At 61.4% G+C, this 41,238-nt stretch carries 32 protein-coding genes and 1 pseudogene; 9 read left to right on the top strand and 24 right to left on the bottom strand.

Features of this window, described 5'->3' with window-relative positions; all coding sequences use genetic code 11:
* Positions 1-289: 289 nt before the first annotated feature.
* Positions 290-838, bottom strand: a complete 549-nt coding sequence (locus tag ACFMBG_RS21935) for an EF-hand domain-containing protein (protein WP_421056800.1) — start codon at positions 836-838, stop codon at positions 290-292.
* 267 nt (positions 839-1,105) lie between these two features.
* Between ACFMBG_RS21935 and ACFMBG_RS21930 the strand changes: the two genes are divergently transcribed.
* Positions 1,106-2,227, top strand: a complete 1,122-nt coding sequence (locus ACFMBG_RS21930; RefSeq protein WP_421056799.1) for an aromatic ring-hydroxylating oxygenase subunit alpha — start codon at positions 1,106-1,108, stop codon at positions 2,225-2,227.
* Between the two features lie 353 nt (positions 2,228-2,580).
* Here ACFMBG_RS21930 and ACFMBG_RS21925 read toward each other — a convergent pair whose 3' ends face one another.
* From ACFMBG_RS21925 to ACFMBG_RS21915, 3 genes are all read right to left on the bottom strand, one after another.
* Entirely contained in the window at positions 2,581-2,904 is a 324-nt protein-coding gene (locus tag ACFMBG_RS21925; RefSeq protein ID WP_421056798.1) for an H-NS histone family protein, read from the bottom strand.
* A 109-nt stretch (positions 2,905-3,013) separates the two neighbouring features.
* Positions 3,014-4,021: a nucleotidyl transferase AbiEii/AbiGii toxin family protein gene (locus tag ACFMBG_RS21920; RefSeq protein ID WP_421056797.1), complete on the bottom strand. Its 1,008-nt coding sequence runs from the start codon at positions 4,019-4,021 to the stop codon at positions 3,014-3,016.
* 4 nt (positions 4,022-4,025) lie between these two features.
* Positions 4,026-4,622: a DUF6088 family protein gene (locus tag ACFMBG_RS21915; RefSeq protein WP_174149562.1), complete on the bottom strand. Its 597-nt coding sequence runs from the start codon at positions 4,620-4,622 to the stop codon at positions 4,026-4,028.
* 408 nt (positions 4,623-5,030) lie between these two features.
* Between ACFMBG_RS21915 and ACFMBG_RS21910 the strand changes: the two genes are divergently transcribed.
* Together ACFMBG_RS21910 and ACFMBG_RS21905 are read left to right on the top strand one after the other, a co-directional pair.
* Positions 5,031-5,393 carry a DUF2958 domain-containing protein gene (locus ACFMBG_RS21910; RefSeq protein ID WP_421056796.1) on the top strand — a complete coding sequence of 121 codons (363 nt, stop codon included), beginning with the start codon at positions 5,031-5,033 and terminating at the stop codon, positions 5,391-5,393.
* A gap of 188 nt (positions 5,394-5,581) precedes the next feature.
* Entirely contained in the window at positions 5,582-6,097 is a 516-nt protein-coding gene (locus ACFMBG_RS21905; RefSeq protein ID WP_027255863.1) for a hypothetical protein, read from the top strand.
* A gap of 589 nt (positions 6,098-6,686) precedes the next feature.
* Here ACFMBG_RS21905 and ACFMBG_RS21900 read toward each other — a convergent pair.
* From ACFMBG_RS21900 to ACFMBG_RS21880, 5 genes are all read right to left on the bottom strand, one after another.
* Positions 6,687-7,643, bottom strand: coding sequence for a lysozyme family protein (locus tag ACFMBG_RS21900; RefSeq protein WP_421056795.1), 957 nt, complete (start codon positions 7,641-7,643; stop codon positions 6,687-6,689).
* Between the two features lie 196 nt (positions 7,644-7,839).
* On the bottom strand, positions 7,840-8,331 hold the full coding sequence (locus tag ACFMBG_RS21895; RefSeq protein WP_421056794.1) for a hypothetical protein: 492 nt from the start codon (positions 8,329-8,331) through the stop codon (positions 7,840-7,842).
* Entirely contained in the window at positions 8,328-11,312 is a 2,985-nt protein-coding gene (gene mobF, locus ACFMBG_RS21890; protein WP_421056793.1) for a MobF family relaxase, read from the bottom strand. The genes ACFMBG_RS21895 and mobF overlap by 4 nt, the downstream gene beginning before the upstream one ends.
* 1 nt (position 11,313) lies before the next feature.
* Positions 11,314-13,581, bottom strand: a complete 2,268-nt coding sequence (locus ACFMBG_RS21885; RefSeq protein ID WP_421056792.1) for a type IV secretion system DNA-binding domain-containing protein — start codon at positions 13,579-13,581, stop codon at positions 11,314-11,316.
* A 261-nt stretch (positions 13,582-13,842) separates the two neighbouring features.
* Positions 13,843-14,277, bottom strand: coding sequence for a hypothetical protein (locus tag ACFMBG_RS21880; RefSeq protein WP_421056791.1), 435 nt, complete (start codon positions 14,275-14,277; stop codon positions 13,843-13,845).
* Between the two features lie 1,015 nt (positions 14,278-15,292).
* Between ACFMBG_RS21880 and gcvA the strand changes: the two genes are divergently transcribed.
* From gcvA to ACFMBG_RS21855, 5 genes are all read left to right on the top strand, one after another.
* Positions 15,293-16,213, top strand: coding sequence for a transcriptional regulator GcvA (gene gcvA, locus ACFMBG_RS21875; protein WP_421056790.1), 921 nt, complete (start codon positions 15,293-15,295; stop codon positions 16,211-16,213).
* Positions 16,214-16,304: 91 nt separating this feature from the next.
* Positions 16,305-17,858, top strand: a complete 1,554-nt coding sequence (locus ACFMBG_RS21870) for a trimethylamine methyltransferase family protein (protein ID WP_421056789.1) — start codon at positions 16,305-16,307, stop codon at positions 17,856-17,858.
* A 23-nt stretch (positions 17,859-17,881) separates the two neighbouring features.
* A complete protein-coding gene (locus ACFMBG_RS21865) occupies positions 17,882-20,290 on the top strand; it encodes an FAD-dependent oxidoreductase (RefSeq protein WP_421056788.1) in 2,409 nt (802 codons plus the stop codon).
* A gap of 981 nt (positions 20,291-21,271) precedes the next feature.
* Positions 21,272-21,610 (top strand): carboxymuconolactone decarboxylase family protein, encoded by a 339-nt coding sequence (locus ACFMBG_RS21860; RefSeq protein WP_421056787.1) that lies wholly within the window; start codon positions 21,272-21,274, stop codon positions 21,608-21,610.
* A gap of 104 nt (positions 21,611-21,714) precedes the next feature.
* The gene (locus tag ACFMBG_RS21855; protein ID WP_421056786.1) at positions 21,715-23,445 is read left to right on the top strand and encodes a sigma-54-dependent Fis family transcriptional regulator; all 1,731 of its coding nucleotides are present in this window, start codon (positions 21,715-21,717) and stop codon (positions 23,443-23,445) included.
* A gap of 110 nt (positions 23,446-23,555) precedes the next feature.
* Here the strand turns inward: ACFMBG_RS21855 and ACFMBG_RS21850 are convergent, their stop codons facing one another.
* From ACFMBG_RS21850 to ACFMBG_RS21780, 15 genes and pseudogenes are all read right to left on the bottom strand, one after another.
* On the bottom strand, positions 23,556-24,848 hold the full coding sequence (locus ACFMBG_RS21850) for a HupE/UreJ family protein (protein WP_421056785.1): 1,293 nt from the start codon (positions 24,846-24,848) through the stop codon (positions 23,556-23,558).
* A 56-nt stretch (positions 24,849-24,904) separates the two neighbouring features.
* Complete coding sequence (locus ACFMBG_RS21845; protein ID WP_421056784.1) at positions 24,905-25,495, bottom strand: VOC family protein; 591 nt, start codon at positions 25,493-25,495, stop codon at positions 24,905-24,907.
* A gap of 114 nt (positions 25,496-25,609) precedes the next feature.
* Entirely contained in the window at positions 25,610-27,187 is a 1,578-nt protein-coding gene (locus ACFMBG_RS21840; protein WP_421056783.1) for a GMC family oxidoreductase, read from the bottom strand.
* Positions 27,188-27,198: 11 nt separating this feature from the next.
* On the bottom strand, positions 27,199-27,792 hold the full coding sequence (locus ACFMBG_RS21835; RefSeq protein ID WP_421056782.1) for a hypothetical protein: 594 nt from the start codon (positions 27,790-27,792) through the stop codon (positions 27,199-27,201).
* 35 nt (positions 27,793-27,827) lie between these two features.
* Positions 27,828-28,526, bottom strand: coding sequence for a lipoate--protein ligase family protein (locus ACFMBG_RS21830; RefSeq protein WP_421056781.1), 699 nt, complete (start codon positions 28,524-28,526; stop codon positions 27,828-27,830).
* Entirely contained in the window at positions 28,523-29,209 is a 687-nt protein-coding gene (locus ACFMBG_RS21825; RefSeq protein ID WP_421056780.1) for a 2-oxo acid dehydrogenase subunit E2, read from the bottom strand. The genes ACFMBG_RS21830 and ACFMBG_RS21825 overlap by 4 nt, the downstream gene beginning before the upstream one ends.
* Positions 29,206-29,439 carry a biotin/lipoyl-containing protein gene (locus ACFMBG_RS21820; protein ID WP_421056779.1) on the bottom strand — a complete coding sequence of 78 codons (234 nt, stop codon included), beginning with the start codon at positions 29,437-29,439 and terminating at the stop codon, positions 29,206-29,208. The genes ACFMBG_RS21825 and ACFMBG_RS21820 overlap by 4 nt, the downstream gene beginning before the upstream one ends.
* Before the next feature lie 71 nt (positions 29,440-29,510).
* Entirely contained in the window at positions 29,511-30,536 is a 1,026-nt protein-coding gene (locus ACFMBG_RS21815) for an alpha-ketoacid dehydrogenase subunit beta (RefSeq protein WP_259943498.1), read from the bottom strand.
* A 21-nt stretch (positions 30,537-30,557) separates the two neighbouring features.
* Positions 30,558-31,544 carry a thiamine pyrophosphate-dependent dehydrogenase E1 component subunit alpha gene (locus ACFMBG_RS21810; protein WP_421056778.1) on the bottom strand — a complete coding sequence of 329 codons (987 nt, stop codon included), beginning with the start codon at positions 31,542-31,544 and terminating at the stop codon, positions 30,558-30,560.
* Positions 31,545-32,737: 1,193 nt separating this feature from the next.
* Positions 32,738-33,523: pseudogene (locus tag ACFMBG_RS21805) on the bottom strand (SDR family NAD(P)-dependent oxidoreductase).
* Positions 33,520-33,723 (bottom strand): hypothetical protein, encoded by a 204-nt coding sequence (locus ACFMBG_RS21800; protein WP_421056777.1) that lies wholly within the window; start codon positions 33,721-33,723, stop codon positions 33,520-33,522. The pseudogene ACFMBG_RS21805 and the gene ACFMBG_RS21800 overlap by 4 nt, the downstream one beginning before the upstream one ends.
* Before the next feature lie 214 nt (positions 33,724-33,937).
* The gene (locus tag ACFMBG_RS21795) at positions 33,938-35,455 is read right to left on the bottom strand and encodes an ABC transporter permease (protein WP_421056776.1); all 1,518 of its coding nucleotides are present in this window, start codon (positions 35,453-35,455) and stop codon (positions 33,938-33,940) included.
* Between the two features lie 10 nt (positions 35,456-35,465).
* Entirely contained in the window at positions 35,466-36,515 is a 1,050-nt protein-coding gene (locus ACFMBG_RS21790; protein ID WP_421056775.1) for a quaternary amine ABC transporter ATP-binding protein, read from the bottom strand.
* A 71-nt stretch (positions 36,516-36,586) separates the two neighbouring features.
* Positions 36,587-37,552 (bottom strand): ABC transporter substrate-binding protein, encoded by a 966-nt coding sequence (locus ACFMBG_RS21785; protein ID WP_421056774.1) that lies wholly within the window; start codon positions 37,550-37,552, stop codon positions 36,587-36,589.
* Between the two features lie 37 nt (positions 37,553-37,589).
* On the bottom strand, positions 37,590-39,917 hold the full coding sequence (locus ACFMBG_RS21780) for a DUF1989 domain-containing protein (RefSeq protein WP_421056773.1): 2,328 nt from the start codon (positions 39,915-39,917) through the stop codon (positions 37,590-37,592).
* Between the two features lie 123 nt (positions 39,918-40,040).
* Between ACFMBG_RS21780 and ACFMBG_RS21775 the strand changes: the two genes are divergently transcribed.
* Positions 40,041-41,081 carry a substrate-binding domain-containing protein gene (locus ACFMBG_RS21775; protein WP_421056772.1) on the top strand — a complete coding sequence of 347 codons (1,041 nt, stop codon included), beginning with the start codon at positions 40,041-40,043 and terminating at the stop codon, positions 41,079-41,081.
* Positions 41,082-41,238: the final 157 nt, after the last annotated feature.

Genomic DNA, 41,238 nt, shown 5'->3' with positions numbered 1-41,238 from the left:
TGACGGGCCGCACCGCAGCGCCCGGTTACTGTGGCGAGTGACCGCTCTGGGCCGTTCTTGTTGCCAACATGGCGCCGATCCTGTGATGCATCCGAGGTCGGCTCCGGGCCCTGTTGACGTTATTTGCAGAGTCGCAAAGGTCGGCTTGGGTGTTAAGGTTCCTGATCGAAATTCAGTAGAGCCCCGTTGGGCCAGGCAGGCGCGGCCTGCCTGGCCCCCGCGGAGGCGCGCATCGCGCGGCGTAAGGGCTCCTCCAAACCCAGCCGCGGGCGCCGCCCGGTATTGCAGGTCAGCCGCTCTTCTGGCTGCGCAGGGCACGGAAGTCGCTGCGGGTCAGCTCGCCATTGCCGTCCGCGTCTACGCGGGCGAAGAACTGCTCGGCGACAAACCGGAATTCCGCCTTGGAGATGCTGCCGTTGCCGTCGGCGTCAGTCATGGTGAAGGGATCGGCATTGCCTGTGCGCTTGGCACCGCCGCCGCGTTTGCGCTGGCTATTCAGTGCCTCCAGCATCGCTGTGTGCTCACCCTTGTCCATGCTGCCGTTGCCGTCGGCGTCAGTCATGGTGAAGGGATCGGCATTGCCTGTGCGCTTGGCACCGCCGCCGCGTTTGCGCTGGCTATTCAGTGCCTCCAGCATCGCTGTGTGCTCACCCTTGTCCAGGCTGCCGTTGCCGTTGGTGTCGGCACCGTCGAACTTGGCCACCCGGGCCTCCACTGCCTCGGAGACGGTCACCTTGCCGTCGCCGTTCAGGTCCATCGCCTTGAGGCGGCTTCCGCCGGCGTAAGCAGGCAGGGCAACGGCGGCGATCATGGCTGTGATGAGGATTTGCGTCTTCATGGTCAGGTCCTTTGTTCAAATCTCAGCGACGGTATGTCCCTTCTGAAACGGGATAGCCCCGTGTTTCCGGCGCAAAAATCTGTCACGGCTCGCAAATGCGTCATCACCTTTCACAAGCTGTTGATATCAAGGTCTGAAACCGCCGTGCCTGCCGTAATCAGGCCGCCTGTTTCCGACCCCTTGGGCGGGAATGGAGGCGCAGCGCTGCCTGCAGGGCGGCACTCTGCGGGATAGCCAGTTTTGCCCGGAGGAGGAGAGATGGGGGAAATGAGCTTTGCCGGAGGTGTTTACACCACCCTGCCGGCCCGCAGCTATACGGAGGAAGCGCTCTTTGCGGAGGAGAAGGTGAAGATCTTCCGCCGTTGCTGGCAGCTGATCGGCCATGCCAATGACATTCCCAATGCTGGCGATTACGTGGTGGAGAATGTTTCCGGCACCTCGGTTATCGTGATGCGCGGCCAGGACGGGGAGATCCGAGCCTTCTATAATGTCTGCATCCACCGCGGTCATGAGCTGCTGGAGGGCAAGGGCTGTGCGAAGAAGATGACCTGCCCGTACCACGCCTGGACCTATGACACCGCGGGGCAGCTGCGCGCGGCTCCCAATGCCGCGAACTTCCCCGGTTTCGACAAGTCGCGGCACCACCTGCGCCAAGTGCGGGTCGAGGTTTTTTTCGGCCTGGTGCTGGTCAACTTGGATGCAGACGCCATGCCCTTTGCTGAACTGGCGGCTGAGGCCATTCCCGAGATCCAGGACTATGCGCCGAACCTGGAGAGCTACCATCGCGCGGCACGGACTGAACGGCTGGCCGCGGCCAACTGGAAGGTGGTCGCCGAGAATTTCAACGAGTGCTACCACTGCGCTGTGGTGCATAAGACGCTGACCACCGGGGTGGTGGATCCGGACCAATACCGCACCCGCGGCTATGATTACGGCATCCAGCATGTTTCGCCCGCGAGGCCCGACGGGAAGAAGAGCTATTCCTATGTGGCCGATCCGGAGGCGAAGACTGATAAATTCCTGACTTGGTGGTTTTTCCCGCTGCTGGCGCTGCAGGTCTACCCGGGCGGCATCGTGAATACCTACCGCTGGAAGCCTCTGGCTGTGAACCGGACCAAGATCGAGGTTGACTGGTGGCTGCCGCAGCCTGAGCCGAACGCGGTTGAAGAGGAGATCATCCTGCAGCACCGCACCACCACCTTTGCCGAGGACGGGCCGATCGTGGACTCGGTGCAGCGGGGACTGGAGTCCGGCGGGTTCGATACCGGCCCGCTGGTAGTGGATGCCATCTGCTCCTCTCAGTCGGAACATCCGATCATGGCGTTTCTAGAGCACTACCAGCAGGCTATGGGCCGGTCTTGCCGACGCATGTCTTCACCAGGATCCTGATGCCATGTTCATACTGGATGGCCGTTTAGGGCTTCTCGTGCACGGCTGTAGTCTCGTCGGCAAGCCGGCCAGGGCAGAGAATCTAGAGTTCTTTGAAGCTTGAGGGTGCGCCTCGCAAGCACCGAGTTCCCGCAGTCGCCCTGTGTGAGCGATACCTTAACCGCGCTCCTATTGGCGTTCAGGGTAGGCCAATGGGCCGGAAGTCCTGAAAAAGGGGCTAGGCCTAGTGTCTGACTTTTTGTCAGCGCAGGGAGTAGCCAAGACGTTGCACGGCGGCTGAACGCCACCGGTGCGCTATCTTTCTTGAGGCAGTTTATTGTCGCGTCGGATTGCGCAGCCAAGGCTCTGAGCCTTCAGATCTCAAGATCCTCAATGGACTTGCCAGCTTTCAATGCTTCGTGAACCCACGCCGGTTTGCGCCCGCGGCCGCTCCATGTCTGGGATGCGTCTTCTGGATTGGCGTATTTGGCCGGTGCCTTTGCGCCGGACTTTCGGCCCTTAGCGCCATGAAGCGCAATCACCTCTTCGAAGGGCACACCGTGTTTGTCGGCGATGGCCAGCATTTCAGAATAGGCGTTTTGCTTCGCTTCTTTTTCCACTTCAACTTTGCGGGCTTCGATTTCTTTGGCCAGGGCATTGAGCTCAGCCGCATTCAGTCCGTTCAGATCTATCGTCATGTCTCACCTGTGTATTCGGTTTGACGTTGTCAAAGCAGATAATGTTATTTGTGACAAGTGGCAGGCTTTTAACCTGGATACTAATTCAATCAGAATTTAGTCGTTGTACTCAGCTATTGATTTCAGCCTCGAAGCCTTCAAGTGCGTGCAGGATTTCATCGAAGTCAGGGGCTTGTCCGATGATCATTTCCTGCATTCCAGCGTAGTCCTTGCGCAATGCGGTTGTGAGTTCTTTATTTGGCATCAATCGCAGCGTGCCCGGTTTTGCATCTTGATAATTGGCCCAGGCTGCCTTGAAGAAGACCGACTTGTGATGCGCAACTTGATCCAGGAGATCGAGGCTGCTGAGCGCCCGGGACCTGGCCTCATGGCCGATAAGCTGAGCCATATCATAGTAATGGCGAGACATGCGGTCAGCGAGTGGCTTGGCGGTATCCTGATGGTAGAGCATGTGCAGGATTGTTGCCTTTTCCCAGAAGGTGCGCTCGACACCTAAAACCTTCACTTCGATCTCGCCAGTGTCCAGCAGATCCGGAAAGGCCTGGTGCAGGTATGGGGAAATCTTCCGGTCTTCGGCAGGCAGGTGGACACCCCGTGCACCAAATTCAAAGCGAACCGCAGGTTTAACGTAACTATCTGACGATGCTGCGATTGATGGGTAACTGAAGAGCAGTGTTTGCGCATCACTGCGGTCAACCTGCAGTGAAAACTCCTGCTCCAAACCAGCATCAAATGCAGTTTTGATTTCATCAAGAAGATGCCCGGTGACTATTTTTCCGGCCGCATCCTGCAGTTCCTGGAGAAGCTGTTTTTGTTTTTTGCCGGATAGGTCAGTGTTTTCAGGATCCCGATCGCCGTCAAAGCCAAACTTTGTCCGGTCGAGGGACAGATCCACATCTTCGGAAAAGCGGTGGATTACGTCATAAGCTTTGGAAAGGGATGTTCCGCCTTTGAAGATCATATGATCTCCAAAGGTGGGCAGGGCGAACAACTGTTTGAGAGACCAGCAGACCCAGAAATCCTTCTCGACAATCGCCTTGGACAATCCAAGCTGCGCGGCGGTTTCCTGAAAGGCTTCGTCCCGGTTTTCAGGTGTTTCGTTGGCAAACTTCTCCATATTCTCAGGCCTGCGTGACGATCTGCTGAACGATAGGGTGCATCCAGGCGGGTACGTGCTTGCTTTGTTTGGAGAGCAGGGCCCGGTCACGGTTATTCAGCGTCTGAGCCAGTTTATCGATTACGTGGTTATCGATCCGGTCTTTCCCGACATAGCGCAGTGCCTGGAATACCGCGCCGGTCTTCTGGCCCGCTCCAACAAGGGTTTTGGAGCAAGCGTTCCGAAACTGGATCACTTGCCGCCCGATTGTCTTGGTGCGTGTTGGGCCATCGGTCAGATAAGTCGGCTTGGACGGCACCTGCGTGGAAAGGCCCAGCTGGTTGGCGGCCATGGCAGGGGAGGGCTGAAGGATCTGATTGTCCTTGCGTGCGATTGCCTTTGCAATGTCATCAGCAGATGGCGACAGCAAACCGAAGCGCTGGCTTTTCTTGGGGTAGTCGTAGAGTCCCCGGGTCAGGCGGCGGATTACACCTTGGCCGGCCAGCCGCGACAAAGCCTGGTCCACGCTCGCGCGGGATCCGATATCCAGAAAATCCGTCGGCGTGAAAATTGACCCGCGGCCTTTCCCGATGATGCGCTGTTTTATCTTGGACATGATCATGGCGTATCTCCTTGTCAGAAAATAGTATAGAAATTGCTGACTATCAAGCTTTGCGGTGATCACGCTGGCAAGGCGCCAAGTTGCTGCAAGAAAACGGAAGGACCAGTTTGCCCGACTTTTGAGAAACCTGCTTTCCTTGTTTGTCTTGGGGTTCGGGCAAGCCGAACGCCGCTGCGACGGATTGCTAGGGGGCTTTGCCCCCACGCGCCCGCAACCGGAAACCGCCGGGACCGTGTCCTCGGCTGCGCCTGCGGGCCGCACCACTCCCATCGGTTTCCGGTTGCAGTTGCTACCCCCCACGCTTCGCCAGCGGGTCAGGTTTTAGAGACGGCGCCCTTGCAGGGCTCTGCTCAAAACCAGAGCCAAAGGGGGCCTCCCGATGGCCATGACACAAAGGAGACGTTTGGTATGAACCTGTTTACGAAAGGCCAATTTGAGAAACTGCTGCAGAACGGGGCAATTGCGGCACGGGAGAGGGCAGGGGAGGTTGTGGAAGACATGTCGCGTCAGCCGGTGGTGAAGCTATTCACGCCCTGGGGCTCCGCAACCTGGTTAATCAGCGAAATTGATCCTGAAGACAAAAATATCGCCTTTGGTCTATGTGACCTGGGTATGGGTTGCCCTGAGCTGGGCAGCGTGTACATCCCGGAACTGATGGCAGTCCGCGGTCCCTTTGGCTTGAGGATCGAACGCGACCTTTACTGGGTACCGTCGAAGCCGCTTGTGGATTACGCACGGGAGGCGCGTCATCACGGTGCCATCCAGGCGTAAGCCGAACCTTGTCTTGCATGGAGTAAGGGCCTGTCCTAACCGTGCTGCTAATACCCTATGAACTTTTGGGCTGCCGACTGGCCGAGGCCAGTCCCCACGCCTGCAGCAATGAATTTGAGCAAAATTAGTTGCGCTAGGAGGACCCGACTTGGTCCGGTGCGCGCACATTCTGTTGAGGATTAAGCCCAATGTCTGAACTTGTGAATTCCTTGCGCCAGACCTGGCGCTCTGCCCAGCTGTATATCGGTTTCCACCGGGACCAGAAAGGCGCGCGGCGCGCAGCCCCGAAGGTGTGGCCGCCGAAGAATGCCAGTGCGAGTATTCACAATGATCCAAGCGAACAGGAAGCCTTTGTTGTGGTCAGAAGCGCAGCAGGGGACACGGACCAGGACGTGCAAATCAAGCTGCGCCAGGACAAGATTGTCCTGCGCCGCGATTTCCCGGATGCCTGGAACGGGGTTCTTGTGACGGAAGATTCAGTATCGGTTGCGGTGGCGGGCATTTCGATCCGGATCAGCCATGATGGTTCCATCACCCGCGAAAGCAGCAGCGAGACCACCTGGGTGGAGGCAGACGGATCTGTACTGAAGAAGACAGAGTTCGCGGAAGCCAGCATCTCCGCCGACGGGGTGGACCTGACACGCCGCACTTCCGATAGCATCGCAGCTGTTGGCAAAGATGGCATCATCGCCAAAGCGCGGTAGGGCGGGGAGTATCTCCGCTGCTTTGATATCTGCGCCGAAATGCGGGCAACTGGAAACAGAAGTTCCCGGTTCCAGAGCCTCAACCGGGAGGAACGCAGGCGGCTGCAGCCCCGGCCGGATTTGTTAACCTCTAGCCTGTTATAGTCAGAGCCGCCCCGGCATGTGTCCAGGGCATCCCGAGGTTTGGAGGGGCATTTGACTGTACATGGCGCACTCTTTTTTCTGACCCTATCCTGGGCCTCGATCTTCGGAGTCTGGTCAGGGCTTTTCGCGGCCGTGTATTTCCTTTTTTTGTGCGGCGTAAGATCGGGCGGGTTTTTCCGAAGCCTTGACCAGTTCTCAGTCTGGAGACGTGGCTAACAAGTTCAGATACTGCCACTCAAATTGTTCATCAACAGGGCGGCCAAGGCACTTAACCGGCCGCCTGCATGTCGCATTTAGCGCCATCTTTCAGAAGCTCGGAATGCTGCCTTTTGCGTTTTGAAGGCTTCCCATTTGCGTGTCTCAACCCCGCACAAAACTGGAAGAGTTGAACCCCGCTCCTGTAATGCCAGTGCGGTAATCAGGGGTGTTTTGGTGATGATCCGGATCATTGCCCCAGCCGTGTCCAGACTGCATTCATTGGTTTTGCTTGGGCCACCGGAGAAGCTGCAGTGATCCGCGCTGTTCCGGAGCCAAAGATCCTTTCCATCTGCTTGCCGTAGAAAGCCCGCGTGATGGTCGCGCGGTTCCCGGCATATCCATGATAAGCAGACTTTCCGGACGCCAGCGGCAGGCCAGCCCAGATGCGCGCCAGGTTGTCCATGAAGGCGGAACGTGAAATCCTGCCAGACGCAAACTTCTGATACCCTGCGTCAGAGATCAGGAGAGCTGCCATCCGGTTCTGTGTCGCACGGCTGAAGCGGGCTCCGTCAGGCAAGCCGAGACGCTTCTGCAGATTAAGCAAGGTTGAAGGTATGATCTGGAAGTTTCCGATGGCATGGGGCTCGCCCGGCGTGCGGTCGATCCAGGTGTAGATTTCCGCAAGGGTCATTTGCGAGGGTTTCTTGCCTGGCCTCACCTTGGCGCCGTGGTGGATTGCGTCATAGCGGCCGCTGGGAGCTTCAGCAAAGGCGATGAGGGCAAACAGCTTTTTGACACTGGAGCCGGAAGGCAACCGGAAGGAGGCCGGGGCAGGGGGCTGCTTTCCCGGCCGCGAGAGCTCAAAGGCATTGAGGGCAACCCACTCGCTTTCCCGTGCGGCGAAGTCCCAGCTGCTGCGGGAAGAGGCGGGAGCGGAAGCGAGGTTTTCCCGGATCTCGGCGGTCTCTTTCAGGCTAAAGCTGATTGAGCTGGACCACCCGTCAGCAGAGGCCGTCACAGGAGCCAGGATCGCGATCAGAAAGGCCGGAGGGGCAGTTCTCACCCTCCCGCCCCAGCGGGAAATTGAGGCGCTAAGCACCGCTCCACAGTCGGGCTCTTGGCTCAGCCCTCTCGAAGGGATCGGGCCAGCAACGCCCAATTCGGCCCTTTGGGCCTCATGGAAGGTCCACACATAACGCAGCAAAGCTGCAATCAGCGTAAGGCGCTGATTTAATGGCCAAAATTGGCATTCCGGCAATCTGGCATTGCTAGACCCTTGTGGAGCCTTATTTTTAAGGGCCGGAAGGGCCATGCCATAGGTGATGGCACGGCCGTGCCACGCGAATGGCACGGGATGGCACAGAATGGCAGGCCGCATTCCGGCTGTTTTAGGGAGGTGCTCACCGCTCGATCTCCGCTTCTGTTTCCAACTCGTGCTCCTGGCCGCCGCGCTCCATTTCCCGCAGGATCGCCGTCTGAACAGAGGCCTCGATTTCCCGCAACCTTTCCAGCTCGGCATCCCCGAGCATCCGGGATTTTGCATGGGCTTCTTCCACGGCCGAATTCGCCAGTGCAAGGATCGTTTGATGCTCCTCGTTGCTCTCGCTCATCAGTGAGGCGATCAGCACGCGGATCATTTTCATCTCCAGGGTGGCGGCATGGGTGAGGCTCTGAAGAGCCTCCGTCTGGCGCGCAACGGCCGTCTCCAAAGAGGCGAGCCGCGCCGCCAAAGGGGCGTTGCCACCGGCATTGGCCTGCGTGTTCTCCAGCTGCTCCAGCAGGCCGGTAATGGCGTCGTCCAGCGCCTTGGGACGGTTCCCGTCCTGGCCATCAATCAGCTGCCGGGCCACCGGTCCGAGGACAATCCTGACTTTCTGCGATGCCTCTCTCATCGTTCAATCTCCTTCTGGCGTTGCAGGATCAATTCGGCCTGCTTTTCAAATTCTTTCATCTTCTCATCGAAGAGGCCGGGCAGGGTGGGGGTCTGCGCGTCTTTCTCCCTGGCCTGTTTCTCCTTCGCCGCCGCTGGTTTTTCCTGAGACTGTTCCCTGATCTTCTCCTCCTCGGGCTGCCGCTCACGGGCACCCGCGAGACGCCCATCCATCCAGGTATCAAGCGCGGTCTGGCGGAGGCCGGTTTCCCGCTCGATGGTCCTGGACAGGCGCTCGGGATCCTCGGTCAGCAGTATTGCCTCATCGCGCGCCCGGCTGATCTCCACGTAAAAACTCTTCCGCGTCGCCAGCCGTTCGGTGGAGCGCATGGCCACGATCACCCGGTCCACGGACTCGCCCTGCACCGCGTGCGCGGTGGCGGCGTAGTCATGCTCCAGCCCGCGGGCGGCGAGACTGTTGCCCGGTACGGTGACGCGGGTGCCGTCCGGTGTTTCTGCTTCAATGACGCCGCCGAAGGTTGATTTGATTTCAGCCCGGAGACCGTTCTTGATGCCGCTTTCCGGGTCTGTGATCCGGAACCGCACCTGGTCCCCCGCGGCCATTCTGCGCTCTTCCCGCTCGTAGGCCACAAGCGCCTTTCCAAGCTCCCGCTGATTGAACCTGGCATCAAGGGGAAGGGTTGACCGGGTGCCGGTTTCCTCATGCTCGACGGTCAACCTATTGCGCTGGTGATCGGCCTCGCGGACCACGTAGAGGTTGTTCTTCCGGAGGCCGTATTCCTTGCTGGTGGCCACGGACATGATCAAATCGCCGCGGGCATAGCTGCGGGCGTCGGCCAGTTCTGTTTCGGTCAGCTGGCGGTTCAGAAGGCCGCTCACCTTTGTCTCTTCCCCTGCCAGCTTGCCCTCCTGCCGCAGGCCAGTGCGCACCGCCTCGTTGACCTCTGAGCGGGCCGCGTTGGTGAGGGTGAGAATCCGGGTGCCCTCGCGTTCGGCCGGGGCCAGGGCAAGGTACCGGACGGCTGCGTCCTGGCGCGGATTATCGACCTTCAGCACGTTGTCCTCCAGCCGGTTGAAGGCGGAGTTCACCTCGCCGCGGATCGCGTGATAGACGGAGGCTTTCAGATCCTCGTCGCGCTGACGGCGGATCTCATCCATAACCGCGGTCCGCATCCCGGCTTTCTGCAACTGCGCGAACGGCTGACCTGCCGCAACCGCGTCGAGCTGCCGGGTGTCGCCTACGAAGACGACGCGGCGCGCGCCGGTGCGCTCCGCGTACTCCATGAAGCTGCGCATGTCCTGGGCCGACACCATTGAGGCTTCATCGACCACAAGGATGGTCCTGCTGTTGTCCGCCTCCTGCGGATGGTGGCGTTCTGCGGTAGTGACCTTGGCGAGCGTTTCCGCGCTGCCGAGAACGCTGGCCAGCTCCTGCACCGCCTGGTGGCTCGGGGCCATGCCCTTCACCTCATAGCCGCTCTGGGCGGCGTAATGGGCCATTCGTTCCAGCATGAAGGTTTTGCCGGTGCCCGCGAAGCCCTGCACCCCGACATAGCGGCCTTCGCCGGTCAGGGACGTTTGTATTGCCGCACGCTGCCCGCCGGTGAGACTGGCCGCAGCGGCAAGCTTTGTCAGCAGGGTGCTTTCACCGCTGTGCCCGCTGTACCCGTTCAGCTCCAGACCGCCGGTTTTCTCTGCCTGCCGCCATGTGGCCAGGATGGAGCGTTCCAGGTCCACCGAAGCCTTGTCGGTCAGGATCTGCCCGTCCCCGCCGCTTTCGAAGAGCCGTCCAGCCTTGATCTGCCGGTTGATTTCCGCGTCCACCGCCTTGAAGTCCGAGCCGGAGGCAAAGCGCATGGCGGCCACGGTGAGGTCGGCCCGGCTGTAAGCGGATTCCCGTTCGCTGATATGCGCGATGGCTCGGTTTACAGCCTGCCCGGGGTCCGTCTGCACGCGCGTCACAGCAGCGGCGCTGGTCAGCATGGCCTTGGCCCTTTCAAACATGCCGGCCGGCTGGCCAGGTTCCGCAATGGGGGCGATCGGGCGCTGCTGAACAATCGGCACCACAGGCTGAGGGGCAGCGTGCCCCATCCGGCCGAGGTCCAGCTGGTCCCGGCTGAGCCCGGCAGCCAGCGCATCCGCGCGCCAGGTTTCCCGCAGCGCGTCTCGGTCGACTTCCTTGTGTTTGGCTGCGCGTGTGGCAAGGGCCGCCTTGCTGGCGTTATCGGCCGTATATTCAACACCTTTCTGTTCAAGGGCCTGCAATATTTCCTGGCGCCGTTTGGAGAAAGCTTCGGTCACTTCCTGCGGAATTCCGGAAATATTCACTTCGCCGTATTTCCCGCGCTCCGTAGAAATACCAAGATCAGCCATCCGGTTCTCGAAATCGGAGCGGTAGATCTCTGTAATGATCTTTCGGTTCTTGTAGACGGCGTCATTCCGGAGTGCCGAAAATCCGCCGTTCTCGTTTTTTACCATGTTTGCAATGACGGCATGGCTGTGCAAATTCGGATCCAGCGCACGGGACGTATCGTGCCGGTAAATTCCGGCAATGATGCCTTCCCCGTTCTTTGTGACGATTTCTCCATCCTGCTGGAAGCGCGTTTTAATGAATCGCTCTTCCACCACAGTCATTGCCGCGCGCACCGCGGCATCATGGGCGTCTAAGATGCGCGTGTCGCCGATCACCAGGGCTGCCACTGAAACTGACTTGGACGCGGAAAAGGTGAGGTCGAGCCCGGGCCGGTGCTGCCGTTCGCCCTCCACATAGCGGCCCATCAGCTTTCCGTCAGGAGCCTGGCCATCAAGCAGCTGTGCAAACTGCTTGTCATCGGCATAGCCGGTCAACCCGTTCTCTTCCGCAGCCTTGCCGAACCAGGCGGCTGCCTTTTTGCCTTCCTCGGTTCCCGCTTTGTAATAGCCTTCCTGTTTGTAATAGCCGCTGGCCGCTGCCCCGGCCGAGACGGTGGATATCGACATCATGTCACTTCACTCCCCGGATGGCGGTCTCAACTGCAAGCAAGGCGCGGGCGGCGGATGTTTTGGCGGGTGCCTCTATCAGCTCCACAGTGTGCTGCGGGGTCTTCCGGTTCGGCTCGGCCTGCCCGATCCCCGAATGCGCCTGCAGAGACAGGGGCAGGGCAGGCCCGCTGGTGGCTTCCGCATCGCCCGCGGGTCTAGGTTGGCCCGGGCTTTCCGTTGCCAGTGCAGCTGCCGGTTCCGGGTGTGCCGACGCGGTGCCGGGGTAGGGGAGCGCGGCGGTTTCGCGGGCTTTGGCGGCCCCGTTGCTGACAAAGCCTGCATAGGGATCCGGCGGGCCGATCTCTTTCAGATCGCGGCCGCGCACCCGGGCGGTGGCAAAGTGCTGCCAGTACCAGTCCCGTTCCGGGATGCTGGCGGGATCCTCGATCAGCACAGCGCCTTCGGGGCGCACGCGGTCCAGGAAGCGGAAAAACTCAGCCTTCTGCTCTTCTGCTTTCAGGGCTGCGAAGCCCTTTTCCGCGGTCTCGCCCTCTTGGATCTCCACGTTTAGCGCGGTGACCTGCATCCCGCCCGCATCGAAGCCGTTGCCCTTGTAGGGGACGAACTTTTCCGCGGTGGCCGTGGTCGGCACAGGTTCAAAGCGCACTCTGGCGGTCGGGGCGTCATAGGCCGGGCGGAAGTAGGCCACGAACTGGGGCAGGGACTGGATCTCTGACGGGGTGACAATCGCGCGCTGGATGCGGCGGCCGACAATGCCCACACCGTCACGGGTGTCGTGGGCACCGAGCGTGATGTTTTCCTGCTGCTCGATCACGTCCTCTTCACCGAGCGAATGGGAGGAGCGCTGCGCCGTATTGTAGTCGGGGGTGTTGAAGACAACCCGGTTGTTGAGGACACCGGAAATCGTCTCAGCTGCCTTGCCGCCGTAGATGTCTTCCAGTTGGGAAAACACCTGGTAGCCTACAACGAAGGCGCCGCCGAACTGCCGGATCTCCGCAAGGCTCTTGGGCAGGAAGGGCATCTTGTTGAGGGTTGGAACCTCATCAAGGAAGAACCAGACCTTGGGGTCGCGGCTTTCTTCTGTCGTCATCAGCGCGTTGGCGGCCACTTCAAAGACGGTGGAGACGATGTTGCGCACCGCGGCCGACTGTTCCGCGTTACCGGTCAGGAACACAAAGCCGGGCCGGTCATTTACAACCCAATCCCGGATCGAGAAAGGTTCGGCATCATCGCGCAGGTATTCCAGAAACCGCAGTTCGGTGATCATGTTGGCGCGGATCGAGCCGGAGGTCTTGGCAACATGCTCTCCGAAGAAATGAGCGCCGGGCGTCGCTGCCACCAGCTTGCCCAGCTCCTCTGAAGGAATGTTCATGATGGCCTTGCGGAGATCTGCGTTGGTGGTCTTTCCGGCCTTTGCCAGCTCACGGGCGGCGTACTGGAAGACAAGCCGCGCGGATTGGGTCCAGAAACTGTCCAAAGAGCCTTGCTGATCCGGGATCATCACCTCGGCGATCTGCGCGAAGCCTTCCGGCGAAACCACCTCGTTGAAGGGAGACCAGCCCACAGAGCGTTCATCGAAGGGGTTGAGGATGATGTCTTTTTCCGGGTCGTAATGGTCCCGCAGCAGGCCGCCCATGCGGTCATAGATGATGGCCCGGCCGTCAACCGCCCGGATGGTGTTCAGCAGCTCGTGCATGGCATTGGTCTTGCCAACGCCGACGGTGCCGGTGATACCGATCTGCGCCTCTACAGCATTGGGGGGAAATTCGATCCCGGCCAGCGTGTAGCGGGGGCCTTTCTTGGAGCCCTTGCCAAAGCGCTTTTCGTAGTCGCGCCATTTTCGCCTGGACCAGGCTTTCAGCTCCTTGGCTGTAACCAGGCGCGCGCCCCGGATATGCTCTTCCTCCTTCAGCGACCGGCCGACTATGGCAAAAACAGCGAAGGTGAAGGCAAATGCCGCAGCGGCGGGCAGCAGCGAGAAATAGAGGAAACGCCAGGCATTTGCCGCGTAAAGCTCATAGATCTTGCGTAAATCGGGGTCTGCATAGATCTGTCCAGCGGTGCGCTTCACGCGCTGCCCGCCGAGATCCGCATAATTGAGTTCGCGGAGTTCAGTGCCGCGCTGTTCGACGTTGAATTCCGCAATCCAGTAGATGCCGGTGAGCCGCACCTTATCCAGCTCGTAGTTCCGGGCGACCAGGACCAGAAATGTGATGGTGAAGGCGGCGGCGGCCATTGAGGTGCTGTACTTGAGCACCTGTGTTGCCATGCGGGTCCAGTGTTGTGTTGTCTGGCCGCCTCTGACAAGCTGGGTATGTCCTTTGTGGCCCATGACGTATTCCCTCGTTTCTTTGCAACGCGAGCCTTCCGACAGCTCGGGACACCCGCGGCGCCTCGCAAGTCATTGTTTTCGAACGGCAATAACCGGGGTTCCGCGGCCCGGATGCCTCCTGGGCCGCGCTGAAAGCGCTCTGCGCTATAATCCTGCTTATGTTAAATAAGTCAGTCTATCTGACCTAAATTGCGCCTGCTAAGCGTGCGGCTGACTGATGCAGTATTGCCGGTACGCATCGTGCTCCACGCCTTTGACCAGCGCCGGTTCCCAGCCTTTTGCAGGGTCATAGACGCGCATGGTCATCAGGGCGTTTTGTGGCGGCTCGTATGTCCCGAAACGGTTCTTGGCGGTGAAGCGGGCGCAGACGAAGAAATCCTTTTCCGGGAACGGCCACAGGACGGCCGCATAGCGGACCGGTCCCACGCTCACATCCTTGGCGGTGTCGCCTTCTGGGACATTTGCAACCAGCCACTGCCGTAGGGCTGCCATGCTCTGGGCTTTGGAAGGCCCGCCAGCTGGAACAGGTTTCTCAAAGGTGATTGCGTGCTTGTCCGGCACGGAGCCGTCATTCAGGCAGCCGGAAAGCGCCGTTGCGGCGAAGATGGAGGGGATAAAGTGCTTGAGTTTCATGCTCGTGGTTTCCTCTATTCCGGGAGGTTTTTGCGGATACTTCAGCAGCCATTGGCAAGTTGCACGCGCTCGAGTCCTGCCGTTTTTCCGGGTGCACAGGCGATTTCCCTGCGGACAGAAAGTTCTGGTCTCCGGCTCAAGGAGACCAGAGCTCGGACCGGGAAAATGAAACCGTGGAGATGCGGCTGGGCGCTGTCTTGCCCTGCCCTCCCTACCCCGGCAATTGGGCGAGCGATTGTCTTCAGAGCGAAGCCGGAGTGATCCAAGATACGGCTTTGAGATCCCATTGCCTGTACAATAATCGCGGCAGTTAGCAGTTGGTGAGTTCTGGTTTGAACTGCTTAGATTATTCGGAAGCTCTGCGAAATCTGCCAATCTGACCCCGGTCAAAACGGCAGTGAAATGATCTGAGTTCAATGGATTCAGAGGGTTGAGTAGTTCGCCCTCGCCATTTTTGTCCAGGCCGGATCGGTAGCTTCAAATCTTGCTACGTGAGCATTGACCAGAGGCGGTACCTTCCATCTGTTCTTGGAGCTCTATTGCGTCATCTCCTCTTCAGTCCTCCCGCTGGTGTTATCGGGCGTTTTCCTTGCGATCGTTCGACTGAATGGTGGCCGTTACCAGCAGCGGACCTTCAGACATCGTGCGGCGAACGAGCCGTGAGAGCCCCAGAGTGTGTATTTGATTTTCATGCTGCGTGCGCTCGCAGCGCGCCGGTCCGCTGCTTTGCCGAAAACTGCCCGCTGCATGGCAGAAGGAAATGCGGCCATTCCGTCAGCCTGCGGCAAATCTAAACCACGAATTCTCACAGCGCCGGACATAGTACTCTCCCGCTGAGGGCGCACTCATGGCGGCCTGCGGCTGGATCCGGTCAAGATTGAAGAGGAAAGTGCTTTCATTCGGCCCGCAGGCCGCTGTGTTCAAGTAAATCTCCTGTCTGGACAAGGTATCCTCAGGCCGTGCATTTCTTTGAACGATGTATTAATCCTGCTTTTGCGAGTTCGAAGGAGCTGCGATGAGAAAATACGCGTTGCCAGCTTTGTCGCAGCTTCACACGTTTGAGGCGGTCTCCCGGCGGATGAGCTTCACTGCCGCCGCCGACGAATTGTGCCTGACGCAAAGCGCGGTCAGCCGACAGATCAAGGCTCTGGAGGCTGCGCTTGGCCGACCGTTGTTCCTGCGCCAACACCGCGCCATCGAGTTGACGCCTGAGGGGCGGCAGCTGTTTGATGCGGTGACGCGGGGGCTGGATGAAATCGGGCGCTGCGTGAATGAGCTGCGTGTGACCAGCGATGCGCCCCAGATCACGGTCGCGGCCTCAGTCGCCTTCTCCTATTACTGGCTGATGCCCCGGCTGGAACGGTTCTCCGAACGCCACCCGGACATAGACCTGCGCGTTCTGGCGACAGATCAGGCGGTCGACCTGACACGAGAGGAGGCGGATGTTGCCGTGCTTTATGGCGAAAACACCTGGGAGGGAGTTGAAGCCCGGAAGCTGTTTGCCGAGAAAGTCTATCCGGTCTGCAGCCCTGCCTACCTGCGGGATCATCCCAGTTTGCGCCGCCCCGCCGATCTGCTCGATCAGACGCTGCTGCACCTGGATGGCGGCGGCAGCATTTGGGGCGCCGTTGACTGGCAGGTGTGGCTGACGCGGCAGGGGGTCACCGGCCAGCCGGTACGCCGGGGCATCCGGCTGAACAGCTATCCGATGGTGCTGCAGGGGGCGGAGGCCGGGCGCGGGGTTGCATTGGGGTGGAGCTATATCACGGACGAAATGCTGGAAAGCGGGCAACTGGTCTGCCCATTGGATTTACCGTTGGAAACCCGGCACAGCTATTACATCGGCGCATTGGAGGACAAGATAGCGCAGCCGGAGATTACCGCCTTCCTGCAATGGATGACAGAAGAATGCGAATCTGGAGAAAGCTTCGCATGATCTGCGGGAATGCGTTGCATTCAATTTGATCGTTTGAGAGAGACGACGATTCGCAGCTTATTGGACCTCAGGAAACGCCACGAGGTCGCTCATGCCTGCAACCGCCATTCGAAAACCGAACCGCCGGGGCCGCGCCAAGCCCGAAGCCGCCCCCACGGCAGCCCCTGTCAGCCCGGGAATGGTCGGCGGGCAGTACCGGCCTCTCAGCCAGTCAGAGATGGAGCGGATCCACGAGCTGGTGCTGCGGCTTCTGGCTGATCTTGGTCTCAGCCAAGTCACCCCTAGCCTTGAGGCGCGCGCCGTCGCGGCAGGCTGCCGGGTGGACGATGCGGGCCGCCTGCGCTTTCCGCGCGCGTTGGTCGAGGATGTGATTGCCCGCACGAGACGCAAGTTCACCCTGCACGGCATCGACCCGGCGCATGACATCGAAATCGGCGGTAAGCGCGTGCATGCGGGCACCGGCGGCGCGGCGCCGACGATTATGGATTTCAACAGCGGCAAGTACCGCGAGAGCACCGTCTCCGACCTCTATGATATCGCGCGGCTGGTGGACCGGATGGACAATATCCACTGGTATCACCGCTCAGTCGTGGCGCGGGATGCGAATACGATCCTCGATCTGGATATCAACACCACCTACGCCTGCCTGTCGGGCACCGCGAAATCCATCGCCGTCAGCTACACCGACAGCGCCAGTGTCCGCGCAGTGATGCCGATGCTGGACGCGGTGGCGGGCGGCGAGGGCAAGTTCCGCGAGCGTCCCTTCTGCACTGCCGTCTGCTGCCACGTAGTGCCGCCGATGCGCTTTGCGACCGAAAGCTGCGACGCGCTGGAGGCGGCCGTGGAGATGGGAATGCCGATCCTGCTTGTGGCTGCGGGCCAGGCCGGGGCGACCGCACCTGCTGCCCTGGCCGGGGCCGTGGCGCAGGCCTGTGCCGAGGTTCTGGCCGGATTGGTTCTGTGCAACATCATCGACCCGAACTGCCGGGGCATCTTTGCCACCTGGCCCTTTGTCAGCGATCTGCGCACCGGCGCGATGTCGGGCGGGTCAGGCGAGCAGGCGCTGCTGTCTGCCGCCTGCGCGCAGATGGCCGGTTTCTACGACCTGCCGAATTCTGTCCCTGCGGGCATGACCGACAGCAAGCTGCCGGACATGCAGGCGGGCGGAGAGAAGGGCTACACCATTTCACTCGCCGCCCATGCCGGGGCTTCGATGATTCACGAATGCGCGGGCATGCAGGGCAGTCTGATGGGCACCAGCTTTGAGAGCTATGTGCTGGACAACGATCTGATCGGCGCCATCCTGCGCACGGTCAGGGGGGTCGAAGTGAGCGAGGACACGCTCAGTTTCGACGTGATCCGCGGCGTTGTGCTGGGCGAAGGCCATTACCTTGGCCACCCGCAGACATTCAACCGAATGAAAACCGACTATCTTTACCCGGAGATCGCGGACCGCCGCAGCATCAGCGAATGGGAGGATGCCGGCGCCCGCGATGCGCGCGAAGTGGCGCGGGACAAGGTGCAAGCGATCCTGGCGGAACACTACCCCCGTCACATCCCCGAGGCCTTGGACCGGCAGCTGCGCGAGAATTTCAACATCATTCTGCCCCGCGGCCGGATGTCCGGCGGCAACGGCGTTTGGTGAGCCAAGCAGGAAAGGATTTTGTCATGCAGTCTCATGCAAAAGTGGTGATCGTCGGCGGCGGCATGATGGGGGTGGGCCTCGCCTATCACCTCGCCGAAGAGGGCTGGAAAGACTTGGTGCTGATCGAGAAGGGCGAGCTGACCTCAGGCTCGACCTGGCACGCGGCAGGCCAGTGCCCCAGCTTCATCGGCAATTACAACATGGCCAAGATCCACCACTATTCCAACACGCTCTACCCGCGGCTGGAAGAGATCACCGGCCAGCCCGCCGGATGGCATGGCTGCGGCGGCATCCGGCTGGCCACCACGCAAGAAGAGGTGGACTGGTTCAATTACGTCGCCGGGTTCTCGGCCAACGTCGGGTTCCACATGGAAGTCATCGGCCCCGACCAGATCAAGGAGCTGAACCCTTGGCTCGAAACAGACGGCATTCTGGCCGGGGCCTGGACCAATATGGACGGCCATGTGGATCCGTCGAGCGCCTGCAACGCCATGGCTGCAGGCGCGCGGCAAATGGGGGTCACGATCATCCGCCACAACCGGGTAATGGGTATCAGCCAGATGCCTTCAGGCGAATGGGAAGTGGTGACCGAACACGGCAACATCACCTGCGAACATGTGGTCAATGCCGGGGGCTGCTACGCCCGCGAGGTCGGGCTGTGGGTCGGGCTGGATACGCCGATCACCAATATGGAGCACCATTACCTGGTGACCGAGGCGCTGGACGCGTTCAAGACCTGGGATGGTGAACTGCCGGTGATGCGCGACCCGGCCACCGCCGGATATTACCGTCAGGAGCAGAAATCGGGCCTGGTCGGCATCTATGAACACTACGGCGCCAGAGAAGCCTGGGATCATCGCGGCGGCTACCCCGAATGGGACAGCGAGAACGAGCTTTTCGAAGGCGATATCGACCGTATCGCACCCTGGCTGGAACAGGCCTTCGAGCGCATGCCGATCTTTGCCGAGGCCGGGATCAAGCGCATCATCAACGGCGCAATTCCGCACACGCCTGATGGCAATCCGCTGGCAGGGCCCGCGCCTGGGCTGCGCAATTTCTGGCAGTGCTGCGGGTCGTCCATCGGCATCGCGCAAGGCGCAGGCGTCGGCAAATACCTGGCGCAATGGATGGTCCACGGCGACAGCGAGATCAACATGGCCTGCGTCGATCCGCGCCGCTTCGGCGGTTTCGCCGATCAGGCCTACACCCGCGCCAAGAGCTTTGAGGATTATCACGAGATGTTCGTGACGCCCCTGCCGGGCCGCGAGGCAGCCGCCGGCCGCAAGGTGCGCACGACGCCGCTCTATGAGCCGCTCAAGGCCAAGGGCGCGGTTTATTCTCAGGTCTTCGGCTGGGAACGCCCAAAGTATTTTGCGCCCGAGGGCTTTGCCGAAGACCTGCAGTTCCGCCGCAATAATACGTTCGGCATCGTGGCCGAGGAATGCCGGGCGGTACGCGAGCGCGTGGGCATCTGCGACCTGTCGAGCTTTGCCAAATTCGACGTGGCCGGGCCGGAAGCGGAAGCGCTGCTGGACCGGCTGACAGCCAACAAGCTGCCGAAGAAACAGGGCGGTACCGCCCTGACCCATGTCCTTTCCGCCAATGGCCGGATCATCGGTGAATGGACCATTACCCGTCTGGCCGATGACCGCTTCTATGTGCTGACCGGCGCAGGTGCCGAATTGCAGGTGCTCGATCATCTCAGCGTTGCCGGAAACGGCGTGACTGTGACCAATGTGACCGATGATTTCGGCATCCTGGTGGTGGCCGGCCCCAAGGCGCGCGACGTGCTGCAGCCCCTGACCGAGGCGGACCTTTCCACGCCCTCCTTCCGCTGGCTGTCGGGGCAGGAGATCACCATCGCGGGCGTCGCCCTGCGCGCCCTGCGCGTGAACTATGTGGGCGAACTGGGCTGGGAACTGCACGCGCCGATGACCCGGCTGGCGGAACTCTACGCTGCCGTCCGGGAGGCTGGCGAACCGCATGGCATTTCCGATTTCGGCGTCCATGCGGTGAACAGCCTGCGCATGGAAAAGGCCTATCACGGCATGAACACGGAACTGACCAACGAAATCACCCTGATCGAGGCCGGCGGCTCCCGCTTCTACGCACCGGACAAAGGAGAGTTTCAGGGGCGTGCGGCGACTGAATCGGTCCGCCAGAAGGGCATCGCCGCCAAATTGGTCTATGGTGCGGCCGCCGCAACCGATTGCGACATCTACGGCGGCGAGCCGGTGATGCAAGGGAACAGGGTGGTGGGCGTCTGCACCTCAGGCGGCTACGGCCATGCCACAGGCAAGAGTCTCGGCTTCGCCTATGTCGATCCGGCGGCTGCCGGAGGGCTGGAGGTGGTTATCCTGGGCGAACGCAAGGCCTTTACCCTGCTCGACGACCCGGCTTGGGACCCCGCCAACGAACGCCAGAAGGCATGAACCGGTCCAGTGCCCGGAGTATGAATACGAGGTGAAATATCTGCCCGCTGTCCTGGTCTGCCGGTTAGGGGGATCCGGGGCTGCGTCTTTATCTGCAAGAAATCGGCAGCGGCGCTGATCCCGCCGCTTCTGCTCCAATCTTGACGATCCGAGCCTGAGAACCACGAGGCTGCTCACGGCTGCCTAGGTTCAGACTTCTGCCGTTGCTTGCGATCGCAAGATCCCGAAAAAATGGAGCTCGAAGCCGCCGAATGCCAGTGCGGCGTGGTCGAGGTTGAGGACGGACTGGAACCTACCGTTCGCCACGCAGGCTTTGCACCTGAGACTCTGCGGCTTCATTCGATGCGCTGACACTGGCGCTTGCATCGCCAGTGTTCGGGCAAAACGCCGCGAAAGCGGGTTTTGAGCCCACAGCAGAACTGTCAAAATCATGCTGTTCGCGCACGCAACACGCCAGTGCGCTGCGCCGCAGAGTTTCTCCCTCCGCATTGCAGAAGGATAAGCGGCCTTTCCCGCAGTGCAGGGCGGATCCGCCTGTGGCCTTGCAACTGATCGAGCATCGCACAGCGGTTCTAAAGGCGGAAATACCGCACATAGTGATCATCCTGGAGGACTCTGCCTATTTGGTTAGACGGGTTCCGTCCAATGGCACTGCGGCAGCAGACAGGGTTCTCGGCGTATCGCCGCTCTGTGGTGGCCCGGAGTGTTTTGGGTCAGGACCCACGAAGCATCTAATTGGGCAGGAAAGCCCGAAAACCTTCGAATTCCGTGCAGGCAGGCAGCTAGCAGACAGCAACTGTCTCATTTGCATGCTCGATGAGACAATTTCTCCGTCTCGAAAGAGAGTTCGGCCCTAGCGCTTTCTAAGCACGTTGAATGCAGCAATACTTTCCCCGGCCACCCAGCAATAGACAGACGCAGTCGGCCGCGGGCAGATCCGCGAACCGGCCGTCCCATAGTACTTGACGGAGAACCCGGAAATTGACGACAGCTTACAAGGACCAAGCCGCAGCAATCGACAAGCGCGCAGGAGCGCTGTTCAAAGCGGCGCCAGCGGTAATGTCACCCTACAGCCAGCTGGTAAAATCGGCTTCAGCTGAGGCGGAGCTAAGCAGCAAAACCAAGGAACTGATGGCGTTTTCGATCTCGATCGCAATCCGCTGCGAGGATTGCATCCTCTTCCACCTGCGCGCGGCGCTGAAACATGGGGCCAGCCGGGAAGAGGTTGTCGAGGCTATCTCTGTTGCAGTCGAGATGGGCGGCGGGCCGTCGGTGGTTTACGGCGGGCGGGCATTGGAAGCGCTGGAAGGCCTGCTGTGACAGCCGGGCGGGACTGGCCAAGTTGGACACAGCGCAGGATTTCAGCGAAACTCGCCTGACAAGCGGGACACAGCAGAAGGGCTGAAAAACGGGAGGTGCAAGCAATGTCCGCTTTTTTGGACAGGGCATCCGTGGACAAGCTGATCCGCTCCTCGCGGGAGCGGAGCCTGTCCAAGCATAGCCTGACGTCAAGCGCCAGGAACCCGATCCTCAGGCTGCAGGCAGATGAAATCTGCCACCGCAATGAGAAATTCCTGGATCAGGCCGGCGGGGCAGTGGCGGAAGTCGACAAGTCCGCCCTGCTGCCCAGCCGCTCCCGCTATTGCCTGCTGATCACAGATGCCGACGGGATTGTTATTGAATCCTATGCGCCCGAGGGGGTGGAGGCGGAGTTTCAAAGAAGCGGCCTTGTCAGGGGCGCAGTCTGGGATGAACGTGTCGCGGGCACCAATGGGGTCGCGATGGCGATGCAATCCGGCCGTGTTCTGACGGTGCGCGGCGGGGAGCATTTCTATGATTGCTTTCACCGGCTCAGTTGCAGTTCGGCCCCTTTGACAGATGCCCAGAACAACCTGATCGGAACGATAACGCTGGTTGGGTCGCTGCATCGGCGTCCTGAGGAATACGCATTGTGCGAGCAGGTCGTGCGGCGTGCCTCCCGTCAGTTCCAGACGCGCCTGTTCCGCAATTTTCACGCCGACAAGCTCACCGGGCGGGTGCTGTCGCGCAATCTGGAACAGCACCGCTGCTTCGAGACTTTGGTGGCTTGCAATGAGGAAGGTGTCATCATCTCGCATCTGCCGCTGTGGCGCGATGCAGCACGGCCGGCTGAGCACCAGGGCCTGGCGGGGCGGCACATCTCCGATCTGAAAGACCTTGAGGTCAGCCTGCGCGGACCGGCTGCAATCCCGCCCCGGCGCAAAGTCCTGCACCCTGACAAGCCGCGTCTTCCTGCCCGGATAGACAGGAATGCTGTTCTGGGGCGGCTGGCGGCAGAAGGCGGCGGCCTGCCGGTTCTGGCGGAACGGGCGCGCAAACTGGTGGCGCACCGGGTGCCGCTGCTGATTTGCGGCGAAACGGGTGCGGGGGCCGGACTGTTTGCCCGGGCGCTGTTGGAAGACCAGGGTTTGGACACGCCAATGGCGCTCACACTCGATGCGGCCCGCAACGGCACCGAAACGGATCTCGCGGAGGCGCTGAACAGCCTGGACTTTCTCAGCGATTACCCGGTTGGCGACACAGTCCCGACGCTGATCCTGAAGAATGTCGAAACTCTGCCGGCAGAAGCGCAGGCAGTCCTCGAACGCTATCTTGACAGCAGCCGGGCAGACAGCAGCTCAAGGGCGCATCCTCCGGTGTTGCTATTCACCGCGGGCAAACCGTGGCTGCAGCTTGAGAGTGACGAGGGCATTCCCAGGAACCTCTTGTATCTGCTGGCGCAGTCAGTTGTTGAACTGCCGCCGGTTACCGAGCGGGATTGCGAGACGGTGCTGGCAAATGTCATCGCCGAGAGTTTTGATACTCCTATCGAGATCGCTGAAAGCGCCTTGGAGGTGCTGGCCGGATACCATTGGCCGGGCAACAGGAGGGAAATGCTGGCTGTTCTGCGCGAGGCGGTGATTTGCGGCAACGGCAGGCGGATCAACGTGACCGACCTGCCGGCACGCTTGCTCGCGCCGCGGGAGGAAAGTTCCAAAGCGCTGACACGAGCGTCGCTGCGAGACGCGTTGGACAGCACAAACTGGAACGTGACAAAGGCCGCGCGCCTGCTGGGCAAGAGCCGCGCAACGCTCAACCGCTGGATTGCCTCGGAAGGGCTGCAGCGTCCGGAATAGTTTCTTGGACCTACACCCGATCAACCAAGTGCGCCCAGGAACCCGGCAAAGCAGCGTGCCTTGATTTCGATCAGGAACCCGGTGCGAACAGGTCTTCAACCCTTCTGAAATCACGCTACGGCGAAAGCGCTGGCCGTATCGGACAGGCGCGAGATCGCCGCGGAAATTGCGAAGACCATTATGCCAAGCACTACCGCTTTGCGCCACGAGATGCGGATCTTAGGCGAGATACGGTCAGTAAACACAATCAATGGAAGAGCTATTGCGTAAATGGCAAACTGACACAGCTCCAACCCCATCGCGAAAGAGATCAGAACCAGAGGATCAAACTGGCCCGTGAAAAGCGCTTCGGACGCCGAAGCGGCAAAACCGTAACCATGAATCAATCCGACAATCAGAAGGCTTGCCCAACCGAACGCACGGCCCTGTCGCAGGAAAACGGCGGTGCAGGCGTAGATGATCGACAAGATGATCGCAGTTTCGACCACCGGCACGAACCAGGACGCTGACGGTGCAAAACTGTAAAGGCCGGCCACGAGGGTGGTCATATGCCCGACAGTGAAGGCTGAGGCCCAGGAAAGTGCCTGACGCCAGTGCTGCGCCGCGATGGCGATCAGGATGATCAAGGCCAGGTGATCGAGCCCGCGATAAATATGCTCGGCCCCTGACTTGGCGGTGTCCAGCAGGATCTTGGTTGTCGTCGGCAAGGCTGGAAAGGACACTTGCAGCACGCCCATTGTCGCCCTTGTTTCGATGCCTGTTTCCCGGTGCAGTTTCGTCACTGTCCCGAGACTCTCCATCACACGAAAATTCCGGCCAAGCTGGGAGGTCAGGCTTAGTTCCTGCGACAGGATGCCGGAAGGTACGGAGATCATAACATCAAGCGTGAGATCGAAATAAGGCATTGGTGTTTCGCGGTCTTTGCTAAACGGAGCCTCAAAGGCAGACAGCGCGGACTTGAGGGTGCCGAATGAGGGCCGTGTGCTGTCTTCCCAGAACCTGAACTTCTCGACCCGGGTTTCCTGGCGTTGTCCTGAAACCCATAGTGTTACAACCTCGCGAAGCCGCAGTTTCAACGCCTCATCCGCCGCTGCGAGGGCGGTCGCGTCCAGAACCGGTTCACCGTTCATGTCAGCAGCAAAGGGAGGAAGCCGAACTTCATCGCTGCCCTGCCAGTCATCGGGCAAGAGCGCTAGGGGCGCGGGCATGCGGATCAGGATGATCGTCCGGTCATTGCCTTGTGCCGCGATATGGATGATGCGCGGATCAGCGTTGCTGAAATGCGCGCGGGCACTCTGAGGGCCGCAGAAAAGCACGGCAAGCGACAACAGGGCGGCAAGCAGGCTTCTTCTGAATGTAACGATCCCGGTAAATCTTGGCTTCGTCATATCCAATTCCCCCATCTTCCGGACCCCTGACGTCGATTGCAGCGGCCCGGATTGTTGTGATTACCTGGTTTTCAGGAACGCGGGTCCCAGAGCCTGCCGTCGCCCTTTTGGTCGAATGCGATGCCGTCAGGATGGCTCACGATTTCCATCTGCATGCCCCAAGGCGACAGGAAATACACCCATTCCAGGCCTTCCAGTTCCGTTCCGGGCAGCGGATGGGGCGCCTCCAGGACCTGAACACCGTTGCCGCGCAGATATTGCGCCGCCGCGTTGATATCGTCGACATAGAGCGCGATATGATAGCCGCCGATGTCGCTGTTCCTCGGCGGGGTCTGGTTCTGATCCGGAGCAGTGTATTTGAACACCTCGAATGCAGGGCCGTTGCCACAGCGCACCATTGTGATGATGTCGATCACGGCACTGGCGTCGACATTGAGATTCTTGGTCATCCAGTCATCCTCGAACGGGCCGAACGGACCGAACGAAAAGAATGACTCGCAGCCCAGCACGTCGACGAGGAATTCCACCGCTTCGTCAACATCCGGCACCGTAATTCCGATATGCTGCGTGCCGCGCATGCCGGGCATCTGGGCCACAGCCGCGGCCGGTATGCTCAATCCCAGCAGGGTCATTATGGTGATAACTTTCAGTTTTCCGAACATGTCGATTTCCTTCTGTTTTTTCGCCGCTTCGGGCGGGCGAATAAGATACTCCCGGAGCGGCAAGGGGGCGGCCCGCCCCGAAGGATCGGGCCGCCAGGGGAAGAACGTGCCGCGTCAGATGTTCTGCGTGTTCATTTCCTGTGCGATGTATTCCGCCTGGCGGATGGCCAGCGCCACGATGGTCAGCGTCGGGTTGCAGGCCGCCGAGGAGGTGAACTGGCTGCCATCCGAGACAAACAGGTTATCGATGTCATGCGCCTGGCCGTAGGCATTGACGACACCCTTGGCGGGATCGGCGTGCATCCGGTTGGTGCCCATGTTGTGGGTCGCCGGATAGGCGGGCAGCTCATAGACATCAGTGGCGCCGACGGCCTCGTATATCTGCGCCGAGGTATCATACATATGTGCCGTCATCTCGTAGTCGTTGTTATGCGGGGTCTTGGAAATGATCGGCACCGGCAGCCCGTGCTGGTCCACCTCGCTGCCGTGCAGGGTGATCGCGTTGCGCTCCTGGGCCAGATCCTCGCCCAGCACCCAGACGCCGGACATCCGGTCGTAGTTTTCCAGCGCGCCCGCCACGCTGCGGCCCCAGCCGGAATTGCCCGGCTCCAGGAAGGCCGCCATGAACGGCAGGCCAAGCGAGAGGAACTCAAGGTAATAACCGCCGCTGAAGCCGCGCGAAGCGTCGTGGTAGACCTCATCGCCGACGATCCCGGCCACAGAGGTGCCGCGGTGCATATGCACCTTCTCCGGCAGCACCGCGTAGACCCCGCCGGTGGTATGGTTCATGTAGTTCTTGCCCACCTGGCCGGAGGAATTGGCGAGACCGTCCGGGAACATCGGGGAGGCTGAGTTCAGCAGCATCCGCGGGCTTTCGATGGAATTGCCCGCGACGCAGACAACACGCGCCTTCTGGCGGTGCTGGTTGCCCTCGCTGTCCGCATAGACCACCGCGTTCACCTTGCCTGCGTCGTCATGCTCGATCCGCAGTACCATCGCATCGGTGCGTACCTCGCAATTGCCGGTGTCCTCGGCGCGGGGCAGTTCGGTGTACATTGTCGACCACTTGGCACCGATGGCGCAGCCCTGCATGCAGAATCCGATCTGCTGGCAGGCCGGGCGGCCGTCACGTTCAACCGAGTTGATCGCCATCGGCCCCGAGCGGTAATCGCTGCGCCCGGTGCGGCGGCAGCCTTCGGCCAGCACCCGGAACCCGTTGTTCCAGGGCAGATGCGGCATGCCGGTGGTTCTGCCTGTGACGCCCATCTTCAGCTCGGCCTTTTCATACCACGGCGTCATTTCCGCCAGGTCGATCGGCCAGTCTTCGACATTGGCGCCGTCGATTTCGCCATAGGTGCTGCGGGTCTTGAATTCGAAATCCTTGAACCGCAGGGCGACGCCCGCCCAGTGGATGGTCGAGCCGCCATAGCCCTTAACGATCCAGGCAGGCAGCGTCGGGTGGTTCACCGCCCCGTGCCAGCCGCCGCCGGAATAGCGTTCGTCCAGCCAGGAGATCTTCTGGAACATCGCCCATTCGTCGTTTTCGATATCGCTCAGGTCAAAGCGCTTGCCAGCTTCCAGAACAACCGATTTGACGCCTTTCTGGGCCAGTTCGTTTGCCAGGGTGCCGCCGCCGGCGCCGGAGCCGATGATGACAACCACAGTGTCGTCGTTGAGATCAAATTGTGCCATGATTCAGCCCCTTACGCCTGAACGTCAGCCATGCGTTCCTCAAGGGACGGGCCCTCGGGAACAAATGTGATGTCGGAGAAGCCGCGGTCGATGTAGCCGCCGTGCTCAACTGAGGAGCCCTCGTAGCCGAACAGCGGCCAGACTTCCTTGTTGTCGTAGATGCCGAAGTAGGCGGTCCAGCGGACACTCTGAAAGAAGCCCTCGTCCTGAAAATAGCGCAGCAGGCCTTCGCGGGCGTCCGCGTCTTCGATGCCGGTATAGGGGGTGCCGAACAGCTCCTGCGCCTTTGCGTCGATCCGCGCCAGGCCGTCAGTCAAACCCTTGGCGGTCTCGGCGTCACCTTCAGCGTTCTTCATCACCGTGGCGGCAATCGCCTCGTAGTGTGAAACCTGCAGCACATCCGGATGCGGGTAGATATCCTGGATCATCCGCAGCAGGCTGGCGCCCTGCGCCTCGTCCAGCACCGCTGATGACGCAAAGGATGCGCTTCCGAGCATGGCATTGGTGGTGACGCCGGCCATTGTGGTCGTCATCAGGAACATGCGGCGGCTCATGGCGGCTCGGCCGTTCTTCTCCTTGCCGCGCCAGTGGAATCTGATTGTCATGGTTACTCTCCTCCCAGTGAGTGGTGTTGATGCGGTCAGGCCGCTTTTCTTTCGAGGCGCGCCAGAGCAGTCAGCCGGTCCTCCGCAGCTCTGATCAGGGCGCCGGGAAAGGCTGATTGGCGCATGGCGCCGGGCAGCAGCGCGTCCAGGGCAATATGGGCACCCGCCCGCAATGGCGGTTCTGCTGCGAAGGCGGCGGCCTGCAGCTGCTGCAGGACCGGCCACAGATCCGGTTCCGGTGTCCCGACGAGCACCGCGGCATGCGCCAGCACAACCCGCCCCTGCGGCGCGGCGCGCCAGCGCTGTGCGGTGCCAGCCAGTTTGCGGCCGTGCGCAAGGACGTTCCAGGCGCCATCGCAGAAGGCACCCGGGCAGGCACCGGTTTCTGCGGTGATGTCAAACCGGGTCAGCGCCTCAGTCACTGCGCCGCAGATCATCCGGTAGCCGTCCTCCACCGTGAATCCCGCCGTGCAGGGCAGTACCATGGCAAGGTTCAGGGTGGCGGAACCTTGCGGAACTATGCCGCCGCCGCTGCCGCGGACGGTGACCGGCCAGCCCCGTTCCGCCGCTTCGCCCAACGCGCGCTGCATCCCATCCCTGCGTGCCACGGCAACCGGAACCACCAGTGCGTTTTCTGCCGCCTGCCACAGCATCAGCGCAGGCTTGCCCCGTTGCAGCAGCGCGGCCTCCCGTGCAATGCCGTCTGCGGCGGTGGAAAACGGCGCGGTGATCATGGCGCGAAACCTTCGATCGCCTCGCAAAGGTCCGAAAGGAACTCCGCCGCCGGGGCACCGTCGATGGCCCTGTGGTCAAAGGTCAGCGACAGGCCCGCATAAGGCTTCCAGGCGATGCCATCGCCGTCGCGCACCGCGGTTTCGACCGTGCGTCCAATGCCGAGAATGGCAATCTGCGGCGCATTCAGGATCGGCGTGAACTGCTCCACCCGGCTGAGGCCGAGGTTGGAGACCGTGAAAGTGCCGCCTGTCATCTCCGGCACTGTCAGCTTGTTTGTCCTTGCGCGGGCCACCAGATCCCGCCGCGCAGCCCGAAGGCCTTCAAGGTCCAGGCTTTCCGCCCCGAAGATCGCGGGTGCCGCCAGCAGGTTGCCCGGCAGGGCGATGGCCACCCCCAAATCAATGGCATCCGACAAATGCACCGCGCGGTCCTGCACGGTGCCGTTGATGTCCGGATGGCGCCGCAGAGTTCGGACCACCGCACCCATCAGCAGGTCTTCGACCGACAGCGCGGTGCCCGCTTCCTTGAGATGCGCCTTGGTTGCCAGCAGTGCAGTCATGTCTGCCCGTGCATGGTGGGTCAGCTGCGCCGCGTCGCGCAGCGAGGCGCACATCTTGTCAGCGATCATCCCGCGTGCCCCGCGCAGGGGAACCACAGCAGGACTTGCCGCCTGCACGGTCATGAGACCGCTCCGATCACGTCGCCCTTGGCCGCAACTTCGTCCTGCTGCTTTGTGATGCTCAGGGTGCCGCTTGCCGGTGCGGTGATTTCGTACTGGATCTTGGCCGTCATGATCTCGGCAATCAGCGCGCCCTGGGTGACTTGTGCGCCGTCACTTGCCAGCCAGGCGGTGATGACGCATTCGTCGTCGCCCTCCCACAAGCCGGATGGAATGATGATATCGTTAGCCACTTGGCAATCTCCTCTTGCCGCCGCCCCGACACCGCGGGGCAGCTGATTGTTTCTAGGAATTTTGAGTGCGTTCAGGCCGGAACCGGCGCCCCGCAAAGTTCGCGGGCGGCTGCGGCGATTTTGTCCGCATTGGGCAGGCAGTGCTGTTCCATCACCCGGGCAAAGGGGATCGGCACATCCGGATAGGCGATCCGCCGCGGCGGCGCCTTCAGGTCTGCCATGTTGCTCTCGGTGACCGTGGCGATGATCTCACCCGAGACGCCGTAGCTGTGATAATCCTCATCGACCACAATCAGCCGCCCGGTCTTGGCGACGCTGGCGCGCACCGTTTCGCGATCCAATGGCACCAGCGAGCGCAGATCGACCACTTCGGCGCTAATGCCTTGCTGGGCCAGCGCATCGGCGGCCTTCAGCCCGTGATGCACGCCCTGGGCAATTGACACGATCGTCACATCGCGCCCTTCGCGGGCAATGGCCGCCTTACCGATCTCAACTTCATAGCTTTCTTCCGGCACATGGGTAATTGCGCCCGCCTCGGTGCCCAGCCAGCCCATCCCCTGCAGCCCTTTGTGGAACATGTAGATCACCGGGTTCGGATCGCGCAGCGCCGCAGTCATCAGCCCCTTGGCGTCATAAGCGTTGGAGGGGCTCACCACCTTCATGCCGGGCAGATGCGCAAAGCTGCCGTAAAGGCACTGCGAATGCTGCCCCGCATCCGAATAGCCGCCGCCGGTCGAGGTCATCAGCACCATCGGCACGTTGAAATTCCCGCCCGAGAAGTAGGTGTTCTTGGCCATCAGGTTGTAGATCGCGTCAAAGCAGACGCCGAAGAAATCGACGAACATCAGCTCCACCACCGGTTTCATCCCGTCCTGCGCCGCGCCAACCGCAGCGCCGATAAAACCGGTCTCCGAAATCGGCGTGTCGCGGACGCGCTCCTTGCCAAACTCCTCCAGCAAGCCGCGGGTGTTGCCGAAAACGCCGCCCAGTTCCGCAATGTCCTCGCCCATCACAAAGACGCTTGGGTCGATCCGCATCTCCTGCGCCATCGCCTCGGCCATGGCCCGTGCGATTGTCAGTTTCCGTTCATTTTCCATGTGTTTTCCTCCCTCAGGCTTTCAGGCAAAAACGGCTGTCAGCGCGTCTTCGGGTTTCGGATCGGCGCTGTCGCGGGCAAAACGGATCGCTTTATCCACCGCCGCCTGGGCGCTGGCTTCCAGCGCGTCCAGTTCGGCATCCGTGAAACTGCCATCCGCCAGCAGACGGGCCCGCATCACCGGAATCGGGTCCTTGGCAAACAGCCCGTCTTTCTCGCCATCAGGGCGGTAGCCCTCGGCATCGCCCATGAAGTGGCCGGCCAGCCGGTAGGTCTCGACCTCGATCAGCGTCGGGCCTTCGCCGCGGCGCGCCCGCGCGATGGCTTCGCCTGCCACCTCGTAGATCTTCAGGGGGTCGTTGCCGGGAATGTAATGGCCAGGAATGCCATAGGCCGCCGCCCGGTCCGAGTTGCGCTTGATCGCGGTGGAGGCTTCCTTGGAGACCGAAATCCCCCAGGCGTTATCCTCAACCACCACCACCATCGGCAGCTTCCAGACCGCCGCCAGGTTCAGCGCTTCGTGAAACGCGCCCTGGTTTGCCGCGCCTTCACCGATGAACGAAACCGCAACCCCCGGCTTGCCCTGGATCTGGCGCGACAGCGCCGCGCCGGCGGCGGGTCCCATGCCCTGCGCGATGATGCCGGAACAGGCGAAATTCACCTCGGCATCGAAGATATGCATATGGCCGCCGCGGCCGCCGGACAGGCCGGTTGCCTTGCCGAAAATCTCGGCGGCCATCTTCTTCAGGTCCACGCCCTTGGCAATCGCCTGATGATGCGGGCGGTGCGTGGCCGTGACCACGTCCCCGGCCTCAAGATGGGCGCAGACCCCCACGGCAACGGGCTCCTGACCGTCCGACAGGTGCATCTCACCCGGGATCGGACCGTCCGCCATGTTGAAGACAGGCGATTTGCCTTCCATGTAGATCTTTTCGATGGCGTTCTCGAAACGACGGCTTGTCACCATCTTTTCATACATCCACGCCAAGGTGTCTTTTGCTGGCTGCATAATTCCTCTCCTCCTTGTCAGAGAAAAGGCTGCCGCGCTGCCGACACCGTTGACAGCGTTTTCAGGCGCTCGTGGACGGTTCGTGAAAAACTGTCTCATTCTACAGGGCTGCGAGACACCCGCTAGAAAAACGAAGCACTAGGATTGTTGTTATGCCGCCGCAGGGAAGAGCGGAGGCGGGAAGCCTGATATCCCTCAGGGCTGCACCGAGTCGGAATCACTGAATGTGCTGCGGGCAAGAACTGACGCCTTCTCCAGGAATTGCCTCTTGTTTCCTTCAGTCGAGAAATTGTGGCAGCTGCGGATGCGATTGGCGCTTTGCCGATTTAATTTCTATATGTGCTGGCTGTATCTGCCGCATCTCGATAACGGCAACGTTGCACTTTGGGCTCGAGTACCAGCCATTGTGCGAACTCTTGCAAGACCTTGCGTCTCGAATGTTGAGCCTGGCAGCAGCCAGTTGAGGTTATGCAAGACGCAGCCAAGCTGCGGAACTGGATGGCCGGTTCGGTGAAGCCCGCTGCATTGCAGAAAGGCTGCTGTTGCAGGTGCAAAGAAGTTCTTGCGTTTTCTGCAAGCGCATTCTCCGCAGCTGCATAAGTCCGGATTGTCCGGCCTACCAGACCTTGACGCTCACTACAGCCAAAGGCCGGTTTGAGCCCAACCCGGTCATGGTGATTTTTCGCTGCGCGCGTTTGCAGCGGAAGAAATGCTGCATGCGCTCGAAATCTGGCGCTGTGACGCGGCGATGAAACCGGCCATTGGTGCAGCGCGCAGCGAGGCTGAAACGGTCAATTCACAAGGAGCGGACGTTGCTGCCGTTCGCCCCTTGTCTCCGGACGGCCGCAGCCTGCCCAGAAGCAGCTGTTCGAACCAGATGCGGTCACCGAGATGCTGCGATGGCGAAGCATCTGGACCGCCCTTCTGAAAGCTGCCGTTCCGCAAGTGGTTACGCGTATGGATGTGAACCGGGATGGAAAATGGCCCCGTAGAAAGGGCAGCTGCAATGGACTCTGCAGGGCTGCTCACCTGAAGAAATCTCCATTTCGGAAAACCCAGTAGTTATTGCGCAACCAGAGTATGATCGGGCAACAAACGGAAGTTGGCGCCTGTTCCTCGACGAGTTGAACAGGTCTCTTGATCTGTAGGATTTAGTGGCCCAACTCCAAAACCAGTTTTCTAGCAAGGCGAAGTCAGAACGCCAGTGTAGGGACGTCGACAATTGTCGTGCTGCCATCGACCGTCAGAACCGCCCCGGTAATCATGGCAGCCTCGGCGGAGCATAAGAACGCAACTGCAGCTGCCACTTCTTCACCTGTGGCGGCGCGGCCTAGCGGTAAGTCGCGTGTAACTATGCTGTAGGCCTCCTCGACGGACACCAGGCCCCGGCGCTCTACCAGCTCTGCCATCTCCGCATCGGCCATTTCGGTGCGGACCCAGCCGGGGCAGACCGCGTTGCAGCGCACCCCGTTCCGGCCGTAGTCGCGGGCAATGGAGCGGGTCAGCCCCAGCAGCCCGTGTTTCATGGTGACCTAGCCGCAGGCCTCCGGCCCGGCTGCAAGCGCTGCGATCGGCGCCATCATCAGGATGTTTCCGCAGCGCTCCTTCAGCGCCGGCATGGCGGCACGAGCAGAGACCATGGCGGTGTTCAGATTGGCCTGAACTGCGGCGCCCCAATCCGCGTCGCTGATCCCTGTGAGGGAGCCAAAACCGAAACCGCCGGCATTGCAGACCATCACGTCCAGGCCGCCGAAGCGGCTGCGGGCCAATTCCACCAGAGCTTCCATATGCTCCGCACTGGCGGCATCCCCCGCCAGGGCAATGCCGCCGCAGCTTTCTGCTACTTTTTCGATCGGTTCCAGGCGGCGGCCGGTCAGGGTCACATTGCCGCCTTCGGCTGCTATCCGGCGGGCGGTGGCGGCGCCGATCCCGGTTCCGGCACCGGTGACAATCGCGGTTTTGCCTGCGAAGCGGGTCATGGCTGCACACCTTTTTCAGAGAGAAAACTTTGGGCCAGAACACGGGTTGTTCCGATGAACCGCTGATTTCGAGGCTTGGATCCGGGTTCATCCATCCGGGTGATGATCCAGCCGGCATAGGTTGCCGACCGCAGCAGGATGAACAGGTCGAGCGCGCCCAAGTCGATCACCCGCACCGACAGGTAGCCGGCAATCAGCACATCGCGCAGCGCCGGATAGGCGCGACAGCAGGTAGCGTCAGTGACAACGCTCAGCCAGCAGAATTACTTGTTTATATAGGTGATGCCGCTGGAACGGGTGAAGACGAACTATTATTATCTCCATGTTCCGAAACATGCGGCTCTTCGTCCACCTAGCGAGTCAATGCAAGAAGCCGTCCCGAGGCTGACAAGCTGTCTGCCTCGGGATCATAAGTCATCGTTTGCCTGCAACAATTCGATCGAGGATCAGGGCACAGAAAAGGATTGCCAGACCCGCTAGGATCCCTTGCCCGGCTGCCGCATATTGCAGTGCCTCCAGAACGTCCTCGCCCAGCCCCTTGGCACCGATCAGCGAGGCCACCACCACCATTGCCAGCGACAGCAGGATGGTCTGGTTGACACCGGCCATGATCGTCTTTCGCGCCAGCGGCAGATCCACCCGCCACAAGAGGTAGCGCGGCGTGGCGCCAAAGGCGAGCGCGGCCTCGCGCACCGTCTCCGGCACTTGCTGCAAACCCAGTACGGTAAAGCGGATCACCGGCGGGCTGCCAAAGATCATGGTCGCCACCACACCCGCGGGCTTGCCCGAACCGATGAAGGCGACCACCGGGATTAGATAGACAAAGGACGGCATCGACTGCATGAAGTCCAGCACCGGCCGCACCACCGCAAACACCCGGGGGCGGCGGGCGCAGTAGATCCCGAGCGGGATGCCTAGGGTGATCGAGATCAGCGCCGCTGCACCCAGCAGGGCAATGGTGGTCATCGCCTTTTCCCAGAAGTCCAGCAGCCCCAGATAAGCCAGCGCCGCGCCGGTAAAGATCGCCACCCGCGCGCCTGCGGACAGATAGGCGAGCATCACGATCACCAGCGCCACCACCGGCCAGGGGGTATCGACCAGCACCACCTCGATCCAGTCGAGCAGCGTCCGCATCCCCGCGGTCAGCCCGTCAAAGAAGCCCCGGCCCGAAGTCTTGGTCCAGTCGAACGCCGCCTGCACCCCGTCACCCACATTCAGCCGCCAGTCGCGGTTGGTGGGAAAGGCATTCAGCAATGAGAAGGCGTCCGGCATCGCGAACTTCAGCGCAGACAGCACCACAACCGCCGCCGCCAGCACGGTGGAAACCGCCAGCCGCGGCACGGACCAGCCGCTCGCCACGCTGCGGTCCGAGCGCCACCGGGCGAACTGCCCCTCCAGCGTCCAGTTCGCCAAGGACGCTGCCAGAAACTTCACCGCCAGCAGCAGCGCAATGCCCGCAACCAGATAGATAACACCGCTGGCATTGGCCGCCGCCGCGGCCTCCTGTGCTCCGGCCAGCGCGCCCTCCAGCGACTCCGCGGCACGTTTCAGCGAGTCCAATGAGGACGCGCCAGAGGCCTCCGCCGCCTCGATCTGCTGCCGCCGCAGCTCCAGCGTCTGCGCGATCTGCTCCGCCCGGATGCGGAAGTCGCGGCCAAGGTCGCCAAACAGACCCATCGCGATCTGGATATAGGCCAGGGTTTCCAGCAGCAGGAAGCCCAGGAACCAGGACCACAGGCCCCGCGCCCCGAACCAGACCGGCCCCAGCAAACCCGCTGCCGAGTTCAAGGTGAAGCGGTAGCCCGGCGCCTCCATCATGTAGCTGAAAACCTGCTGGTAGTAGCATTGCGACTGGCCGGTGAAGTCACTCACCAGCGTATTCAGCCGCCCGGCGGTTTCCGGTTTTATCTGAGATTGGTCGATGTGTTTCATCATCGCCTCCTTACGCCTGGCTGTCCTGAATGGCGCGGATCAGCCCCGCACGGTTGATCACCCCGACAGTGCTGCCGGCATCGGCCACCTTGACAATGCCGTGGCCGTCAACGGCCAGGTCCATCAGGTCGCTAAGATCCATGTCGGGCCGCGCCACTTTGGCATCTGTCGGCAGCGCGCCGTGAGTGGCTTCGAACTCCGCCACCGGTTTCATCACCGAATGGGCAAAAATCATGTTCAGCTTGGAGATGCCGGCCACAAAGTCCGCCACATAGTCATCTGCCGGGTTCAGGATGATCTCCTCCGGCGTGCCGGTCTGCACAATGCGGCCGTCCTTCATGATGGCAATGCGGTGGCCGATGCGGATCGCCTCATCCAGATCGTGGGTGATGAACATCGTGGTCTTGCCTAGCTTGCGGCTCAGCTCCATGAACTGATCCTGCAACTGCTTGCGGATCAGCGGATCCAGCGCCGAAAACGGCTCGTCCATCAGAAGGATTTCAGGGTCCGAGGCAATGGCGCGCGCGAGGCCAACCCGCTGCTGCATGCCGCCGGACAGCTCATGGGCGTATTTGTCCTCCCAGCCGGTCAGCTCCACCAGCTCCAGAACCCGGTCGGCCTCTTCCCAGCGGCGCGCCTTGCCGGTGCCGCGGATCTCCAGCGGCATCGCCACATTGTCGCGCACCGTGCGGTGCGGCATCAGGCCGAAGTTCTGGAACACCATGGCAACGCGGCGGTTGCGCAGGTCGCGCAGGCCCTCGGCATTCAGGCCCATCACGTCATCGCCGTTGATGTGGATGTGCCCGTCCGTCGGCTCCAGCAGCCGGTTCACATGACGTACCAGCGTCGATTTGCCGGACCCCGACAGGCCCATCACGCAGAACAGCTCACCGCGCTCGATCTGGAAGCTGGCATCCGCCACGCCGACCACGCAGTTGAACCGCTCCAGCACCTCGGCTTTGCTCAGGCCTTCCGCATGAATGGCCTGTAGCGCCTCGTCCGCGCGTGCGCCAAAAATCTTCCAGACGCCGCGTGCGTCAATTGCGATGTCGTCCGCCATGGCCTCCCCCTGTCTTTGAAGTCTCGTACGGGCGCCTGCAGCCGGCTGGGCTGCAGGGCCAATGGATGGGATCAGTTCAGGCCAAGCCATCCGTCAACGGTATCGCCATTGGCGGCCAGCCAGTCCGACACCGCGGCGTCGATCTCCTGGCCCTGGATCACCACCTGATAGGTGAGCTTGGACAGCTCGCCTGCATCCATGTCGATCTGGCTCAGGAAGGCTGCCGCCGCCGGGTTCCGCTGTTCCAGCGACTTGGAATAGGCGACGGTCACCGTCTTTACCGGGTCTCCGGAGGTGATCGAGGATTTGTTGTACCAGTCGGAATCCTGATCCGGCTGCAGCATGGTATAGGTGTTCGGATCGTGCTCCGGTTCCTCAATCATGGTCACGTCGTAAAGCGCGTGCACGTAATGCGGCTCATAGCAGTAAAAGACCACGCCCTGTTCCTGATCGATGGCGTCCTTCAGGCGGGCGTAGAACACTGTCTCGTCCTCGGTCGAGGGCTCGAGAAAGGTTTCGATACCGTAGTCGCGCACCTTCACTTTATGAACATTGGTCGAGGCCCAGCCGGTCGCGCCGAGCCAGATCTCGCCCTTGCCGTCGCCGTTGGTGTCATACAACTCCTGCGCCATCGGTGTGGCCAGGTCGAAAACGGACGAAATGCCATGCTTCTCGACCATATAGGTCGGCGTGCAGAAGCCGGTGCGGCCTTGGTAGCTGCCCGAGGACAGGCCGACGGAGCCTTTCTGATCTACATATTCCTCGGTAAAGGACAGGTGGTTGGGCAGCCAGACGTCGGGGTGCACGTCGATATCGCCGCGGCCGCCGTCCATGGCGGCAAAGATCACCGCATTTGCGCCGGGGGCATAGCCGGTTTCGCCGCCCAGGCGGGTCTCAATCACTTGGCCGATCACCCGGCTCATCACCTTGGCGCCGGGCCAGCTCGGCTCGCCAACCATAACTTTTTCCTGCGCCATGGTACCCGCGGCGCTCAAGCTCAGGGCAGTCGCGGCACTCAATCCAGTCAGCATCTTCATTGGTCTTGTCTCTCCTGTTGGGGTTTGGTTTGCGCGCTCAGGCGCGGGCCCGCTTTCGCTGCGGGTCTATGAAGGGGATATCGGTGACGGTAGCGCCGAGGCGCTTCATACGCCCGTCCAGCTGGCCGATTTCCAGCCGGGTGCCATTCCCGGCGTGTTCGACGCCCAGCCGGGCGATGGCGATGGCGTGTTCCAGCGAGGGCGAGCGGGTAGCGGAGGTCACCACCCCGACCTGCCGCTCACCGTCATAGACGGGACTGCCATGCAAAGGCACATCATTGCAGCCCAGCAAAAGCCCCTTCAGAACCCGGCGCGGCTCACGGGCGTTGCGCTCCAGCGCCGCCTTGCCGGTAAAGGAAGGCTTGGTCAGGTCTACAGCAAAACCCAGCCCCGCCTCGAACGCATCCACTTCCGGTGCGAATTCAGCATTGGCGGCCGCCAGCCCGGCCTCGATCCGGATGATCTCCAGCGCGGCAGAGCCCATCGGGGCGATCCCGAACTCCTCGCCCGCTTCCATCACCGCATCCCAGACCGCCACCGCGTCTGCCTTGGCGCAGAAGATCTCGTAGCCCAGCTCGCCGGTGTAGCCCGAGCGCGCCAGCATGAAGGGCGCGCCTTCGCGGTCATGCAGTCGGGCCACCGTGACCCCGAACCACTTCAACTGGTCCAGTGTCGGCACATGCGGCTGGGTAAAGGCGATTTTGCGCAAGAGATCCCGAGACTTGGGGCCTTGAATGGCCAGATTCGGCATCGCGCTGCGCATGTCGTGGATGCGCACCTGCAGCCTTAACTTTTGCGCCAGCGTTTCCAGCACCCGGCCGCTCTCCTCCGACCCGCAGCACCAGCGGAACAGGTCTGGCGCCAGCCGGAACAGGGTGCCATCGTCGATTACCGTGCCAGCCTCGTCGCACATCAGCGTGTAGGAGCCGCGCCAAACCGCCAGCTTGGCCACGTTTCGGGTGGTCGCCTGCTGCAGCAGCACTTCGGCATCGGGGCCGGCAATGTCGTATTTCCGCAGCCCGCTCATGTCCTGCACCGTAACCGCATTGCGGCAGGCCCAGTATTCGCCGGTGGTGCCATGCGACGGAAAACTCACCGGCGCCCACAGGTCGCGGGCCGGGGCGAAATGCTGGGTCAGCGGTTCAAGCCGGTCATGAAAAGCGGAGTTCTGGCTGATCGACATCGGGGCGTCTTCCTTTTCGCGGTAAGCAACAGCGCGGCGCAGGGGTGTTTCGGGGCGGTAGATGCGCACATGCACATCGGTCGGGTTCCAGCCGTTGATCGGGTCGATGTCGTCCGGGCAGGCGGTGGAGACGCAGACCAGGTCCTCCAGCGCCCGCATTGCGACGTAGTCGCCGGGGCGGGAATGGGACTCCTCGGTCAAGATGTGATGCGAGTGCGGATCGACCCAAGTGTTCCAGAAGAAGTTGATGGCAGGCCAGGCGGACCGCCGCGCCACGCCGAACCGGGCCAGCGCTTCGGAAATATTGTCGGAGCAGTTCACATGGCCGGGAAAGCCGCGCTCCTCATAGCCGCGCGCGGTGCAGGCCAGGCCAAAGGTGTCATGACGGCCGCAGGTGTCCTGCACAACGTTCAGCAGCGGCCGCATGTCCCGATCAAAGAATTTGTCCAGCAGCCCCGGCCCCGGATAGGACCGCCGCACCATCGACCGCGTGGCGGTGCCATCGATCATCAGCTCCTCGCCCCGCTGCAATGCCGCCGCATTAAAGGCAGTGAAATCCGAACACTGCTGACCTTCAGTGTCGATGATCTGGATAATCTCGCCTTGTTTCACCTCGTAGGACATGGCGGTGGCACGGCTGACGGTAAATTCCTCGCGGGTGTCGCCCAGCAATGGCGGCAGCAGCGGCCCCGTTCCCGCCGCTGGCTGCCAGGTCACCCTGGCGTTGCCCGCCAACCCGCCATGGGCGAGCTGACGGCACTCCGCCGGGCAGCTGATCCACACGGTGGCAGCCGCCCCGGCCTTCAGCACCAGCGGTTCTTCGGGCATGTCCAGCGTGCAGGCCGGAATGTCCGCCGCAGCCTCACCGCCGTTGCCGACGATCCAGCCCAGCAGCTCCGCGGCGTCGCAATCCGCCAGGGGCATCGGCGCGTCCGCCTGCAGCCCCAGCACCGCCAGCGCCGGCCGTCCGTCATCATCAAAGGCAGCAATCCACAGCGCGGCACCGCCCTGCGGCACCTCCAGCGACAGAAGGTCCCCGGCCCGCATCTCCTGCTTCAGCAGCTCGCGCGGCGCCAGCACCCGGGACACCCCGCTCTGCCCCTTGGCGAAGCCCGGATAGGCCCTTTCCGGAGTCTGGAACCCCATGTTGTCGAAGTCGTGAAGCACGGCGTAGCGAGTCATTGCGGTATCCGAATCTCAGATTTGAAACTAGTTACATGGTTGATGAAATCAGTTACATGTGTCAAGATTTTCTTAAGATCAAAGTTCTGGGACAATAGGTGGCAGGCCGGGATGAGCAAAAGAATGACCAAAAAACGGGCAAACCTTAGGGATGTTGCTGCGGCGGCAGGTGTTTCCGTTGCAACCGCCTCGAGGGTAATGAACAGCCCCGAGGCCGTGTCCAAAGCGACCCGCCAGAAGGTGGAGGCCGCAATGGACAGCCTGCGGTTCATGCCCAGTGCCGCCGCGCGCGCCATCAACAGTGGACGGTCCCGTTTCGTCGGGGCGCTGGTGCCAACGCTGGACAATGCGATTTTTGCCCGCTACCTCTCCCGGCTAGAAAGCCAGCTGGACAAGCACCGTCTGTCGCTGGTCGTCTCCACCACCGACGGCATCCCGGACATCGAAGCAGAAAAGGCCCGGACGCTGATCAGCATTGGTGCCGAGGGCCTGATCATGTCCGGAGTCACTCACGGACCCGCCCTCTACGAGCTGATCAACCGCAGCGGGATCCCGGCCATCGCCACTTCCTACTATGATCCAGATTTCGCTCTGCCGACCATCGGCTACGACAACGCCGCCGCGGCCTTCACTGCGCTTAGCCATCTAACGGGACTTGGCCACAGCTGCATCTCGGTGATCCACGGGCCGACGGAAACCAACGACCGGACCGGGACCCGCGTCGAGGCGCTGCGCCGTCGCCCCGATGGCGCAAAGATTGAATTCTACCTCGAACCGCTGTCGATCGAGGGCGGCTGTAGCGGCGTGCAGCGTGTGCTAGAATCCCGGCCGGACACCACCGCCATCCTTTGTATGTCAGATGTTCAGGCTACCGGTGCGCTGTATGAGCTACAGCGACGCGGTATCCCAGTGCCAGGCGGGCTATCGCTGTTGGGCATCGACGACTTGCCCGGTTCCGCTCACTTGTGCCCCGGGCTTACAACTGTGCACCTGCCGGTGGCCCGCATGGGGCTCGCGGCCGCGGACGCGATTGCTGGCTGGGTCGAAAACGGGACGGAGCCGGAGCCCGTGCTGCTGGAGTCCAGACTTGTAAACCGGAGCTCGACAGGTCGATTAGGTGATGTCACGTTAACTGAGGTCACCCGGGCAGGTGCAGCGGATTGACTATTCTACGCGCTGTTTTCTGCTGCTTTTCAGGCACTAAGTGCGTCGAGGCGGGTCCGTTGCATTAACCATCGAGATGTCAGAGACATCGTTGCCCCAAGCTGAGGAGTGAGCGATGTCCCGGCGCAATCCGTTCAAGCGGCACCGGTTTCCGCGC

Source organism: Leisingera coralii, assembly GCF_049056525.1.
Lineage (GTDB): Bacteria > Pseudomonadota > Alphaproteobacteria > Rhodobacterales > Rhodobacteraceae > Leisingera > Leisingera coralii.
This window is presented reverse-complemented; position numbering and strand designations above follow the sequence as displayed.

Bases quoted from the DNA above. Each gene is read 5' to 3' on its own strand.
- ACFMBG_RS21935 (WP_421056800.1), bottom strand. From the start codon at position 838: ATGAAGACGCAAATCCTCATCACAGCCATGATCGCCGCCGTTGCCCTG.
- ACFMBG_RS21930 (WP_421056799.1), top strand. From the start codon at position 1,106: ATGAGCTTTGCCGGAGGTGTTTACACCACCCTGCCGGCCCGCAGCTAT.
- ACFMBG_RS21925 (WP_421056798.1), bottom strand. From the start codon at position 2,904: ATGACGATAGATCTGAACGGACTGAATGCGGCTGAGCTCAATGCCCTG.
- ACFMBG_RS21920 (WP_421056797.1), bottom strand. From the start codon at position 4,021: ATGGAGAAGTTTGCCAACGAAACACCTGAAAACCGGGACGAAGCCTTT.
- ACFMBG_RS21915 (WP_174149562.1), bottom strand. From the start codon at position 4,622: ATGATCATGTCCAAGATAAAACAGCGCATCATCGGGAAAGGCCGCGGG.
- ACFMBG_RS21910 (WP_421056796.1), top strand. From the start codon at position 5,031: ATGAACCTGTTTACGAAAGGCCAATTTGAGAAACTGCTGCAGAACGGG.
- ACFMBG_RS21905 (WP_027255863.1), top strand. From the start codon at position 5,582: ATGTCTGAACTTGTGAATTCCTTGCGCCAGACCTGGCGCTCTGCCCAG.
- ACFMBG_RS21895 (WP_421056794.1), bottom strand. From the start codon at position 8,331: ATGAGAGAGGCATCGCAGAAAGTCAGGATTGTCCTCGGACCGGTGGCC.
- mobF (WP_421056793.1), bottom strand. From the start codon at position 11,312: ATGATGTCGATATCCACCGTCTCGGCCGGGGCAGCGGCCAGCGGCTAT.
- ACFMBG_RS21885 (WP_421056792.1), bottom strand. From the start codon at position 13,581: ATGGCAACACAGGTGCTCAAGTACAGCACCTCAATGGCCGCCGCCGCC.
- ACFMBG_RS21880 (WP_421056791.1), bottom strand. From the start codon at position 14,277: ATGAAACTCAAGCACTTTATCCCCTCCATCTTCGCCGCAACGGCGCTT.
- gcvA (WP_421056790.1), top strand. From the start codon at position 15,293: ATGAGAAAATACGCGTTGCCAGCTTTGTCGCAGCTTCACACGTTTGAG.
- ACFMBG_RS21870 (WP_421056789.1), top strand. From the start codon at position 16,305: ATGCCTGCAACCGCCATTCGAAAACCGAACCGCCGGGGCCGCGCCAAG.
- ACFMBG_RS21865 (WP_421056788.1), top strand. From the start codon at position 17,882: ATGCAGTCTCATGCAAAAGTGGTGATCGTCGGCGGCGGCATGATGGGG.
- ACFMBG_RS21855 (WP_421056786.1), top strand. From the start codon at position 21,715: ATGTCCGCTTTTTTGGACAGGGCATCCGTGGACAAGCTGATCCGCTCC.
- ACFMBG_RS21850 (WP_421056785.1), bottom strand. From the start codon at position 24,848: ATGGGGGAATTGGATATGACGAAGCCAAGATTTACCGGGATCGTTACA.
- ACFMBG_RS21845 (WP_421056784.1), bottom strand. From the start codon at position 25,495: ATGTTCGGAAAACTGAAAGTTATCACCATAATGACCCTGCTGGGATTG.
- ACFMBG_RS21840 (WP_421056783.1), bottom strand. From the start codon at position 27,187: ATGGCACAATTTGATCTCAACGACGACACTGTGGTTGTCATCATCGGC.
- ACFMBG_RS21835 (WP_421056782.1), bottom strand. From the start codon at position 27,792: ATGACAATCAGATTCCACTGGCGCGGCAAGGAGAAGAACGGCCGAGCC.
- ACFMBG_RS21830 (WP_421056781.1), bottom strand. From the start codon at position 28,526: ATGATCACCGCGCCGTTTTCCACCGCCGCAGACGGCATTGCACGGGAG.
- ACFMBG_RS21825 (WP_421056780.1), bottom strand. From the start codon at position 29,209: ATGACCGTGCAGGCGGCAAGTCCTGCTGTGGTTCCCCTGCGCGGGGCA.
- ACFMBG_RS21815 (WP_259943498.1), bottom strand. From the start codon at position 30,536: ATGGAAAATGAACGGAAACTGACAATCGCACGGGCCATGGCCGAGGCG.
- ACFMBG_RS21810 (WP_421056778.1), bottom strand. From the start codon at position 31,544: ATGCAGCCAGCAAAAGACACCTTGGCGTGGATGTATGAAAAGATGGTG.
- ACFMBG_RS21795 (WP_421056776.1), bottom strand. From the start codon at position 35,455: ATGAAACACATCGACCAATCTCAGATAAAACCGGAAACCGCCGGGCGG.
- ACFMBG_RS21790 (WP_421056775.1), bottom strand. From the start codon at position 36,515: ATGGCGGACGACATCGCAATTGACGCACGCGGCGTCTGGAAGATTTTT.
- ACFMBG_RS21785 (WP_421056774.1), bottom strand. From the start codon at position 37,552: ATGAAGATGCTGACTGGATTGAGTGCCGCGACTGCCCTGAGCTTGAGC.
- ACFMBG_RS21780 (WP_421056773.1), bottom strand. From the start codon at position 39,917: ATGACTCGCTACGCCGTGCTTCACGACTTCGACAACATGGGGTTCCAG.
- ACFMBG_RS21775 (WP_421056772.1), top strand. From the start codon at position 40,041: ATGACCAAAAAACGGGCAAACCTTAGGGATGTTGCTGCGGCGGCAGGT.